General features: G+C 62.0%; 52 protein-coding genes and 1 tRNA gene (2 of these 53 only partly in view). 27 read left to right on the top strand and 26 right to left on the bottom strand.

Annotated elements, in window-relative coordinates; all coding sequences use genetic code 11:
- Positions 1–1,389 carry the 3' portion of an ATP-dependent Clp protease ATP-binding subunit ClpA gene (gene clpA / locus NCR98_RS02930; protein ID WP_244827212.1) on the top strand. The gene continues 915 nt to the left of window position 1, outside the view, so only the last 1,389 of its 2,304 coding nucleotides appear in the window; its start codon lies beyond the left edge, outside the window; its stop codon occupies positions 1,387–1,389.
- Positions 1,390–1,462: 73 nt separating this feature from the next.
- On the opposite strand, the gene NCR98_RS02935 is transcribed toward clpA, so the two are convergent.
- The 7 genes from NCR98_RS02935 to NCR98_RS02965 all read right to left on the bottom strand — a co-directional run bounded on the left by NCR98_RS02935 (position 1,463) and on the right by NCR98_RS02965 (position 11,489).
- Complete coding sequence (locus NCR98_RS02935) at positions 1,463–3,973, bottom strand: hypothetical protein (RefSeq protein WP_250525476.1); 2,511 nt, start codon at positions 3,971–3,973, stop codon at positions 1,463–1,465.
- A 353-nt stretch (positions 3,974–4,326) separates the two neighbouring features.
- Entirely contained in the window at positions 4,327–4,773 is a 447-nt protein-coding gene (dut, locus tag NCR98_RS02940) for a dUTP diphosphatase (RefSeq protein ID WP_250525477.1), read from the bottom strand.
- Entirely contained in the window at positions 4,770–5,789 is a 1,020-nt protein-coding gene (locus NCR98_RS02945) for an LLM class flavin-dependent oxidoreductase (RefSeq protein WP_250525478.1), read from the bottom strand. Before NCR98_RS02945 ends, dut begins: the two co-directional genes overlap by 4 nt.
- Before the next feature lie 4 nt (positions 5,790–5,793).
- On the bottom strand, positions 5,794–7,011 hold the full coding sequence (gene coaBC, locus NCR98_RS02950) for a bifunctional phosphopantothenoylcysteine decarboxylase/phosphopantothenate--cysteine ligase CoaBC (RefSeq protein WP_250508645.1): 1,218 nt from the start codon (positions 7,009–7,011) through the stop codon (positions 5,794–5,796).
- 54 nt (positions 7,012–7,065) lie between these two features.
- Positions 7,066–7,572 (bottom strand): signal peptidase II, encoded by a 507-nt coding sequence (gene lspA, locus NCR98_RS02955; RefSeq protein WP_244827217.1) that lies wholly within the window; start codon positions 7,570–7,572, stop codon positions 7,066–7,068.
- Positions 7,572–10,403: an isoleucine--tRNA ligase gene (gene ileS / locus NCR98_RS02960; RefSeq protein WP_250525479.1), complete on the bottom strand. Its 2,832-nt coding sequence runs from the start codon at positions 10,401–10,403 to the stop codon at positions 7,572–7,574. Before ileS ends, lspA begins: the two co-directional genes overlap by 1 nt.
- A 90-nt stretch (positions 10,404–10,493) precedes the next feature.
- Positions 10,494–11,489: a bifunctional riboflavin kinase/FAD synthetase gene (locus NCR98_RS02965; protein WP_250463459.1), complete on the bottom strand. Its 996-nt coding sequence runs from the start codon at positions 11,487–11,489 to the stop codon at positions 10,494–10,496.
- Positions 11,490–11,639: 150 nt separating this feature from the next.
- Here NCR98_RS02965 and purN point away from each other — a divergent pair, with 150 nt between their 5' ends.
- From purN to nadC, 6 genes are all read left to right on the top strand, one after another.
- Positions 11,640–12,290, top strand: a complete 651-nt coding sequence (gene purN / locus NCR98_RS02970; protein ID WP_250491894.1) for a phosphoribosylglycinamide formyltransferase — start codon at positions 11,640–11,642, stop codon at positions 12,288–12,290.
- On the top strand, positions 12,287–13,600 hold the full coding sequence (locus NCR98_RS02975) for an RsmB/NOP family class I SAM-dependent RNA methyltransferase (RefSeq protein ID WP_250525480.1): 1,314 nt from the start codon (positions 12,287–12,289) through the stop codon (positions 13,598–13,600). Before purN ends, NCR98_RS02975 begins: the two co-directional genes overlap by 4 nt.
- Entirely contained in the window at positions 13,600–14,976 is a 1,377-nt protein-coding gene (locus tag NCR98_RS02980) for a mechanosensitive ion channel family protein (protein WP_250525481.1), read from the top strand. The genes NCR98_RS02975 and NCR98_RS02980 overlap by 1 nt, the downstream gene beginning before the upstream one ends.
- Before the next feature lie 227 nt (positions 14,977–15,203).
- Positions 15,204–16,400, top strand: coding sequence for a DesA family fatty acid desaturase (locus tag NCR98_RS02985; RefSeq protein ID WP_244827223.1), 1,197 nt, complete (start codon positions 15,204–15,206; stop codon positions 16,398–16,400).
- A gap of 178 nt (positions 16,401–16,578) precedes the next feature.
- Positions 16,579–17,706: a quinolinate synthase NadA gene (gene nadA, locus NCR98_RS02990; protein ID WP_250525482.1), complete on the top strand. Its 1,128-nt coding sequence runs from the start codon at positions 16,579–16,581 to the stop codon at positions 17,704–17,706.
- Positions 17,703–18,584, top strand: coding sequence for a carboxylating nicotinate-nucleotide diphosphorylase (gene nadC, locus NCR98_RS02995; protein WP_250525483.1), 882 nt, complete (start codon positions 17,703–17,705; stop codon positions 18,582–18,584). Before nadA ends, nadC begins: the two co-directional genes overlap by 4 nt.
- 19 nt (positions 18,585–18,603) lie before the next feature.
- Here nadC and nadB read toward each other — a convergent pair whose 3' ends face one another.
- From nadB to radC, 4 genes are all read right to left on the bottom strand, one after another.
- Positions 18,604–20,202 (bottom strand): L-aspartate oxidase, encoded by a 1,599-nt coding sequence (gene nadB / locus NCR98_RS03000; protein WP_250525484.1) that lies wholly within the window; start codon positions 20,200–20,202, stop codon positions 18,604–18,606.
- 191 nt (positions 20,203–20,393) lie between these two features.
- Positions 20,394–20,561, bottom strand: coding sequence for a 50S ribosomal protein L33 (rpmG, locus tag NCR98_RS03005; RefSeq protein WP_007180630.1), 168 nt, complete (start codon positions 20,559–20,561; stop codon positions 20,394–20,396).
- Between the two features lie 11 nt (positions 20,562–20,572).
- Entirely contained in the window at positions 20,573–20,806 is a 234-nt protein-coding gene (gene rpmB, locus NCR98_RS03010; protein WP_008351171.1) for a 50S ribosomal protein L28, read from the bottom strand.
- Positions 20,807–21,075: 269 nt separating this feature from the next.
- Positions 21,076–21,822 carry a RadC family protein gene (gene radC, locus NCR98_RS03015; RefSeq protein ID WP_250463474.1) on the bottom strand — a complete coding sequence of 249 codons (747 nt, stop codon included), beginning with the start codon at positions 21,820–21,822 and terminating at the stop codon, positions 21,076–21,078.
- A gap of 194 nt (positions 21,823–22,016) precedes the next feature.
- On the opposite strand from radC, the gene NCR98_RS03020 reads away from it, so the two are divergent.
- From NCR98_RS03020 to NCR98_RS03050, 7 genes are all read left to right on the top strand, one after another.
- The gene (locus NCR98_RS03020; protein ID WP_244827228.1) at positions 22,017–22,472 is read left to right on the top strand and encodes an FKBP-type peptidyl-prolyl cis-trans isomerase; all 456 of its coding nucleotides are present in this window, start codon (positions 22,017–22,019) and stop codon (positions 22,470–22,472) included.
- Between the two features lie 2 nt (positions 22,473–22,474).
- A complete protein-coding gene (gene ispH / locus NCR98_RS03025; RefSeq protein ID WP_244827229.1) occupies positions 22,475–23,443 on the top strand; it encodes a 4-hydroxy-3-methylbut-2-enyl diphosphate reductase in 969 nt (322 codons plus the stop codon).
- A 417-nt stretch (positions 23,444–23,860) separates the two neighbouring features.
- A complete protein-coding gene (locus tag NCR98_RS03030) occupies positions 23,861–25,090 on the top strand; it encodes a branched-chain amino acid ABC transporter substrate-binding protein (RefSeq protein WP_250525485.1) in 1,230 nt (409 codons plus the stop codon).
- Positions 25,091–25,344: 254 nt separating this feature from the next.
- On the top strand, positions 25,345–26,295 hold the full coding sequence (locus NCR98_RS03035; RefSeq protein ID WP_244827231.1) for a branched-chain amino acid ABC transporter permease: 951 nt from the start codon (positions 25,345–25,347) through the stop codon (positions 26,293–26,295).
- A 24-nt stretch (positions 26,296–26,319) separates the two neighbouring features.
- A complete protein-coding gene (locus NCR98_RS03040) occupies positions 26,320–27,489 on the top strand; it encodes an ABC transporter permease subunit (RefSeq protein WP_244827232.1) in 1,170 nt (389 codons plus the stop codon).
- A gap of 15 nt (positions 27,490–27,504) precedes the next feature.
- Positions 27,505–28,281 carry an ABC transporter ATP-binding protein gene (locus NCR98_RS03045; protein WP_244827233.1) on the top strand — a complete coding sequence of 259 codons (777 nt, stop codon included), beginning with the start codon at positions 27,505–27,507 and terminating at the stop codon, positions 28,279–28,281.
- 17 nt (positions 28,282–28,298) lie between these two features.
- Positions 28,299–29,003 (top strand): ABC transporter ATP-binding protein, encoded by a 705-nt coding sequence (locus NCR98_RS03050; protein WP_370652081.1) that lies wholly within the window; start codon positions 28,299–28,301, stop codon positions 29,001–29,003.
- 69 nt (positions 29,004–29,072) lie between these two features.
- Here NCR98_RS03050 and NCR98_RS03055 read toward each other — a convergent pair whose 3' ends face one another.
- From NCR98_RS03055 to NCR98_RS03065, 3 genes are all read right to left on the bottom strand, one after another.
- The gene (locus tag NCR98_RS03055; RefSeq protein ID WP_250463480.1) at positions 29,073–29,495 is read right to left on the bottom strand and encodes a GNAT family acetyltransferase; all 423 of its coding nucleotides are present in this window, start codon (positions 29,493–29,495) and stop codon (positions 29,073–29,075) included.
- The gene (locus NCR98_RS03060) at positions 29,492–30,676 is read right to left on the bottom strand and encodes an acetylornithine transaminase (RefSeq protein WP_250525486.1); all 1,185 of its coding nucleotides are present in this window, start codon (positions 30,674–30,676) and stop codon (positions 29,492–29,494) included. The genes NCR98_RS03055 and NCR98_RS03060 overlap by 4 nt, the downstream gene beginning before the upstream one ends.
- Before the next feature lie 307 nt (positions 30,677–30,983).
- A complete protein-coding gene (locus NCR98_RS03065; protein ID WP_244827237.1) occupies positions 30,984–32,015 on the bottom strand; it encodes a CDP-6-deoxy-delta-3,4-glucoseen reductase in 1,032 nt (343 codons plus the stop codon).
- A 95-nt stretch (positions 32,016–32,110) separates the two neighbouring features.
- Between NCR98_RS03065 and NCR98_RS03070 the strand changes: the two genes are divergently transcribed.
- Positions 32,111–33,106: an NAD-dependent epimerase/dehydratase family protein gene (locus tag NCR98_RS03070; protein ID WP_250525634.1), complete on the top strand. Its 996-nt coding sequence runs from the start codon at positions 32,111–32,113 to the stop codon at positions 33,104–33,106.
- On the opposite strand, the gene NCR98_RS03075 is transcribed toward NCR98_RS03070, so the two are convergent.
- The 4 genes from NCR98_RS03075 to NCR98_RS03090 form a co-directional block, all read right to left on the bottom strand.
- Positions 33,103–33,279: a hypothetical protein gene (locus tag NCR98_RS03075; protein ID WP_244827238.1), complete on the bottom strand. Its 177-nt coding sequence runs from the start codon at positions 33,277–33,279 to the stop codon at positions 33,103–33,105. The two genes, NCR98_RS03070 and NCR98_RS03075, sit on opposite strands and share 4 nt — an antisense overlap.
- Before the next feature lie 122 nt (positions 33,280–33,401).
- Complete coding sequence (locus NCR98_RS03080; protein WP_250525487.1) at positions 33,402–34,259, bottom strand: alpha/beta hydrolase; 858 nt, start codon at positions 34,257–34,259, stop codon at positions 33,402–33,404.
- Between the two features lie 40 nt (positions 34,260–34,299).
- Positions 34,300–35,016 carry a pseudouridine synthase gene (locus NCR98_RS03085; RefSeq protein WP_250525488.1) on the bottom strand — a complete coding sequence of 239 codons (717 nt, stop codon included), beginning with the start codon at positions 35,014–35,016 and terminating at the stop codon, positions 34,300–34,302.
- Between the two features lie 71 nt (positions 35,017–35,087).
- Positions 35,088–37,430 (bottom strand): hypothetical protein, encoded by a 2,343-nt coding sequence (locus tag NCR98_RS03090; protein WP_250525489.1) that lies wholly within the window; start codon positions 37,428–37,430, stop codon positions 35,088–35,090.
- Between the two features lie 278 nt (positions 37,431–37,708).
- Between NCR98_RS03090 and NCR98_RS03095 the strand changes: the two genes are divergently transcribed.
- The gene (locus tag NCR98_RS03095; RefSeq protein WP_250525490.1) at positions 37,709–38,224 is read left to right on the top strand and encodes a hypothetical protein; all 516 of its coding nucleotides are present in this window, start codon (positions 37,709–37,711) and stop codon (positions 38,222–38,224) included.
- Positions 38,225–38,434: 210 nt separating this feature from the next.
- On the opposite strand, the gene NCR98_RS03100 is transcribed toward NCR98_RS03095, so the two are convergent.
- The 3 genes from NCR98_RS03100 to NCR98_RS03110 form a co-directional block, all read right to left on the bottom strand.
- A tRNA-Leu gene (locus NCR98_RS03100) sits at positions 38,435–38,519 on the bottom strand.
- A gap of 104 nt (positions 38,520–38,623) precedes the next feature.
- Entirely contained in the window at positions 38,624–39,784 is a 1,161-nt protein-coding gene (locus tag NCR98_RS03105) for an ABC transporter substrate-binding protein (protein ID WP_250491905.1), read from the bottom strand.
- 63 nt (positions 39,785–39,847) lie between these two features.
- Entirely contained in the window at positions 39,848–40,789 is a 942-nt protein-coding gene (locus tag NCR98_RS03110; RefSeq protein WP_250463500.1) for a CysB family HTH-type transcriptional regulator, read from the bottom strand.
- A 254-nt stretch (positions 40,790–41,043) separates the two neighbouring features.
- Here NCR98_RS03110 and NCR98_RS03115 point away from each other — a divergent pair, with 254 nt between their 5' ends.
- The 6 genes from NCR98_RS03115 to cobA all read left to right on the top strand — a co-directional run bounded on the left by NCR98_RS03115 (position 41,044) and on the right by cobA (position 47,202).
- Positions 41,044–42,720 carry a nitrite/sulfite reductase gene (locus tag NCR98_RS03115; protein WP_250463503.1) on the top strand — a complete coding sequence of 559 codons (1,677 nt, stop codon included), beginning with the start codon at positions 41,044–41,046 and terminating at the stop codon, positions 42,718–42,720.
- Between the two features lie 27 nt (positions 42,721–42,747).
- Positions 42,748–43,287, top strand: coding sequence for a DUF934 domain-containing protein (locus NCR98_RS03120; RefSeq protein ID WP_250491906.1), 540 nt, complete (start codon positions 42,748–42,750; stop codon positions 43,285–43,287).
- A 3-nt stretch (positions 43,288–43,290) separates the two neighbouring features.
- A complete protein-coding gene (locus NCR98_RS03125) occupies positions 43,291–44,013 on the top strand; it encodes a phosphoadenylyl-sulfate reductase (RefSeq protein WP_250525491.1) in 723 nt (240 codons plus the stop codon).
- A 105-nt stretch (positions 44,014–44,118) separates the two neighbouring features.
- Positions 44,119–45,081, top strand: a complete 963-nt coding sequence (gene cysD, locus NCR98_RS03130; protein ID WP_250525492.1) for a sulfate adenylyltransferase subunit CysD — start codon at positions 44,119–44,121, stop codon at positions 45,079–45,081.
- Between the two features lie 26 nt (positions 45,082–45,107).
- Positions 45,108–46,433: a sulfate adenylyltransferase subunit 1 gene (locus NCR98_RS03135; protein ID WP_250463512.1), complete on the top strand. Its 1,326-nt coding sequence runs from the start codon at positions 45,108–45,110 to the stop codon at positions 46,431–46,433.
- Between the two features lie 10 nt (positions 46,434–46,443).
- Complete coding sequence (gene cobA / locus NCR98_RS03140; protein WP_250525635.1) at positions 46,444–47,202, top strand: uroporphyrinogen-III C-methyltransferase; 759 nt, start codon at positions 46,444–46,446, stop codon at positions 47,200–47,202.
- 84 nt (positions 47,203–47,286) lie between these two features.
- Here the strand turns inward: cobA and NCR98_RS03145 are convergent, their stop codons facing one another.
- From NCR98_RS03145 to lptF, 3 genes are read right to left on the bottom strand one after another with little or no spacing between them, the layout of a single operon-like run.
- Positions 47,287–47,652, bottom strand: coding sequence for a sirohydrochlorin chelatase (locus NCR98_RS03145; protein WP_250525636.1), 366 nt, complete (start codon positions 47,650–47,652; stop codon positions 47,287–47,289).
- 19 nt (positions 47,653–47,671) lie between these two features.
- Positions 47,672–48,820, bottom strand: coding sequence for an LPS export ABC transporter permease LptG (gene lptG, locus NCR98_RS03150; RefSeq protein ID WP_244827252.1), 1,149 nt, complete (start codon positions 48,818–48,820; stop codon positions 47,672–47,674).
- Positions 48,821–48,824: 4 nt separating this feature from the next.
- Positions 48,825–49,922, bottom strand: a complete 1,098-nt coding sequence (gene lptF, locus NCR98_RS03155; RefSeq protein ID WP_244827253.1) for an LPS export ABC transporter permease LptF — start codon at positions 49,920–49,922, stop codon at positions 48,825–48,827.
- A 197-nt stretch (positions 49,923–50,119) separates the two neighbouring features.
- On the opposite strand from lptF, the gene NCR98_RS03160 reads away from it, so the two are divergent.
- The 3 genes from NCR98_RS03160 to NCR98_RS03170 all read left to right on the top strand — a co-directional run bounded on the left by NCR98_RS03160 (position 50,120) and on the right by NCR98_RS03170 (position 52,497).
- Positions 50,120–51,655, top strand: a complete 1,536-nt coding sequence (locus NCR98_RS03160; RefSeq protein ID WP_250525493.1) for a leucyl aminopeptidase — start codon at positions 50,120–50,122, stop codon at positions 51,653–51,655.
- 10 nt (positions 51,656–51,665) lie between these two features.
- Positions 51,666–52,082, top strand: coding sequence for a DNA polymerase III subunit chi (locus tag NCR98_RS03165; protein WP_244827255.1), 417 nt, complete (start codon positions 51,666–51,668; stop codon positions 52,080–52,082).
- Between the two features lie 76 nt (positions 52,083–52,158).
- Positions 52,159–52,497 carry a DUF2486 family protein gene (locus NCR98_RS03170; protein WP_244827256.1) on the top strand — a complete coding sequence of 113 codons (339 nt, stop codon included), beginning with the start codon at positions 52,159–52,161 and terminating at the stop codon, positions 52,495–52,497.
- A gap of 100 nt (positions 52,498–52,597) precedes the next feature.
- On the opposite strand, the gene ilvD is transcribed toward NCR98_RS03170, so the two are convergent.
- Entirely contained in the window at positions 52,598–54,271 is a 1,674-nt protein-coding gene (gene ilvD / locus NCR98_RS03175) for a dihydroxy-acid dehydratase (protein ID WP_244827257.1), read from the bottom strand.
- Positions 54,272–54,383: 112 nt separating this feature from the next.
- Here ilvD and NCR98_RS03180 point away from each other — a divergent pair, with 112 nt between their 5' ends.
- Entirely contained in the window at positions 54,384–55,319 is a 936-nt protein-coding gene (locus NCR98_RS03180; protein ID WP_244827258.1) for a LysR family transcriptional regulator, read from the top strand.
- 37 nt (positions 55,320–55,356) lie between these two features.
- A complete protein-coding gene (gene lgt, locus NCR98_RS03185) occupies positions 55,357–56,253 on the top strand; it encodes a prolipoprotein diacylglyceryl transferase (RefSeq protein ID WP_250525494.1) in 897 nt (298 codons plus the stop codon).
- 27 nt (positions 56,254–56,280) lie between these two features.
- On the opposite strand, the gene NCR98_RS03190 is transcribed toward lgt, so the two are convergent.
- A protein-coding gene (locus NCR98_RS03190; protein ID WP_250463523.1) for an SIMPL domain-containing protein crosses the window boundary here: on the bottom strand, positions 56,281–56,854 show its 3' portion. 158 nt of this gene lie beyond the right edge of the window; the window shows 574 of its 732 coding nt (coding positions 159–732); its start codon lies off the right edge, out of view — the gene reads right to left on this strand; its stop codon occupies positions 56,281–56,283.

Here is a 56,854-nt window from a genome sequence, read left to right on the forward strand (position 1 = left end):
GACGCGTCGAACCTGCTGAAGCCGGCGTTGTCGTCGGGACAGTTGAAGTGCATTGGCGCGACCACGTTCACCGAATATCGCGGCATCTTCGAGAAGGACGCGGCGCTTTCGCGGCGTTTCCAGAAGGTCGATGTCACCGAGCCTTCGGTCGAGCAGACAGTTGCGATTCTGCGCGGTTTGAAGTCGCGTTTCGAAGAGCACCACGGCGTGAAATATTCGTCGGGCGCGCTGTCGGCGGCTGCTGAACTGTCGGCGCGCTTCATTACGGATCGTCATCTGCCGGACAAGGCGATCGACGTGATCGACGAAGCGGGCGCGGCCCAGCGCATTTTGCCGAAGTCGAAGCAGAAGAAGACTATTGGAAAGAGCGAGATCGAAGAGATCATCTCGAAGATCGCGCGCGTCCCGCCGCAAAGCGTGTCGCAGGACGATCGCAGCAAGCTGCAGACGCTCGATCGCGACCTGAAGGCGGTCGTGTTCGGTCAGGACCCGGCTATCGATGCGCTGTCGGCGTCGATCAAGATGGCACGTGCGGGTCTCGGCAAGATGGACAAGCCGATCGGCGCGTTCCTGTTTTCCGGCCCGACCGGTGTCGGCAAGACCGAAGTCGCGAAACAACTGGCGTTCACGCTGGGTATCGAGTTGCTGCGCTTCGACATGTCGGAATACATGGAGCGTCACGCGGTGAGCCGGTTGATCGGCGCGCCGCCGGGCTATGTCGGCTTCGACCAGGGCGGTTTGCTGACCGAGGCCGTCACGAAGAAGCCGCATTGCGTGCTGCTGCTGGACGAAATCGAGAAGGCGCATCCGGACATCTACAACGTGCTGCTGCAGGTGATGGACCACGGCACCTTGACCGACAACAATGGCCGCAAGGCGGACTTCCGCAACGTCATCATCATCATGACGACGAACGCGGGCGCCGAGGCCATGGGCAAGGCGGTGATCGGTTTCACCGCGAAGCGCGAGTCGGGCGACGAAATGGCCGACATCAAGCGGATGTTTACGCCTGAGTTCCGCAACCGGCTTGATCAGATCATCAGCTTCCGTTCGCTGGACGAGGAAATAATCCTGCGCGTGGTCGACAAGTTCCTCATGCAACTGGAAGATCAACTGCACGAGAAGAAGGTCGACGCGGTCTTTACCGACGCATTGCGCAAGCATTTGGCGAAGCACGGTTTCGATCCGCTGATGGGCGCGCGACCGATGCAGCGTCTGATTCAGGACACCATCCGCCGCGCACTCGCCGATGAGTTGTTGTTCGGCAAGCTTCTGAACGGTGGTCGCGTGACGGTGGACGTCGATGCGGAAGACAAGGTGCAACTGACCTTCGACGAAAACACGGCTCCGCCGCGTAATCCGAATCCGGAAGCGATCGAGGTAGATTGAGTTTTTTGCGGTTGAAGACAAAAACGGCGCGGATTGAATCCGCGCCGTTTTTTTACGCGTCTCGCCCAGATTCCTAGTGATCGAGCGAGATCGGGTTATCCATATAGATATTCAGCTTCTGTCTGGTCCACGGTTCCGGGTTGCCTATGGTCGTGACAATGCCAGTTGTCGCGCCGCCGCCGAGCAACAAGGTGAAAATGCCACGCAGTGGAAAGTCGCCGTAGAGGGGGTTGGTGATATCGAACGGCTCGGAGCGCGTGAACATGTCCGCGACCGTGTTGCCCATGTATTGCGTGAACGCATCGGGGAAAGGCAGCGCAAGCACGGTTGCATTGACGTGGCTCGCATCCGAGCCGATTGCCGGATCGCCGAGAATGCAGCTTCCGCCCGTGCCCCAGTGCTGCGAATCGAACGGGTCCGCGACCGGGTCGTCAACGGTCGGTATGTGGCTGGCTGGAATTTGCCACGGCATCACGGGCAACTTGAGCGCACGACTGACGGCCTTGCAAAAGTCGAAAAAGCGATCCCATTCGCGTGGGCCGTAGCAGTAGCCATTCTCGTAGGCGCGCTGAGTAAAGTCGTCGGCTTCGTACCGGTCGATAGCCAGAAAGTCGGGCTTGTACGGCTCGTCGTAGACGCCAAGGCTCTGGACATAGCTCGCCGTCTGCTGCGCCATTTGCGCGGGATCGACGTCGGCCTCGTAGATCCACTCCGAGTAGCCCACACCCCAAAGGTTGATCTGCCAGCCGAAAGTCACCTTGGGCGCGATGGTGCGCGTCAGCCAGTTCACGGCCAGCACGTAGCCTTTGATGTCCTCCGTGACGTTAGCGGGAATCGTGGCCGTGACCTGCCAGTGATCGAGCGCGGTCTGCAGCGGCGCGCGTACCGGCATCGCGTAAGTTGGAGCATATTTACCCTGCTCGCATGAGCCGAGGAAGTCAGGATTCACGATGAATCCCGCAGGCACCGGATGCGCGCTGTCGATTGCCTCGTTCGCGATATTGAGCGCCAGAATGTAGTTCGCGAAGCTGTGTGCGTGAGCGTCCGCGTTCGCCAACTGGTCCGGCGTGTCGCCGAGCGACAGGTTGCAGGTGTAGGACACCATTACGGGCAGCACCGGCTGCACATTGCCCAGGTCGTCCTCGACTGAACGGGCGAGCGAGATCGTCGCGCGGGTCTGAGGGTCGTCCGTCAGATACGTGCTGGCGTCGCCAGCGCCGTCCGTTCCGGCATAACAGAAGATCGAAGTTGCGCGCGCGGCGACGAAATCCGCTTCATTGCTCGGCACGAGATCGGTACAGCCGCCGAACGACAGATAGTTCGGAAAGCCGGGCACGGTGAGATTGGCGGAGGTCGTAATGTTCACATCGAGATGCGCGCTCTCGTCGTTCGTCACGTTGAGCGAGGACGGTGCCTCGACGACATAGACCACGCCCGCGAGAAGGAAATCGCCCGCCGTCGTGCTATAGCTGCCTGGCTGTATCGGAACGGCAAATGCCGTCTGTTGCGACTTGGCGGATACGTTCTGCACATAGGTCATGGAACCGCCCGTCAGACGCAATTCGATCGCATGATCGACCGCATCCTGAGCCGTGATATTGATCGGCAGCTCGACATAGCCCGTGGTGGGGACGTTCGAGGTGGTGATCATCGAATCACTGATCGTCAACGTTTGCAGTGCGTTCGTCAGCGTGACGAGCGGCACCGAGAACGAGTATTCGACATTATTGAGCGCGACGTTTTGAATCGAGACTCGTGCGCTGCCCGAGGGTGGCAGCTTGCGTAGCGAAACGACGCTGTTCGTCCGGGTGTCGAATAATGCGAGCGTCGCGCCGGTCTCGATGTCGTTCACCGTCACATGAAGCGTTTCGGTCGAAAGGCCGGTAAGCGCGCCAAACGAGAGATCGAGCGAACAGTAATATTCGACCGGACCAAAGCTCGCTTTAAGCGACGAGGTTTGACCCGCCACGATCTTGACGGTCGACTGGTCCACGAGCAACGGAGCGAGGACCGTCTCATCGCCCGTGACAACAGGGTTGGCTATCACGCTATACGTGCCTTGTTCCAGTTCGGACGTACACGTCTGGTCATAGCAAAGGACGACGGTGACGGCCGCGTCCCCCTGAGTCAGCGTGAGTGTGGGAAGCACACCGGACAGAGCGGGATCGGGCGCGGCCGGACACGTGATTGACAGGGTTCCTTCGATATCGGGCGACTGGTCCGCCGCGAAGGTGAACGAATTGAGCCACGTGTCGGGGCTGGCTACCAGATTCCCATTGATGCCGATGGTGATCTGATCCGCCGGCTGCATCGTGTAGGACGTGGTGTAGTCGATCGTCACGGTGGCGTCGAAAGTGCCGTCGCCCAGCTGCGAAACGTCGGCGGTAATGTCTCCGATCACGTACACGGAATACGCTGGCGTAATTGCCGTAGCGTCGATATTGGCTGGGGAGTGAAAGTTGAACGCAAGATAGTTGTCGACCGTGACCGCGCTGTCGTCTTCATAGCGCAGGTTGGAGACGATGATCGTGCCGTACCATTCATTGGCGCCCGCACCGACGACTGCATCATATTTGATCTGCATGTTCTTGCTCCATTCGTTATTTCGGCTGGAATCATTATCAATTCGATATACGAAATAATAACGAGCCTTTGTGAACTTACTTTATTTAAGTATGTACAACGAACTAATTGCAATGTGTCTTGTTTGTCGGCTCCTAGAACAATCAAGATATTGAGAATCTCGATAGCCGCTGCCAGCTTATCGAGGCGTGGTGCCGAACACCTTTAAATCAGTTCGACACCCGATTTATAGGTAGCGGAAATAAATGCCAGAATGGGAGAAATCCGAGATTTGCGCACCGTATCGGGGCGCGCCGGTGATGGCGCTCGAATAGAAAACGACTGATCGGGCCGTTGCAGCCCGACCTATGCGGCTTAGTGCTTGCCCGTGCTACCGAAACCACCCGTGCCACGCGCGCTGGCATCGAAATCGTCGACGATATTGAACTGTGCCTGCACCACCGGCACGATCACCAATTGCGCAAGACGCTCCATCGGATTCAACGTAAATGCAGTGTCCCCGCGATTCCATGTCGATACCATCAGTTGCCCTTGATAATCCGAATCGATCAGACCGACCAGATTGCCAAGCACGATGCCATGCTTATGACCGAGTCCTGATCGCGGCAGAATTAGCGCCGCATAACCGGGGTCCGCGAGATGAATGGCGAGGCCAGTGGGCACGAGCACGGTTTGATGCGGCTCGATGACCATCGGCTCGTCCAGACACGCGCGCAGGTCGAGGCCCGCGCTGCCAGGCGTGGCATACGCGGGCAGGAAATCGCGCATGCGCGCATCGAGAATCTTGACGTCGAGTTTCATACGTTCTTTTGAGCGTGGCGGCCGAGTTCGAATGCCTCGGCGAGAAGTTGATAGGACCGCGTGCGCGCAGCATAGCTGCCGGCGACTGTAAGGACGATGAGTTCATCGGCGTCGAATTGCTCTTGCAGCGCATGCAGCTTTTCCGTCACGCGCTCTGGCGTGCCGATGATACTGCGCGCTTTCTCATGCGCGATCACTGCGAGCTCGCGTTCGCCGTAGACCTGCGAGATGCCCTGCGCAATCGACGGAATAGGCTGATTCAAACCATAAGCCATTTGCACGCGCCGCAGATCCACCGCGCGTTCGAGCGCATCGGCTTCCTTGTCGGTACCGGCGCAAATCACGAAAACGGCTGCGGCGAGATAAGGCTTCTCCTCGTGGCCGGCCGTGAAACGCTCGCGATAAGCCTCCGCCACGCGATGCCCATACTGCGCGTTGATGAAGTGCGCAAACGCAAAGCGAATGCCGAGTTGCGCGGCGAGCAAGCCGCCGAAATCACTGGAGCCGAGCATCCACAGTTGCGGACGCGTTTCGATCTGCGGCTGAAGCAGCACGCCTTTCGCGAGTGAATCATCGGGCAGTTCGCCTTTGAAAAGCGCGACGAGTTCGGCCACTTGTTGCGGGAAAATGTCGCCGCGATTGTATGAACCCGCGGCCACCGCCTGCGCCGTGCGCATGTCGCCGCCCGGCGCGCGCCCGACACCCAAGTCCACGCGATTCGGAAACAGCGCTTCGAGCATCAGGAACTGTTCGGCCACCTTGAACGAACTGTAGTAGGGCAGCATGACACCGCCCGAGCCAATGCGGATACGCTTCGTGAGACTTCCGATACGCGCGAGCATCACTTCCGGACACGGGTTCGACACACCGTACAAACCGTGATGCTCCGCGCACCAGTAGCGCGTGTAGCCGAGGTCGTCCGCGAGTTGAGCGAGATCGAGCGTGGCCGCGATGGCATCCGCGGTCGAGTGACCGTGGATCACAGGCGTCTGGTCTAAAACCGAGAGCTTTGTCATGGGGTTAGGAGAGGATCGAGCCGCCGCCGCGTGGCGCGCGTTTCGCTATTTCGCCGATCAGCGTACGAGCAAGCGTCGCTTTGTCGGCGCGCGGCAAGGGTGTCGCGCCGGATGCTTCGAAGAGCACGACTTCGTTGTCGTCGCGGCCGAACGTGAGCGGACCGAGATTGCCGATCAGAAGCGGCACGTTTTTGCGCTTGCGCTTCTCTTCGCCGTGAACGTCAAGATCGCCGCTTTCCGCCGCGAAGCCGACGCAATAGGGCGGGTTCGGCTGCTTGGCCACCAACGCAAGAATGTCCGGATTCTCGACGAACTCGAATGATGGCAACGGCTGACCCGCGACCTTCTTGATCTTGTGCTCGCTGACATGATCCACACGCCAGTCCGCGACCGCCGCCACCGCGATGAAAATGTCCGCATCGGGCGTGGCCTGCATGACGGCGTCATGCATCTGCATGGCCGTCTGCACGTCTTGCCGAAACACGCCCCAGGGCGTTGGCAGCGAAACGGGCCCCGCCACCAGATGCACGTCCGCGCCGGCTTGCGCCGCCGCACGCGCGAGCGCGAAGCCCATCTTTCCTGATGAACGGTTCGTGACGCCGCGCACGGGATCGAGCGGCTCGAAAGTCGGGCCGGCCGTGATGAGGACGCGCTGGCCGCGCAGAATCTTCGGCTGGAAGAAGGCGCAGATGGCTTCGAACGTGGCTTCGGGTTCGAGCATGCGTCCGTCGCCGACCTCGCCGCACGCTTGCGAGCCCGAATCCGGTCCTAGCACCTCGATGCCATCCCCGCGAATGTGCGCGACGTTGCGCTGCGTGGCCGGGTTTTGCCACATCTGCTTGTTCATGGCGGGCACGACGAGCAGCGGACAATCGCGTGCAATGCACAAGGTCGAGAGCAGGTCGTCGCACATGCCGTGCGCGAGTTTCGCGAGAAAGTCGGTGGATGCGGGCGCGATGACGATGGCATCCGCCTCGCGCGAAAGATCGATATGGGGCATGTTGTTCGGCATGCGCGCGTCCCATTGCGAGGTGTAGACGGGACGGCCCGACAACGCCTGCATGGTGACTGGCGTGATGAACTGCGTGGCCGCTTCCGTCATCACGATTTGCACGGTCGCGCCCGCCTTGATCAAGAGGCGCGTGAGTTCCGCGATCTTGTAGCAGGCGATACCGCCGGTGAGGCCAAGCACCAAATGCTTACCCGTGAGTTCGCTAGTCAACTTGCCTCCATCGATGCGAGACGCACGGCTCTCTGTAAAGCCGCGCCGGAAACATCAGCGCGAACCGCGCACGCGCCGCAGTTCGTCGAACACGAGCAGGACCGCGCCGACCGTAATCGCGCTGTCGGCAAGGTTGAACGCGGGCCAGTGCCACGCGCGCACGTGAAAGTCCAGAAAGTCGATCACGTGACCATAAGCGATACGATCGATCACGTTGCCGATCGCGCCGCCCATGATGAGCGCGAGCGCCGTGCAGAAGAGCCGTTGCGCGGCGTGCTTCTTGAGCAGATAGCCAATCACGACAGCAGCCACCACGCCCAGCGCCGTGAACGCCCAGCGCTGCCAGCCGCCCGCCGCCGCGAGAAAGCTGAACGCGGCGCCGCGGTTATAGACGAGGAACAGGTTGAAGAAGGGCGTGAGCGCGTGCGGTTCGCCGTAAGCGAAAATCTTCTGCACCGCGATCTTGGTCAACTGATCGAACAGAATGACGATCAGCGCGACGCCGAGCCACGGCGCAAGCGAGCCACTACCGGAAGTTTGTTTCGACATCGTTCGAACCATTATGCCGCGCCCCGCGTTTCGCCAGCGCCGAAAAGGTTGGAGAAGCAGCGGCCGCACAGTCCCGGATGATCCGCGTGCGAGCCGACATCCGCACAGTAGTGCCAGCAGCGCTCGCACTTGAGATAGCTCGATGCGCTCACGTCCACGCCTTCTTCCGCTTCGCTCGCCACGCGCTCGAGCGCCGCCGATGACGTGATCAGCACGAAGCGCAACGCATCGCCGAGACTGGCGAGCGCGTCATAACGCGCGCCGCTTGCGCGCACGAGCACCTCGGCTTGCAGCGACGAGCCGATCAGATTGGCCGTCCGCGCTTCTTCCAGCGCCTTCGTCACGTCGCCGCGCGCGTTGCGGATGAGCGTCCACGTATCGAGCAATTCGCCCGCGTTCGCCACTTCCGGATACGCGTGATAGACCTCGGTGAAGATGGTTTCCTGACCGGGCTTGAGCACCTTGTACGCCTCTTCCGCCGTGAACGACAAATACGGCGCGATGAGCCGCAGCAAGCCATGCGCGATGTGATAAAGCGCCGTCTGCGCGCTGCGGCGCTCGCGTGAATCGGGCTTCGTCGTGTAAAGACGATCCTTCAGCACGTCGAGATAGAAGCCGCCCAGGTCTTCCGAGCAGAACGTGGCGATCTTGGCGACGACCGGGTGGAACTCGTATTTCTCGTAATGCGCGAGCGCGTCGTCCTGCAGATTGCGCGACAGCGCGATCGCGTAACGATCGATTTCGAGCCAGTCTTCGACCGGCAACGCGTTCTTCTCGAAGTCGAAGTCGGACAGATTCGCGAGCAAGAAGCGCAGCGTGTTGCGGATACGCCGGTACGTCTCCGTCACGCGCTTCAGGATTTCCTCGGAGATCGCGAGCTCGCCGGAATAGTCCGTCGATGCGATCCACAAGCGAATGATTTCCGCGCCCAGACGGTTCGCCACCTCGTGCGGATCGACGCCGTTGCCGAGCGACTTCGACATCTTGCGGCCTTCGCCATCGACCGTGAAGCCGTGCGTGAGAAGCGCGTCGTAGGGCGGGCGGCCGTCGAGCATGGATGCCGTCAACAGCGACGAATGGAACCAGCCGCGATGCTGGTCCGAACCTTCGAGATACAGGTCCGCCGGAAATTGCAGCGAGTCTTTGTGCGAGCCGCGCAGTACGTGCCAATGCGTCGTGCCGGAGTCGAACCAGACGTCGAGCGTGTCGCGGTTCTTTTCGTACATGTTGGCGTCGTCGCCGATCAGCTCGCGCGGGTCCAGCGCCTGCCATGTTTCTATCCCGCCTTGCTCGACGCGCTTCGCCACTTCCTCGAGCAATTCGAGCGTGCGCGGATGCAGTTCGCCCGTTTCCTTGTGCACGAAAAACGCCATGGGCACGCCCCACTGACGCTGACGCGAAAGCGTCCAGTCCGGGCGATTCGCGATCATGCTGTAAAGGCGCTGCTTGCCCCACGACGGATAGAACGCCGTGTTCTCGACGCCTTCCAGCGCGGTCTCGCGCAGCGTCTTGCCGCCGTCCTTCGGCGTCACGTCCATGCCTGCGAACCATTGCGAGGTCGCGCGATAGATGATCGGCGTCTTGTGGCGCCAGCAATGCATGTAGCTGTGCGTGTACTTCTCGGTCTTGAGCAGCGAGCCCGCGCCTTCGAGCGCCTCGATGATCCGCGGATTCGCGTCCCAGATCGACAGTCCGCCGAAAAGCGGCAGCGATTCGATATAGCGGCCGTCGCCCATGACGGGGCTGACGATGTCGGAGTCCGACATGCCGTGCGCCTTGCACGACACGAAGTCTTCCACGCCGTACGCTGGCGACGAGTGCACGACGCCCGTGCCGCTTTCTGTCGTCACGTACTCACCGAGATACACGGGCGCCGTGCGCTTGTAGCCCGGATGCGCCGCCGCGAGCGGATGATGAAACCGCAGGTTCGCGAGCTTCGCACCGGTCGTCGTGGCGATGACTTCGCCCGGCAAGCCGTAGTTCTGCAGGCATGCCTCGACGCGCTCTTGCGCGAGGATGAGGAGGCCGCGCGGGGTATCGACGAGTGCGTAGACGATCTCCGGATGCACGTTCAGCGCCTGATTGGCGGGAATGGTCCAGGGCGTGGTCGTCCAGATGACGATGCCGCCTTCAGCCTTCGGCAACGCGGGCAAACCAAACGCCTGCGCGGTCTTTTCGGGTTCGGCGAACGCGAACAGCACGTCGATGGTCGGATCGGTCTTGTCCTTGTATTCGACTTCCGCTTCGGCTAGCGCCGAGCCGCAGTCGAAACACCAGTTCACGGGCTTGAGGCCCCGGAACACGTAGCCCTTTTCCATGATCTTGCCGAGCGCGCGGATTTCACCGGCTTCGTTCGCGAAGTTCATGGTCTTGTACGGATTGTCCCAATCGCCGAGCACGCCAAGACGCCGGAAACCGACCTTCTGTTTCTCGATCTGCTCGCTCGCATAAGCGCGCGCCTTCTGCATGACTTCCGTGGCCGGCAGCGACTTGCCGAACTGCTTTTCGATCTGGATTTCGATCGGCATGCCGTGGCAATCCCAGCCCGGCACGTAGACCGCGTCGAAGCCCGCGAGATTGCGCGCCTTGACGATCATGTCCTTCAGAATCTTGTTGACCGCGTGACCCAGATGGATGTCGCCGTTCGCATACGGCGGGCCGTCGTGCAGGATGAACTTCTTGCGGCCCTTGCTGGCGGCGCGAATCTTCTCGTAGATTTTTTCGTCCTGCCATTCCTTCACCCACGCAGGTTCGCGCTTGGGCAAATCGCCGCGCATGGGGAACGGGGTGTCGAGCAGGTTGACGGGATATTTCGCAGCAGCTTTTTGTTTCTTGTCGCTCATGTGTGACTCGGTGAATTCGGTGAGACGGCGTCGCCGACGCGCGCAGTGATTCGATGACGGGGCAGCGGGCGGCGCAAGGGCGCCGCCCGCTCACCTAATTCGGTCGGTGGCCGAAATGGCGAAGCCCGTCGCGCCGCTGCCCGCCGCGCTTGCCGGCGGCAGGCCGAAGTAGGCGCGCGCGCTGGCGACGTCCTTCGCGATGGCAACGGAAAGCGTTTCCAGGTCGACGTACTTTTCTTCGTCGCGCAGCTTCTTCAGGAATTCGACGCGCACGAGCTTGCCGTAGGCGTCGCCATGCCAGTCGAGCACGAAGACTTCGAGCAGCACGCGGCCGGAGTCGTCGACGGTCGGGCGCAGGCCGAGACTCGCGACGGCGGGCAAGGGTTCATCGGCAAGCCCATGCACGCGCACGACGAAGATGCCGGCGAGCGCGGGCCGCTTGTGCGCAATCGGCACGTTGAGCGTGGGAAAGCCGAGATCGCGGCCAAGCTTCGCGCCATGCACGACGTGGCCGCTGATGACGTACGGACGGCCAAGCGCGAGTTGCGCGGCGTCGAGGTCGCCCGAGACGAGCGACGAGCGCACCGACGACGACGAAATGCGCGCGCCGTTCGGATGCGCGACGGTTGCCATCTGCTCGACTTCGAAGCCGTGTTTTTCCCCGGCTGCCTTGAGCGATTCGAAGTCGCCCGCGCGTTTGGCGCCGTAGCGGAAGTCGTCGCCGATCATGACCCAGCGCGCGTGCAGCCCGTTCACGATGATGTCTTCGACGAACTTGTCGGGCGGCTGGCTCGCGAACGTGTGATTGAAATGCTCGACCACCACGCGATCCACGCCATTCGTGCGCAGCGCTTCGAGCTTGTCGCGCAACATAGCGATACGCGGCGGCGCGCCCGCCGGATTGAAGAATTCGCGCGGGTGAGGCTCGAAGGTCATGACGCAGACCGGCAGCCCGCGCGCGTCCGCGGCGGCGCGCACGCGCGCGAGCAACGCCTGATGACCGCGATGGACACCGTCGAAGTTGCCGATGGTCAGCGCACAAGGCGACCGGCTTTCGGCATTGGGGAGGCCGCGAAAGACTCTCACGATAGACGTTGGTGGGTGGGCAGGGCTTGCGCCGCAAAGCGTTAGATTATAAACGCTCGCACGCATCGACGGGCGCGCGCGGCCGGATGCTGCGCGCTCGTCAATCGGATTGGCACGATTTTCGCCGTCGCCGAATGATAAAATCCGCGAATGAAAAATATCGTCATTCTGATCTCCGGACGCGGGAGCAACATGGAGGCCGTCGTGCGTGCTTGCGCGCGCGAAGGCTGGCCGGCTCGCGTTCGCGCGGTCGTTTCAAACCGGCCGGATGCCGCCGGGCTTGGCTTCGCGGCCGAGAACGGCATTCAAGGCGTGGTGGTGGATCATCGCGAATTCGACTCGCGTGAAGCGTTCGATGGCGCGCTCGCGCGGGAAATCGATCGCTTCGAACCGGATTGCGTGGTGCTCGCGGGCTTCATGCGGGTTCTGACAAATGCCTTCGTCGAACGCTATTCGGGGCGCATGCTCAATGTGCATCCGTCGCTCTTGCCGAGTTTCGCGGGCTTGCGCACGCATCAGCAAGCGCTCGATGCCGGCGTGCGCGTGCACGGCGCAAGCGTGCATTTCGTGACGCCCGAGCTGGATCATGGTCCGATCGTCGCGCAAGCCGCGGTGCCGGTCTTGCCCGGCGACGACGCCGCCACGCTCGCCGAGCGCGTGCTGGCCGTCGAACATGAGATTTACCCACGCGCGGTGCGCTGGTTCGTGGAAGGGCGTCTTGCCATCGAGGGAAAGCGCGTCGCGCTTCGTTCCTCTGAGCCACAGTGGCTCTTTGCCGACATTGCCGGGGAGGGCGCATGAGGCTGCATGGATTTTTGATTGGTCAAACCGAAACGCTGTTGGCGGACGTACTCCGCTTTTCAGGTCCCGCCGATGCCGCGACCAGCCGTTTTTTCCGCGCGCATCCGAAGCTCGGTCACAGCGAGCGCGGCGTGATCGCGGAGGCGGTGTTCGCCGTGCTGCGCCGGAAAATGGAGTTTTCGCATCTGGCCGAAAGCGGCAGCGGCAACCAGGCGCGGCGTCTCGCGCTGCTCGGACTGATGCAGACTGCCGGTCTCACCGCGCTCAAGCCGCACGTCTCGGCCGACGAATACCAATGGCTCGCGCAGGTATCGAAGATCGATCCCGCGAGCTTGCCGGTGCGCATACGCACGAACTTGCCGCAGTGGATCTACGAGGCCATGGCCAAGCGTTTCGACGCCGAGGAACTCGCCAAACTCGCGGCCGCGCTGAACTATCCGGCGCCGCTCGATCTGCGCACGAACCCGATCAAGGCGAGCCGCGATGTCGTTTTGAAAGCGCTGAGCGAAGCCGGCATCGACGCGGGCGAAATGCCGTTCGCGCCGTTCGGCGTCCGCGTGGACGGCAAGCCCGCGCTTACGCGCCTCGCGCCGTTCCAGGAAGGCTGGATCGAAGTGCAGGACGAGGGCAGCCAGTTGCTGTGCTCGCTGATGGCGCCGCGCCGTGGCGAGATGATCGTCGACTTCTGCGCGGGCGCGGGCGGCAAGACGCTGGCGCTCGGCGCAATGATGCGCTCGACCGGCCGTCTCTACGCGTTCGACGTCTCCGACCGGCGTCTCGCCAAACTCAAGCCGCGTCTTGCGCGCAGCGGGTTGTCGAACGTGAATCCGGTGCTGATCGACAGCGAACACGACGCGAAGATCAAGCGCCTCGCGGGCAAGATCGACCGCGTTCTCGTCGATGCTCCCTGCTCCGGCTTGGGCACGTTGCGTCGAAATCCCGACCTGAAGTGGCGGCAATCGCCCGCGACGGTTGCGGAACTCACGCCCAAGCAGCTCTCGATTCTCACGAGCGCGGCGCGCCTCGTCAAACCCGGCGGACGTCTCGTCTACGCGACGTGCAGCATGCTCGAAGCCGAAAACGAAGGCGTGGTGAAGCAGTTTCTGGAAGCGCATCCGAACTTCCGTGTCGTGCCCGCGCGCGATGTGCTGACGGAACAGCGCATCGACCTCGACACGGGCGAGTTCTTGTCTTTGTGGCCGCACAAGCACGGCACCGACGGCTTCTTCGCCGCCGTGCTGGAACGCGTGCCCGACGCAAAATCGCCGAAGGCTTCTGCGGCGGAAGACAAAGCGCCTTCCGAAAGCTGATGCCGAACCGCATCCTGACGCATCTTTCCGAACGCCTGTTTCGCGACTTCGGCGAACCGGAGGTGCTGTGGCAGGTTGCGGTTCTGATCGGCCTGCTGGTCGTCGCGTGGTGGTGCGCGCGGCTGCTGCGCAAGCGGCTGGATGCGCGCCGCCAGTCGCGCTTCGAGGCGGTGCGCTTCGGCGCGGAGAGCCTGAACAAAGCGCTCTTTCCGCTGCTCGGCACGGTGTTCGTGACGGCCGCGCAACTGTTGCTCGCGCCGTTCATCCACACCGCGTTCCTGCGGCTCGCGCTGGTGCCGTTGTTGGGCATCACCGTCATCTATCTGATGTTCTATGTCGCGCGCCGCGTGTTCAGTCGCGACGGCACCGAGCACGAGGCGGGCGCGCTCCTCTTTCTGTTCGAAAAGCTCGTGACGACCATTGTTTGGGTCGTGATGCTGCTCACCGTAATGGGCATACAGGACGACGTCGTGCGCTGGATGGCGAGCGTGCGCTTCAATTTCGCCAACGCGCACATGACTCTGCTGTCGCTTGCATCGGGCGTGTTGTGGGTCTGCGTGACGCTGATCGTGGCGATGTGGGCCGGCGCGCTGCTCGACGACCGGCTGATGCGCTCCCGCTCACTCGACGCCAATCTCAAGGTCGTGCTCGGCCGCGTTGCGCGGGCACTGATGATCCTCGCGGCCATATTGGTCAGTCTGTCTATCGTCGGCATCGACATTACGGTGCTCGGCGTGTTCGGCGGCGCGCTCGGCGTGGGGCTGGGTTTCGGCTTGCAGAAGATCGCGAGCAACTATGTCTCGGGCTTCATCATTCTGCTCGACCGGTCGCTGCGGCTTGGCGACATGATCAACGTGAGCAACTATCAGGGCACGGTCACGCAGATTCGCACGCGTTATACCGTCGTTCGCGGACTCGACGGCATCGAAACGTTGATTCCGAACGAAAAACTCATCACTGACGTGGTACAGAACCATTCGTCGTTTCTGACGCGCGGCAACGCGAAGATTGCCGTGCAGGTGAGTTATCGCTCCGACGTGGAACGCGCGATGCTGTTACTCGTGGAGGCCACGCACGATGTCGACCGCGTGTTGCAGGACCCTGCGCCCGCTGCGTTGCTTGCCAGCTTTGGCGCTGACGGAATCAACCTGGAACTGAGTTTCTGGATCGAAGATGCCGCGAAGGGCACGGGCGGCGTCAAGTCGCAGGTAAATCGTCGTGTTTGGCGGTTATTCTGTGACAACGGCATTGAAATCCCCTACGCGCAACGCGAGATAAGGATTGTTGGCGACGCGCGCAATGCACCGGTCGACACGGTAGGAAATGCCGAAAGGGGCGGCGATGACGCCGCAGGGCCGGCCGGAGCCCCGGTTTGATGCTCGATCCGTTGATTTGGATCGAAAACAGGCATTAAATCGGCGCGTGAGTTTTTGCGCGTTTTGTTACCATACAAGAAATTCTACCTTTACGACAAAGACTTGGAACGCATGCAGTAGAATGCGATCGAACTTGCGCGCGTTTCTTTCATGTGCCCAACACGGTGTTCAGCGTCATTCGCACCGGCCATTTTTTCCGAATTTCACAGCTAGATAGGTAAATTGCCTTGCTGAATTCTTCTCTCGAATTTCTCGCCAACGGATTGCTCGACTTTTCTTGGTGGCAGATCATTTTGTTCACGCTCGCGATGACGCACGTCACCATCGCTGGCGTCACGATCTATCTGCATCGCTGCCAGGCGCATCGTGCGCTCGACCTGCATCCGATCGCGAGTCACTTTTTTCGTTTCTGGCTCTGGTCGACCACCGGCATGCTGACCGGCCAATGGGCGGCGATCCACCGCAAGCACCACGCGAAGTGCGAAACCGAAGAAGATCCGCACAGCCCGCAAACGCGCGGCATCTGGAAGGTGCTGCTCGAAGGCGCCGAGCTTTATCGCGTCGAAGCTAAAAACGAAGAGACCATGCGCAAGTTCAGTCACGGCACGCCGAACGACTGGCTCGAACGCAATCTCTACACGCGTTATCCGATCCTCGGCATCAGCATCATGATGGTTATCGACGTGGCGCTGTTCGGCATCGTCGGTCTGTCGGTCTGGGCCGTGCAGATGATCTGGATTCCGTTCTGGGCAGCTGGCGTGGTCAACGGTCTTGCGCACTGGTGGGGTTATCGCAACTTCAATTCGGCCGATGCCAGCACGAACATTTTCCCGCTCGGCATCCTGATCGGCGGCGAAGAGCTGCATAACAATCACCACACGTATGCCACGTCGGCGAAGCTGTCGAATAAGTGGTACGAATTCGATATCGGCTGGCTCTATATCCGCATGTTGTCGGCTGTGGGTCTCGCCAAGGTGAAGAAGGTCGCGCCCACACCGCGTCTGGCGGACAGCAAGTCTGTGCTCGACAACGACACGCTGCAAGCCGTGCTCGCGAACCGCTACGAAGTGATGGCGCGCTACGGCAAGGCGCTCAAGCGCGCATACGCACAGGAACTGTCGAAGCTGAAGGAAGCCGGTGCGCGTGAGAAGTATCAGTTGATGCGCGGTGCGCGCAAGTGGGTCCATAAGGAAGAAGACGGTCTCGACGAGCCGCAGCGCAAGCAATTGCCGGAACTGTTCTCGGACAACCAGAAGCTGCGCACGTATATCGAAATGCGCAAGGACCTGTCGGCAATGTGGGACCGCTCCAATGCGTCGCGCGAGCAACTGCTGGTGCAATTGCAGGACTGGTGCCACCGTGCGGAAGAGAGCGGCATCAAGGCTCTGCAAGACTTCGCGATGCGCCTGCGACGCTACGCCTGATATCGCGATATCCGTTAAAATTTGATGACGTCACAAGACCCCGCTCTGGCGGGGTCTTTGTTTTTGGGCGGCGGATTTCGCGTTTTGTCGCGGCGCTAGGTTTGCAGCGTGGCCGGGCAGCGCATCGATACGAGTCAGCGCCGGCACGACACTCGCGCGGACACAGGAGACAGAAACAATGGAAGCGATCAGGAGCGTCGAATACGACCGGCCGCATGGCCTGACGTGCGGCGTAGGCGAGGCGTGGGCAAGTGTTCCCAACGCGCCGTCCGCCGAAGAGAAGCGCGAATTGAAGGCGCGAATCCGTGCGCTGTTGCATCGGGAACAGGCGGTTTTGGTGGCGCACTATTACGTGGACTCCGAGCTCCAGGAACTCGCCGATGAAACGGGCGGTTGCGTCGCCGATTCGCTCGAAATGGCCCGTTTCGGCCGCGATCACGCCGCGAAGACACTGGTCGTCGCGGGCGTGCGTTTCATGGGCGAGACATCGAAGATCCTGAGCCCCGGCAAACGCGTGTTGATGCCCGATCTGGACGCCACCTGCTCGCTCGACCTCGGCTGTCCGCCCGACGAATTCTCCGCTTTCTGCGATGCTCACCCGGACCGCACGGTCGTCGTGTATGCGAACACTAGCGCGGCCGTGAAGGCGCGCGCGGACTGGATGGTCACCTCATCGATCGGACTGGAAATCGTCGCGGATCTGCACGCGCGCGGCGAGAAGATTCTGTGGGCGCCGGACCGGCATCTCGGCAACTACATCCAGAAGAAGACCGGCGCGGACATGCTCTCGTGGCAGGGTTCGTGTCTCGTGCACGACGAGTTCAAAGGCATCGAGCTGGATCTTTTGCGCGCCGAATATCCGGACGCGAAGGTTCTCGTTCATCCGGAGTCGCCGGAAGGCGTCGTGCAACTGGCGGACGTCGTCGGTTCGACCACGCAGCTGATCGATGCCGCCGTCAAGCTCGACGCAAAGCGCTTTATCGTCGCGACCGATCTCGGCATCCTGCACAAGATGCGGCTCGCGGCGCCCGGCAAAACCTTCATCGAAGCGCCGACCGCCGGCAATAGCGCCACGTGCAAGAGCTGCGCGCATTGTCCGTGGATGGCGATGAACGGCCTCGCCAATCTCGCCGATGTCCTCGAGCGCGGCCACAACGAGATTCACGTCGATGCGGCTATCGCCGAGCGCGCGCGCGTGCCGATCGACCGCATGCTCGACTTCGCCGCGCGTCACAAGAAGCGTGTGCAGGCGAGCGGCGATCTCGCGAAGGATCAAACGTTGTTCTCGAACGTGGGGCCCGCATGACGAACCATTCGCCTTTATTCGCGGAGATTCGCGCGCAGTACGGCGAAGCGTTCGATGCCGCGCTCGCCCGCAATGTCGCCGATGCGCTCGCCGAGGACATCGGCAGCGGCGATCATACGGGGCGTCTCGTGCCAGCAGACACACGTCGCACGGCGCGCATCATCGTGCGGGAAGAGGCGGTGCTGTGCGGCGCGCCGTGGTTCGACGAGGTGATGCGTCGCGTCGATCCGAGCATCGAAGTCGAATGGCGGTATCGCGAAGGCGAGCGCATGACGGCGAATACGCCGGTCGTCTTGCTGCACGGCCAGGCGCGTTCGCTTCTGACCGCCGAGCGCAACGGGCTCAATTTCCTGCAATTGCTGTCGGCCGTGGCAACGGCGACGCGCCGTTATGTCGATGCCATCGAAGGCACGCGGGCGCGCATCCTCGACACGCGCAAGACGCTGCCCGGCTTGCGGCTCGCGCAGAAGTACGCGGTGCGCGTGGGTGGCGGCGCCAATCAGCGGCTCGCGCTCTATGACGGCATTCTGATCAAGGAAAATCACATCGCGGCGGCGGGCGGCGTTGGCGCTGCAATGGACGCCGCGCTCGCGCTCGACGCAGGCGTGCCCATTCAGATCGAAGTGGAAACGCTGGCGCAGCTTGAAACCGCGTTGGCGTATCGCGCGGAATCTGTGTTGCTCGACAACTTCACGCTCGACGCCATGCGCGAAGCCGTGCGCGTGACGGCGGGAAGGGCGCTGCTCGAAGTTTCGGGCGGCGTGAATTTCGAGACCGTGCGGGCGATTGCGGAGACGGGCGTGGACCGCGTCTCTATCGGCGCATTGACGAAGGACGTGCGGGCAACGGATTTTTCGATGCGCTTGATCGAAGACTAAGCTTGCTGCGCGTCGACATCTAAACCGCGCGCCGCCTCGCCGCCGGCGGCATCAACACAGTCGGAAGCGCTTTCGGCAAAGTCGCCGGCCAGTCGCGACTGAAGTGCAGCCCGCGGCTCTCGCGTCGCGAGCACGCGCTTTCCACGATCAGCGACGCCACATCCACGAGATTGCGCAGTTCCAGCAAATCGCGGCTGACCTTGAAGTTCGCGTAGTACTCGTGGATTTCGTCGCGCAAAAGCGCAAGCCGGTGCTGCGCGCGCGCCAGCCGCTTGTCCGTGCGCACGATGCCCACGTAATTCCACATCAGCCGCCGCAACTCGTCCCAGTTGTGCGCGACGACGACTTCTTCGTCCGGATCGGATACGCGGCTTTCGTCCCAGTCGGGCAGCGGCGCATGGCAGCCCGCTGAATAACCTTCCGTCTCGATCGCCTCGGCCGTCGCGCGCCCGACCACCAGACATTCGAGCAGCGAGTTGCTGGCGAGCCGGTTCGCGCCATGCAGACCTGTGTACGACGTCTCGCCGACCGCATAAAGTCCCGCGCGATCCGTGCGGCCCGCGAGGTCCGTCACGACGCCGCCGCAGGTGTAATGCGCGGCGGGCACGACGGGAATCGGCTCCTTCGCGATATCGATGCCGAATTCGCGGCAACGCGCGAGGATCGTCGGGAAATGTTCTTCGAGAAACGCGCGCGGCTGATGGCTGATGTTGAGATAGACGCAATCGATGCCGCGCTTCTTGATTTCGAAGTCGATCGCGCGCGCGACGATGTCGCGTGGCGCGAGTTCGGCGCGTTCGTCGTGCGCGGGCATGAAGCGCGTGCCGTCGGGTAGACGCAGTACGCCGCCTTCGCCGCGCACGGCCTCGGAGATCAGGAACGACTTGGCGTATGGATGGAACAGGCAAGTCGGATGAAACTGGATGAACTCCATGTTGGCGACGCGGCAGCCCGCGCGCCACGCCATCGCGATGCCGTCGCCGGTGGCCGTGTCGGGATTCGTCGTGTACAGATAAACCTTGCCCGCGCCGCCCGTGGCGAGCACGGTGTGCGGCGCTTGAATCGTCACCGTTCGTCCGCTCGCGAGATCCAGCGCGTAGAGACCATGACAGCGGTGCCCCGGCAAGCCGAGCCGGTCGGACGTGATCAGATCTATCGCGGTATGGTCTTCGAGAACGGTGATGTTCGGATGATTGCGCACGCGCTCGTTGAGCGTCGTGACGACTGCGTGGCCGGTGGCATCCGCGGCATGAATGATCCGCCGATGGCTATGGCCGCCTTCGCGCGTCAGATGGAAGCCGAGTTCCGCGGAGACATCGCGCGTGAAGGGCACGCCTTCCGCGATCAGCCATTCGATTGCCGCGCGCCCGTTTTCGACGATGAAGCGCGTCGCCGCTTCGTCGCAAAGTCCGGCGCCCGCGACGAGCGTATCGCGCACGTGATTGTCGATGCTGTCCGCCGAATCCAGCACGGCCGCGATGCCGCCTTGCGCCCAGTCGCTCGCGCCGACGCTCACCGCGCGCTTGGCGATGATCGCGACGCGCCGCGTTTCGGCCAGGTTCAACGCCACGCTCAAGCCTGCAAGCCCGCTTCCCACGATCGCTACATCGAAATTCATGCTGCTCGATCTCCGTCTATGTGCTTTTTATGACTGCAAGCCGGCAAGCATAACGCGCTCGCCACCCAACCGGCACGGATAACCCGCGCGCGAACGTGTGAAAGCGAAAGAAGAAAAATCGCGCGCACAAACAAAAAGCCCCGCGTGTGCGGGGCTTCTCGTGTCTTTGTCAGGCTCTCAATATCAAGCGCTTACTTGATCTTGGTTTCCTTGTACTCAACGTGCTTGCGGACGACGGGATCGAACTTCTTGATCAGCATCTTTTCCGGCATGTTGCGTTTGTTCTTGGTCGTCGTGTAGAAGTGACCCGTACCTGCGGTCGATTCCAGCTTGATCTTGTCGCGTGCGCCCTTGGCCATGTGCGTGCTCCTTAGATTTCACCGCGTGCGCGCAGGTCTGCGAGCACGGCGTCAATACCGTTCTTGTCGATCAGGCGCAGGCCGGCGTTCGAGACGCGCAGACGCACCCAGCGGTTTTCGCTTTCAACGAAGAAACGGCGGTTCTGCAGGTTCGGCAGGAAACGGCGCTTGGTCTTGTTGTTTGCGTGGGAAACGTTGTTGCCCGACATCGGGCCTTTCCCAGTTACTTGGCATACGCGTGCCATGAGGACACTCCTAAAACACGTTGAGTCCGGAAGTCAAACGCTCGATTTTGGGGGAATCCCGCAATCGATACCTCAAATTCGCCCGATTGCCTTGAACGGGGAGTTGGCAGCACGGTTATGCCAATGAGGACGACGTAAGCCCGAAACAGGTGGGTTGAGAAAACGAATCGTGGATTCTAGCAGGAAAAACGTAGCAATATCAAGCCCGTTCGTCCTCATCTTAGTCAACCTCGACTGCTTCGGGTCAAATCTAAAGCCAGCCCTCACGCCTAAAGCCAGCCCTCACGCGCGAAAGAAAAAATTTCATTGCCCGCGACCACCATGTGATCGAGCAATTTCACGTCGATGAGATTCAGCGCGTCTTGCAGCGTGCGGGTGAGCTTCTTGTCGTTCGCGCTAGGCTCCACGCCGCCAGACGGATGATTATGCGCCACGATCAGCCCCGCCGCGTTCAGATGCAAGGCACGCTTCACGATCTCGCGCGGATACACCGCCACCCGCGTGAGCGAGCCGCTCGCTTCCACGTGCGCATCGATCAGCTGATGCCGCGCATCGAGATAGATACATAGGAAAAGTTCGTTAGGCTGAGTGCCGATTCTCAGGCGCAGAAAGTCTTCCACCGCGCCCGGCGAGTTCAGCAGCATGCGTTCGCGCGCCTTCTCGATGAGCGCCCGTCGACACAGTTCCGACACGGCCAAAAGCGTGGCCGCGCGCGCCTCGCCGACGCCGCGCTCTTCCTGGAGCTGAAGCGCGGACGCGTCGAGCACGCCGCGAATCGAGCCAAAGCGCCGCAGCAGCGCACGCGCCACATCGACTGCCGTTTTGCCCGGCAATCCTGTGCGCAAAAATACGGCGAGCAACGCGGCGTCGCTCAACGAGTCGCCGCCGGACTGCAACAGACGCTCGCGCGGCTTGTCCGTCTTGTCCCACTGGGAAATTGGCAGAACGGAAACGGGCTGCGGCAGCGCGGGGCCGGCTTCCATTTCACGCATCAGAATCTCGAAATTGGCGGACATTCCTTCCCCTGAGGCCATCTTAAGGCTGTATTTTTGCGAGATACACCGCACTTACGCCGCTCGAGCGAAGCGCGGCGCTTCCCAACTCTGTCTTACAATAGCGGTTTCGGCGCGCGCTCCGCCCCGCCACGCGGCCCGAAGTATCGCGCCAGGCGCACGTCCCGCTTCCGACTGAACCGTCACAGCCAATACTCATGAGCATCATCGATATTTCCGAGGTGAAACCCGGTTCGCATGTCACGCTTCATTACCGGCTCGCACTGGCCGATGGCGCCGACATCGTCAACACGTTCACCGACAAGCCCGCGACCCTCCTGCTCGGCGCAGGCCAACTCGCGCCGCCACTGGAAGAGATTCTGCTGGGAATGAAGGTCGGCCACCATTCGACCTTTCAGCTAACGCCGGAGCAAGCGTTCGGGCCGCGCAATCCGGAGCTCGTGCAGCGCGTGTCGCTCGCGACGCTGCGCGAAAACAGCATGATCGGTGAGGATTTTTCTCCCGGCGATCTCGTCGAATTCAACGCGCCCAACGGTGGGCGCTACGCGGGCGTGCTCAAGGAAGTGGGCGAGACGTCGGCGCTTTTCGACTTCAATCACCCGCTCGCCGGCCAGTCGCTGGCCTTCGAAGTGAAAATCATCGGAATTCTGTAGCCATGAGCCTGACTGAAAGCCTCAACGAGATCGATACCGACGTCGAGATCCTGCTCGCGCAGCCGCGCGGCTTTTGCGCCGGCGTGGATCGCGCGATCGAGATCGTCGAGCGGGCCATCAAGCTGTTCGGCGCGCCCATCTACGTGCGGCATGAAATCGTCCACAACGCCTACGTGGTGTCGGACCTGCGCAAGAAGGGCGCCATTTTCATCGAGGAACTGGACGACGTGCCCGAAGGCGCCACGCTTATCTTCAGCGCGCACGGCGTGTCGAAAGCGGTGCGCGGCGAAGCCGAAGCGCGCGGTTTGCGCGTGTTCGACGCCACGTGTCCGCTCGTGACCAAGGTGCACATGGAAGTCGCGAAAATGCGCCAGGAAGGCTTCGACATCGTGATGATCGGCCACAAGGGGCATCCGGAAGTCGAAGGCACGATGGGCCAGTCGGGCGAGGGCATGCATCTCGTCGAAGATATCGAAGACGTCCTGAAGCTCGATCTGCCCAATCCTGACCGCATTGCCTATGTCACGCAGACAACCCTGTCCGTCGACGACGCCTTCGCCATCATCGACGCGTTGAAGACCAAGTATCCGGCCATTAAGGAGCCGAAGAAGCAGGATATCTGCTACGCGACGCAAAACCGTCAGGACGCGGTGAAGTTCCTCGCGCCGCAATGCGACGTGGTGATCGTCGTGGGCAGCCCGAACAGTTCGAATTCGAGCCGTCTGCGCGAAGTGGCCGAGAAGCGCGGTATCCCGGCCTATATGGTTGATTCGCCGACGCAGATCGATCCGCGCTGGGTGGAAGGCAAGAAGCGTATCGGCGTGACGGCGGGCGCATCGGCGCCGGAAGTGCTCGCGCAGGCGGTAATCGCCCGTTTGCGTGAGCTCGGTGTGCGCAATGTGCGTTCGCTCGAGGGAATCGAGGAAACCATCGCCTTTCCGCTGCCGCGCGGGCTGACCTTGCCGCAATGAGTTAGATAGTTCTTTCGAAAAAAGCGCCTACGGGCGCTTTTTTTCGTTCTGTGTGAACGCTTTTGCTCAAGAACGGAACTACTCGGGCCGACATAAGACCCAAACGGCAAGCACTATTTTGGGGCGACTTTTGTTCGGTGAGAATTTAAGGGTTTCCCCTCGCTGCAAAGGCGCAAACGTCAACGCTTCGAAGCGCCGAATAAACCCGCTCCCGTTATGGTGCAACTGCTGCACAAAAACGAATCGCAACCCGGTTGCGACTTGCGCGGAAAATCGTCAAAAAAAACGGGTTGCAATGCTGGAAAACCCCGCCACACAAGAATATTGCTCGTCTCATATTTAGCGTTACAATGCGCCCGTCTTGGGCTCGGAGGGGTCTCTCGGCAACGGTTTTGAAAGGCGCAGGAGACCTATTTGATGCGATTCAAGTTTGCTTACGCCGTGTCCATCGCGGCTGCGGTTGCAATGGCAACAGCATGCGGCAAGAAGGGCGAAGGCGAAGCGAGCGCACCTGTAGCGGCGGCGAGCGCGGTGTCCGCACCTGCCGCAGCGTCGGCCGCGGCAGCCCCCGCCGCGAGCGAAGCAATGGTCGTCAAAATTGGTCACGCCGCGCCGCTTACCGGATTGCAGGCACATCTCGGCCGGGACAATGAAAACGGCGCGCGACTCGCACTCGAAGAGATCAGCGCGCAGGGTTTGACGATCGACGGGCGCTCCATTCGCCTCGAACTCGACAGCCAGGACGATGCAGCCGATCCGCGCGTGGGCACCGAAGCCGCGCAGCGTCTAGTCGACGACCATGTGGTCGCGGTGATCGGCCACATGAACTCCGGCGTGTCGATTCCGGCTTCGAAGATTTACAGCGATGCGGGCATCGCGCAAATTTCGCCGTCGACGACCAATCCCGAATACACGAAGCAAGGCTACAAGACGACGTTTCGCGTCGTGGCGACCGACGCGCTGCAAGGCCCCGTGCTGGCCAATTACGCGATCAAGACGCTGCACGCGAAGAGAATCGTGGTGGTCGACGACGCCAGCGCCTACGGCCGCGGCCTTGCCGATGAATTCTCGAAGACGGCGCAGGCCGGCGGCGCGAAGCTCGCCGCCCGGGAAGCCACGAGCGAAAAGGCGCGCAACTTCAAGGCGATCCTCACGAAAATCAAACGCATCCAGCCGGATGTCGTGATGTACGGCGGCATGGACGTAACGGGCGGGCCATTCGCGAAGGAAGCGGCGGCGCTCGGCATCAAGGCGAAGATTCTGGCGGGCGACGGAGTCTGCACCGGCAAGCTCGTGGAACTTGCGGGCGACGCCGTACAGAACATCGTCTGCTCGGAAGCGGGGCTCGCGCTTTCGAAGATGGATAAGGGCGCCGACTTCGCGCAGAAGTACGAAGCGCGCTTTCATGCGCCGGTCCAGATTTATGCGCCGTTCACGTACGACGCGATGTACGTGATCGTCGATGCCATGAAGCGCGCCAATTCAATCGAAGCGCCCAAGGTGCTCGCGGCGATCGCCACGACGGACTTTAACGGTCTGACCGGGCATATCGCGTTCGACGACAAAGGCGACCTCAAGGCGGGCGCCATCACGCTCTACGAGTTCAAGGACAAAAGGAAGGACGTGCTGGACGTAGTCAAGCAGTAAGCGAGATGTGTGAAAGCGGCGTCGCGCGTTGAGCGCCGTTCTCATGGCTTCGTGGCAGTGGATGGGAGTAAGACTTCCGTGAAAACCGTTCGGAGACGTTTGCAGCCAGATCCGGCAGCAGGCGGGACCCGGGCGATTAACCTTACCGGTTTTTTTAATCAGTACGCGCAGTGCTGCTCCAGATTTCGCTTCACATCGGTTTATCGGCCGGTGATAAAGACGTAATCCGGTCGCACGGGGCTAAGGAGCGTTATATGGATATTTTCATCCAGCAGGTCCTCAACGGTCTGGTGCTTGGCAGCATTTACGCCATCATCGCACTGGGCTATACGATGGTGTACGGGATTCTCGGCATCATCAACTTCGCGCACGGCGACGTGCTGATGGTGGGTGCCATGGTCGCGCTGTCGGCCATCGGCGTGATGCAGAATCACGCGCCGGGCATTCCCGGGCCGATCATGCTGACCATCGCGCTTGTCATTGCCGCCGTGGTCTGCGCGGTGGTGGGCTACACGATCGAAAAGGTCGCGTACCGTCCGCTTCGTAAAGCGCCACGTCTTGCGCCGCTGATCACCGCGATCGGCGTGTCCATTCTCTTACAGACGCTCGCGATGATGATCTGGGGCCGCAATCCCCTCGCGTTCCCGCAGTTGCTGCCGACCGATCCGATCAACGTCATCGCCGCCGACGAAACCCGTCCGGGCGCGGTGATCTCGATGACCGAAATCGTCATCATCGTGGTCGCGTTCCTCGTGATGGGCGGCTTGCTCCTTCTCGTGCACAAGACCAAGCTCGGCCGCGCCATGCGCGCAATCGCCGAGAACCCAGGCGTTGCATCGCTGATGGGCGTGAACCCCAACTTCGTGATTTCCGCGACCTTCATGATCGGCTCGGCGCTTGCCGCACTCGCCGGCGTGATGATCGCCTCCGAATACGGCAACGCGCACTTCTACATGGGCTTCATCCCCGGTCTCAAGGCGTTCACGGCGGCGGTGCTGGGCGGCATCGGCAACCTGGGCGGCGCGATGGTCGGGGGCGTGTTGCTGGGTCTCATCGAACAGTTGGGCGCCGGTTATATCGGCAACCTGACAGGCGGCGTCTTCGGCAGTAACTATCAAGACGTGTTCGCCTTCATCGTGCTGATCATCGTGCTCGTGTTCCGTCCGTCGGGTCTGCTCGGCGAACGTGTCGCGGATCGCGCTTAACCCTCGCGTGAGGAGCTAAAAAATATGACTTCGATTCAACCGATTGAGCCGTCCACGACGCTCATTCCCGAGAAAAACGCGACCCGCAAGCTGGTGGTCGGCGTCATCACCACGGTGCTCGTGATCGCGGCGCCGATGATCATCGGCGCGGCAGGCGGCAACTACTGGGTGCGCGTGCTCGACTTCGCGATGCTCTACGTGATGCTCGCGCTGGGCCTGAACGTAGTGGTCGGTTTCGCCGGCCTGCTCGATTTGGGCTACATCGCGTTCTACGCGGTCGGCGCTTACGTCGCAGCGCTGCTGTCGTCGCCGCAACTGACCTCGCAGTTCGAGTGGATCGCGCATCTCGCGCCGGGCGGTCTGCACGTGCCGTTCCTCATCATCGCGCCGTGCGCGATGGCGCTGGCCGCGACCTTCGGTGTGCTGCTCGGTGCGCCGACGCTTCGTCTGCGCGGCGACTACCTCGCCATCGTGACCTTGGGCTTCGGGGAGATCATCCGGATCTTCATGAACAACCTCGATCGTCCGATCAACATCACGAACGGGCCGAAGGGCATCACCGGTATCGACCCCGTGACCGTCGCGGGCTTCAACCTCTCGCAGACGCACACGTTCTTCGGCATGAAGTTTCCGTCCGTGTACATGTATTACTACCTCTTCGTGCTCGGCGCGTTGCTGGTGATCTGGGTGTGTACGCGCTTGCAGCACTCGCGTATCGGCCGCGCGTGGGCCGCTATCCGCGAAGACGAAATCGCCGCCAAGGCAATGGGCATCAACACGCGTAACGTAAAGCTGCTGGCCTTCGCGATGGGCGCGTCCTTCGGCGGTCTGTCGGGCTCGATGTTCGGCGCGTTCCAGGGCTTCGTGTCGCCAGAATCGTTCACGTTCTGGGAATCGATCGTCGTGCTGGCGTGCGTGGTGCTCGGCGGCATGGGCCATATCCCGGGCGTGATTCTCGGCGCGGTGCTGCTTGCCGTGTTCCCCGAATTCCTGCGCTCGACCATGGGTCCGCTGCAGAACGCGATCTTCGGTCATCAGATCGTCGATACCGAAGTCATCCGCCAGTTGCTCTACGGTCTCGCGATGGTGCTGATCATGCTGTATCGCTCGGAAGGCCTGTGGCCGGCCCCGAAACACGAAGACAAGATCGCGAAGATCGCGAAGCGCGGCAGCAAGAAGCCAGTGCGCGCCTAAACGGGGAACTCAAAGATGAGCGAAAAGCAAACGCGACTGTCCGTGAAGGGCGTCAACAAGCGCTTCGGCGGGCTGCAGGCTTTGTCGGATGTCGGCCTCGAAATCAAGGCGGGCGAAATCTACGGTCTGATCGGTCCGAACGGCGCGGGCAAGACCACGTTCTTCAACGTGATCACGGGCCTTTACACGCCGGATTCGGGCGTGTTCAAGCTCGATGGCGAAGCCTATACGCCGACGGCGGTGTATCAGGTGGCGAAGGCGGGCATTGCGCGCACGTTCCAGAACATCCGGCTCTTCGGCGGCATGACCGCGCTCGAGAACGTGATGGTCGGACGCCATGTGCGCACGAAGCACGGTCTCATCGGCGCGGTGTTTCAGACGCCGTCCGAGCGGCGCGAAGAGCGCGAGATCAAGGAGCGCGCGCTCGAGCTGCTCGAATACGTGGGCGTGCTGCAATACGCCGATTACACGTCGCGCAATCTGTCGTACGGCCACCAGAGGCGTCTGGAAATCGCGCGCGCACTGGCAACCGATCCGAAGCTGCTCGCCCTCGACGAACCGGCCGCCGGCATGAACGCGACGGAGAAAGTGGAGCTTACGCGTCTGCTCGACAAGATCCGTAGCGACGGCAAGACGATTCTGTTGATCGAACACGACGTGAAACTCGTGATGGGATTGTGCAACCGCATGACGGTGCTCGATTACGGCAAGGTGATCGCCGAGGGTCTGCCGCAGGACGTGCAGAAGGACCCGAAGGTGATCGAGGCATATCTGGGTGCGGGGGTGCATTAATGGCGACGCCAAGCGCAATGTTGAAGGTCAAGGGTTTGCAGGTGAACTACGGCGGCATCCAGGCGGTGAAGGGTGTCGATCTGGAAGTCGGACAGGGCGAACTCGTCACGCTGATCGGCGCGAACGGCGCCGGCAAGACCACGACGATGAAGGCCATCACCGGTCTCAAGCCGTATTCGGGCGGCGACATCGAATACATGGGTCAGTCGATCCGTGGCGTGCCGACGCACGAGTTGCTCAAGCGCGGTCTTGCCATGGTGCCGGAAGGCCGCGGCATCTTCGCGCGCATGTCGATTCTGGAAAACATGCAGATGGGCGCCTATCTGCGCAACGACGCCGACCAGATTCAGAAGGACACCGACCGCATGTTCGGCTTCTTCCCGCGTCTGAAGGAGCGCGCATCGCAATATGCGGGAACGCTGTCGGGCGGCGAACAGCAGATGCTCGCCATGGCGCGCGCGTTGTTGTCGCGTCCGAAACTGCTTCTGCTCGATGAGCCGTCGATGGGTCTTTCACCCATCATGGTCGAGAAGATTTTCGAGGTGGTGCGGGAGATTTCGTCGGAAGGGCTGACGGTGTTGCTCGTCGAACAAAACGCGCGTTTGGCGTTGCAGGCGGCGAATCGCGGCTATGTGATGGACTCGGGCGTGGTCACCATGTCCGGCGACGCCAAGATCATGCTCGACGATCCGAAGGTGCGTGCCGCGTATCTCGGCGAGTGAATAGTGCTTGAGTCGTTCGAAAGCCCTTCCACGGAAGGGCTTTTTTTATAGCCGCGTTTATAGAGACGTTTATAGCCGCTTGCCGAGGCTCACGACTTCATCCATCCGATACCCGAGCTTTTCATAGAAGCCGCGCAGTTCGGTCTTGACCGCGAGTATCTGCAGATTCACTTTCGGGCATCCGCGTGCCGCGAGCGCTTCTTCGGCATGGCGCATGAGCGTTGCGCCATAGCCGCGCCGGCGTAACGCGGGCGCCACGGCCAGCGAATAAACCCAGCCGCGATGACCGTCGTAGCCGGACATCACCGTGCCGACCACGCGGTCCTCGACCGTTCCGACGAAGAACAACTCCGGCTGCGTGTTCATCTTGTTGGCGATCGACAATGCCGGATCGCGCTGCGGCCGCGATGCATCCGCGTATTCGGGGAAGACATCGCGCCACAGGGCGATCACGGCTTCGCGATCGCTTGCATCGAACGTACGGATGATCACAGCGCATCCAGCACGGTGCGCAGCATTTTCAGCATTTGGTCGATCTCGTCCTTCGTCACGTTCAGCGCGGGCATGAAGCGCAACAGATTCGGACGCGCGGCGTTGAGCAGCAGGCCGTCGGGTTGCAACAGACGCGCCTTTTCGACGATCTGCGGACCCTTGTCGCTATCGAGCAGAAGCGCGCGCAACAAACCTTCGCCGCGCTCGCCCTTGAAGCCGCGCTCGGCGGACAGCTTCAACAACTCGGACTTCAGATATTCGCCACGCTCGCGCACGCCTTCGAGAAAGCCGGGCGCGACGAGTTGCGAGATCACCGAGTAACCCACTGCCGTCATCAACGGATTGCCGTTGTAGGTGCCACCCTGATCGCCCGGTTCGAAACATTCGATTGCCGCCGTCGAAAGGAGCGCTGCCAGCGGCACGCCACCGCCAATACCCTTGCCGAGCGTCATGATGTCCGGCTCGATGCCCGACAGTTCGTAGGCGAAGAGCGTTCCCGCGCGGCCGCATCCGCTTTGCACTTCATCGACGATCAAGAGCAGGTTGTGTTGCTTCGTCAGATCGCGCAATTGCTGCATGAATTCGCGCGTGGCCGGAATCACGCCGCCTTCGCCCTGAATCGGTTCGAGCATCACGGCGACGGTCTTTTCCGTGATGAGCTTTTCCACCGATGCGATGTCGTTCAGATCGGCCTTCGGAAAGCCCGGCACTTGCGGTGCGTAGATGGTGTCCCAGCCCGGCTTGCCGCTTGCCGACATGGTCGCGAGCGTGCGGCCATGGAAACTGTGGTCGAACGTGATGATTTCATACGCGCCGTTTTTGAACTTGCGTCCCCACTTGCGCGCGAGCTTGATCGCGCCTTCGTTGGCTTCCGCGCCGCTGTTGGCGAAGAACACCTTGTCGAAGCAACTGCTGGCGGTGAGCAGACCCGCGAGCTGCGCCATAGGCGCGTTGTAGAACGCGGGCGACGGGTTGATGAGCGTGCGCGCCTGCTTTTCCAGTGCTTCGATCATGCCTTCGTTGCAATGGCCGAGCGAATTGACAGCCCAGCCCTGAATGAAGTCGAGATATCGCTTGCCGGTGTTGTCGTAAATCCAGGAGCCTTTGCCGTGCGTGAACACGATCTCGGGGCGGTTCGTGATGTACATCAGCGAATCGACGGGGTACTCATTGAAATTCATGACAGCAGGCTCCACGAAAGCAGTGACGAAGGAAAGGAAGCGAGAAGAACGGCGAGCCGAAAAAAACAAAAGCCACGGATATCCGTGGCTTCATTTCTTGCGCGTTGAACAAACCGAACCTTTGCGCGCAAATGCGTGACGAGCCAGCGGCATCCCTAGGGAAGCGGCGAGCGGCGACGTCGAAGTGCGCGAAGGTGAATCAGGATCGAGTTCATTCGCGAAGGATACGTTATCAAGTTCCCGCCTGTAAACCGTGCGCGCGAATTTTTATCCGCGCGCAGGTTCGCAGGCTGGCACCTTTGGCGATTCAGACCGGATGCGCGAGATCCGCCGCGCTCGTGAACGAATCCGCATAGAACTCGTCTTCCGGCAAGCGATGATGCAACGTGAAGTCGCGCTGCGCCGATTCCACCATCACCGGCGCGCCGCACGCGTACACCTGATGAGCGCTCAAGTCTGGCAGATCTTCGATGACAGCACGATGAACGAACCCCGTGCGGCCGGTCCATGCGTCGTCGGCGTCGGGTTCGGAGAGCACCGGCACGAACTTGAAGTTCGGCACTTCGCGCGCCCATTGCTCGGCAAGCGCCATCATGTAGAGGTCTTTCTTGCGACGGCCGCCCCAGTAGAGCGTCATCGGGCGATTGAGGTTCTTGAACACCGCATGCTCGATGATCGCCTTGATCGGCGCGAAGCCCGTGCCCGACGCGAGCAGCACGATGGGCTTGTCGGATTCGTCGCGCAGAAAGAACGTGCCGAGCGGACCTTCGAAGCGCAGGATGTCGCGTTCCTTCATCGCGCCGAAGACGTGGTCCGTGAACGTGCCGCCGGGCATGTGACGCACGTGCAGTTCGAGCGGCCCTTCGTGATGCGGCGGGCTCGCCATCGAATAGCTGCGACGTTTGCCGTCCTTCAGAATGAATTCGATGTACTGCCCCGCGAGATATTGCAGACGTTCGTTGGCGGGCAGTTGCAGTTTCAGTTCGATGACATCGTCGGCCTTGCGTTCGAGCGCGTTCACGCGGCAGGGCAGCTTCTTCACCTGCACGTCGCCGACACCCGCGACTTCGCGCACGTCGATGGTGAGATCGGTCTGCGCGGTCGCGCAGCAGAAGAGCGCCATGCCGCGCGTTTTTTCGTCGTTCGAGAGCGCGGACGAGGAATGCGGCGCCTGCTCGATTTCGCCCTGGACAACGGACCCCTTGCAGGAGCCGCACGCGCCGTTCTTGCACCCGTAAGGCAGACCGATACCCTGGCGCAAAGCGGCCGTCAGGACCGGTTCATCGGGTTCCACCTGAAACTGCCGGCCGCTTTGCCGGAGCGTTACATTGAAAGCCATAGATCGAATTCTTGCTGTCTCGTGAAGGAGTGTTCCGTGCGATGCCGCGAGTCATGAAGCCGTCGACAATGACTGCCGCGGATACAATGCTCGGCATGATCGCCACTCGAACTTTGCGCCGCTCGCGCGTGCTTGTCGTCGGATGCGGCGATGTCGGCATGCGCGCGTTGCCGCTTCTGCAAAACCGCGCCGCCGCGCCGCGCGTGATCGCGCTTACGCATCATCCTGAACGCGCGGGCGAGTTGCGGGCCGCGGGCGCGCTGCCCATTGGCGGCGACCTCGACGCGCGCCGGTCGCTGCGGCGCCTGGCCGGTATTGCGAAGACCGTCTTGCATCTCGCGCCGCCGCAACGCGATGGCGCCGCCGATACCCGCACGCGTGCGCTCATCGCCGCGTTGCGCGCACCGCGCCGCTCCGTCGCGCGTGGCCCTATGCAACCGGGTTCGCGCATTGCCCGAAGGTCGTTCATTGTACCCGACGCCCCTTTCGCGACGGGCACGCGCTTCGTGTACGCGAGCACGACGGGCGTCTATGGCGATTGCGCCGGCGCGCATATCGATGAAACGCGGCCCGCGCGTCCGGAGAACGAGCGCGCCCGGCGCCGCGTATCGGCGGAACGGCAACTGCGGCGTGCAGGCGCGACGAGCGGCTGGCACGTGTCGATCGTGCGGATTCCGGGAATTTATGCGGCGAATCGTTTGCCCGTGGCGCGCATCGAGAAGCGCATGCCGGCGCTTCTGGCGAGCGAGGACGTCTACACGAATCACATTCACGCCGACGATCTCGCGGCCATCCTCGTGCGCGCGCTCGAACGCATGCGGCCGCAAAGAGTCATCAACGCATCCGACGATACGGACCTGCGCATGGCCGACTATTTTGATCTCGTCGCCGATGCCTACGGACTGCCGCGTGTGCCGCGCATCTCGCGCGAGGAAGCCGCGACGCAGCTCGAACCGGTTACGCTTTCGTTCATGCGCGAATCGCGACGACTCGCCAACGCGCGCCTGAAGCGCGAGCTCGGTTACGCGCTGCGTTATCCGACCGTTTCCGACTTCCTGCGCGCGACGGCAAGCGAGCGCGCGGCCCGCTAGATAAGCGCGGGCAAGGTTTCGAGCAGGATGAAGCACATCAGCGCGCCGATCAACGCGCCGATCAGATTCGGCGAATACTTGTGCCGCATGTGCATGGCAACGGCCAATGCCCCGATAAGAACAACGCTCAGTGCGGCGAACGCGATCAGCGCAACGGTGGTGTGGGCGAACATGATGCCCTCCTGCTTTTTTGATAGTCATTCTGGTGTCCGTGCTTTGAGTATATGAATACGGACGCCGGAAAGCATGCTGCGGTGCAACGCCTCGCGTTCAGGGCTTACACCGATTTGCAGGATCAATGCGCGCCGATAAACGCGGCGACATCGGCCAGAACCGGGGAATTTGGTTGTGCCGACGCGGTGAAGGCATCGACGATGCGCCCGTGGTCGTAGCCCGGATAGCGCTTGAGCTCGACGCTATCGTCGTGCGCGCGCAACGCCGCGGCGAAGCGCTCGCTGTTGCGCGGATCGACGACGTTATCGGCGGTGCCGGTGGCGAGAAGCATCGGCGGCTCGTTGCCGGAAATGAAGTCGATCGGCAGCGTTTCGGCGCGCTCCGCTGCCGGAAAGATGTCGCCTATGTGCGGCTCGGACGGAATGGCGACGTACGGCCCCGCGAGCCCGATCATGCCGCGCAACGATTCCTTCGCCATGCCTTGTGCTTGCAGATAACGGCCGTCGGTGGCGAGCATCGCCGCGATATGCGCGCCCGCCGAATGTCCCATCACGAAGATGCGCTCCGGGTCGCCGCCGAACTCATGCGCGTGATCGCGCGCCCAGCGCACCGAAGCGGCGGCATCGGCAAGGAAGCCAGGGAAGACGGTTTCCGGATATACGCGGTAATCCGGCGTCACCGCGACGAAGCCGCGTTGCGCGAGCGCGTCGGCCACGCCGCGCGAATCGGCGCGCTGGCCGGCTTGCCAGCTTCCACCGTAGAAATACACGATCACCGGACGCGCATGTTGCGAGGCCTCTTCGGGCGCGTAGACGTCGAGCCGTTGCCGCGAAGTCGGGCCGTAGGGCAGGCCGTCGGCGAGTTCTTCGTCATCGGACGCGGCCGTGACTGCCGTTGCCCACGCGCGCGACGGACCGAAGCCCGCAGCGCACGCCGCCAGTGCCAGAGTGATGAAGCGCCGTCTCGCCGCGAGTTGCATGATGTCGTCGACCCTGAAAGTGATCGGCGCGCAGCCGATGCTATGACGTGCGTGAGTCCCGCAGCGCGGCGAGATCGGTCTCGTCGAGCCAGCGCCACGCGCCTTCGGGCAGGGACTCAGGCAAAGCATAACCGCCCACGCGCTCGCGATGCAGTTTCTCCACCCGGTTGCCGGCCGCCGCGACCATGCGCTTCACCTGATGGTATTTGCCTTCCTGCACGGTGAGTTCGAGCAGATGTTCGTCGCGTCGCGTGGCCGCGAGCGCGGCGCTCGGCTTCGTCTCGCCGTGCAACAGGACGCCTTCGACGAGGCGCGCGAGTTGTGCATCGTCGATGGGGTGACGCGTCGTCGCCAAATACAGCTTCGGCACCTTGCGCTTGGGCGACGTGAAGGCATGCACGAAGGCGCCGTCATCGGAGAGCAGAAGCAGGCCGGTGGTGTCCTGATCGAGCCTGCCGACGGGCTGCACGCCGCGCTCGATCAATTGCGGCGGCAACAGGTGAAAGATGCTCAGGTGATGTTGCGGATCGCGCGAACATTCGTAGCCGGGCGGCTTGTTCAGCGCGATGTAGGCTTTCTCGCGATACGTCCAGGCGTGCCCGTCCACTTCGAATTCGGGCGATGGCGTGAGGGAAATGCGCGCGTGGGGATCGGCGCAAACATCGCCACCGATACATACGCGGCCTTCGGCGACGAGTCCGCGGCATTGGCGGCGCGACCCGAAGCCTTGGGAGAAGAGGAGGGTTTCGAGGTCCATCGGATAGGCGGGGTTGAAGCGGCGATTCTAGCAAGCGGCGGGGGCTTGCGAGCGATTGCCCCCGCCGTTGCTCAATGCGCGTCGCCGCGACCCTTCGCCACCGTCGGCACGCCCCAGCCGAAGAGCGTCGCGTTGGAACGGTCTTCCGCGAGGCTCGTCACGGGCGCGTGGTGCGATCCCACACTCCAGCGGCCGTCGAAGGTCATCGCGGGCACCGCGGGCGCCGGGATGGCCGCGCCTTGACTGAAGTAGGCGATGTTCGCTTCGTATTGCGCGGCCGTCGCGTGGCGCAGGACTGCTTGCGTTTGCGCGTTGCGCGGATCGAGCGCCACGGCGCGCCGGGCATTGCGGACCGCGCAGGACGGGTCCTTGTTCAACGGGCACGAGCGGGCGCTTGCCACGGCGCTGTCGCGGGCGCGTTCCTGGCGGGTGACATCGGCTGCGAGTTGTTGAACTTCCGGGTTGCGCGATTGGCTCGAAGCGAGGACGCGCAGGTTGCGGCGGGCGGCAGCCAGGTCGCGATTGGCGAGCGCCTGTTGGACGGCGGCGATGTTGCGGGCCACAGCGGGTGATTCTTGCGGCGGATGGGTGTCGGCCGGTTTGGCGACGATCGATGCTGTCTTCGATAATGGAGCGGCGGATGCGCTCGCGGCCGACGTGGTCGTGTGGTTGCGGGAAGCGTCCTGCGCGATGACGGTCGCGGCGGCTTGTGTCGATGCGAGAGGGGTCGGGGCGGGATACGCTGCGTTTCCGGCTGCCGGGCTGTGTTGGGAGGCTTCGGGCGCGTTGGCGACCGCGGTCTGCGCAGCCGGCTTCGCGCTTGGCGATGCGGTCTTTGAAGCTGCCAATGTCGTCGCGCTGTTTCGCGACGTATCCGCTGCGGTGACAGCGCCGGCTGCGGTCTGCGTCGCCGGCTTCCCGCTTGCGGTTGTTTCTGATGTTGTCGTCGTCGCGTTGCTTCGCGACGTATCGGGCGTGTTGGCGCTAGCGGCTGCGGTCTGCATCACCGGCTTTGCAGTCGTCGATGCAATGCCGTTCGATGCCGCCGCGTTGCCCCGCGAAGCATCCGCCGAGGTGGCGCCGCCCGCTACGGTCTGCGTCGCCGGTTTCGATGACGTCGAGCCATTCTCAGGCTTCGAGTTCGCCGCCGTCTGCGTCGCAGGCGACGCGACCGCTCCAGGCGCGCTGTGAGCGGCGAGCGAAGGCACTGCCGGTTGTGCTGCGTTCACATTCTTCTTGCCATCGGTACCAGCCGCGACTGCTTCCCGTGTGCCGATCGCATCGTTCGCGGGGGCCTTGTTCGATGAGCCGCTCGCCATCGTGGCATTGCCGGGCGATGCCGGTTTTACCGTCGATGCACCGGCGTCACCAGCACCAGCCGCATTCGACGCCAAAGCCTTGTTCTGCGATGCGCCAAGCGCGGAAGCTGCCGGCGTTTGCACGGAAACAGTGCCGCCGCCAGCCGACGGCTTGCTTTGCGATACCACTGCGCCCGTCGACACACCCGCATCGGCGATCGATGCGGTTTTCACCACCGGCGTAGTCGCGGACTGCGGAGCCTGACTCGTCGACGCCAGAGCCAGAGCAGCGGATTTCGGCTCCGTTCCCAATGCGGGCTTCGCAACCGTCGAATTCCCAAGCCCGGCGTTCGTCGCACGATGATCGGCCATTGCGGTCGCCGTAGGCCGATTGCCCGACGGTGTCGCCGACGCTCCCGCTGTCACGCCGGCAATCGCCACGGAACCGCCCGCAGAGGATCTATCGGGTGCCCGACGCGAACTCGCATCGGCCGAATTCGCGCGACTAGCAAGCCTTTGCGCGTCATCTGCACGAACACGTTTCGCATCGTCGTCAGCCGATGCGAGCGTGCGTGCCTGTTCCGCGACCGCTCTCGATTGGTCGAGTTCGGCACGCTTCTCGTCGCCCGCGCCGCGCGCCGCCGACGCACCATTTGCAATCGATCCAGCCGCGCTGATCACCGGCCGGTTCGCCGTGACGACGCCTCCGTCCGATTGCACGTAAAGGTATCCGCCCGCGGCGAGTCCCGCGACCACGCCGCCAATGAGCACCGCCAGTCCCTTCCTCGCCGGTTTGCGCTCGGCCTCGGGCGGCAAGTCGCCCGGCTCGGCAAGACTCGGGTAGGACGTCACCATCCTGCGACGAACGAGACGCGTCAGCCAGCCCGTATCGCGCAGATCGGTGATGTCGAGTTGCCCCGGCATCGGCGCGGCGGCAGCGGCGGCCGCGGGCGCCGCGGATGCAATGGGCGCGACAGGATCGGATCGCGTCGTGAAGATCGCGCCCTGCCGATCGGACCCGCAAGAAGGGCACGTTTCTTCCTCTGCGCGCGAAACGGCGTTACAGCGGCGGCAAATCACCGAATCGAGCGTCAGCGAATATTCTGGTCGGTTCATGTCGCACCCTATTGGAGTTATGGCCCGACACATGGCGCGGGCGGGTCACGACATCGGAACTCCTAAGGAAGCCGAAAGCGGTCGCCTGCGCAGGCACGCATCCTCGCGATGCACCCTGCGCCGGAGTCGTGAATGCCAAGCGGGAGCCTATTTTTGCGACTCCCGGTGAAACGCGTCTACGCGATTGCGCACATAGGCGTAATGATCGTGTAGGGGAAAACGCGAAGTTTGAAGGCTGAATATGTGCGTTGCGCCGCATAAAACAGGTATTAGCGATCTTGTCCTGGCCGATTGGCCGACTACCCGATGCACGCGGCATCGGCGAAATTGGCGGTCAATGCAAACGAGCGGGCACGGCGATGAAATCCAGCGGTTTCGAATCGACAACGCGGCAGTTGGTTCTTCTGCTGCCGATCTTCATGGGCGTGATCGAATACTTGTTACGTGTCGCGATGAGGCAGTCGGATCAGAGCGAGTTCTTTCCAATCTCGCTTGTCGCGTCGGGGATCAGTTTGAATCTTGCGGTGACTGCGTTGCCTGATGGACTACTTGAGAATGCTGCTGAAAGGCAGTTGAGAAAGCATCTCAGACAGGTAATTTTTATTGCGAAACTGGGAATTTTCGCCTCGCTAGGCGGGGTGCTTCTGTGGATATACTTGCTACTGTCTTCATTCAGTGAGGACGTCAAAGCATTACTTAACATGAATTCCATCTTGGAAGCTTTGACCTACTATGTAATTTCCATGCATTTGACGCGCTACAAGGAAGAGGTGGAAAAATGTTGGACCTCGTGATCGGGTTTTTTAAGGAATATGGAATCGTGGTCGTAGTGTGCGGAGTTATGTATTTCACCATGCCTTACTACGAGCGATGGTTGCGCCGGAGGCTGATGGCAGAGCGCGCAAAAGCTGAACTCGAGGAAGGTATGAAGCGCTGAAGCCCCGCATCGGTCGCCCCAAACGCAAAAAAGCCGCTCTAAAAAGAGCGGCTTTTTCATGAATTTCTGGTGCCCAGGGCCGGAATCGAACCGGCACGCCTTGCGGCGGGGGATTTTGAGTCCCCTGCGTCTACCAATTTCACCACCTGGGCCTTCAAAATTGCCACTCGCGAGGAGCAGCAAATCGAGTCCGCGATTATGGCGCAAAAATCCGCCGTGGGCAAGCCGGTTCGACAAGCCGCCCGAAAGCACGCCTTCACTGACTCAAATAAGTGAACTGTCCGTCCTTGATCACGCCCATCACGCTTGCGCGCTGATCCAGCCCGACGTGATCCGTCGCGCTCGTGTTCACGACGCCATTCGGCACGACGAGCTCATGCGCGTGCTCCAGTTCCGACCGCAAAGCCACGCGGAATTCTTTCGTACCCGGTTTCGCGGTCTTGAGCGCGCGCGCCACGGCATCCTGCAAACGCGGGTACACGCCCGCCGCATCGCCGGCAAATTGCGTCACGGTGCCCTTGCCGTACTTTTCCTCATAAGCGCTCACGAACGCCAGCGCCGCTTTCTTCGAAGGATGATCGGCCGGCAGCGTGCGCGCGACGACCACGGGCTGCGTCGGAAAGAGCGTGCCTTCCACATCCTTGCCGCCCAGCTTGATGAACTCCGGTGTCGCGATGCCGTGCGTCTGATAGATCGCGCCCTTGTAGCCGCGCTCGACGAGCGTGCGCTGCGGCAAAACGGTCGGTGTGCCCGCGCCCGCGATCAGCACCGCATCGGGCTTCGCGGACATCAGCTTGAGAATTTGCCCCGTCACGCTCGCGTCGGTCCGGTTGAAGCGCTCGCTCGCGACGATCTTGATGTGACGCAACTCCGCGAACTTGCCGAACTCGTTGAACCAGCTGTCGCCGTAGCTATCCGCGAAGCCGATGAAACCGACCGTCTTCACGCCATGATTCGCCATGTAGCGCGTCATCACGTCGGCCATGGCGCGGTCGGTCTGCGCCATCTTGAAGGCCCAGACCTTCTTGCCTTCCTGCGGCTCGACCACTGAAGCCGAACCGATCAGCGTGATCATCGGTGTCTGGTATTCCGCCACGGGATCGAGCGCCGCGAGCGCGGCCGGCGTGATGTTCGGGCCGACGATCACATCGACACGATCCTCGGTGATGAGCTTGCGGATGTTGCGCACGGCCGCGCCCGGGTCCGAACCGTCATCGAGGATGATGTACTCCGCGTTCTGCCCGGCGATGGTTTTCGGCCACATCAACATCGCGTTCTTGCTGGTGATGCCGATGGTCGCGGCGGGGCCCGTGCTCGACAGGTCCACGCCTACTTTCAGTTGCGCGTGCGCGGCAGCGGCCAGCGCGGACAGGGCAACGCCGGCCATGAGCCGGCGCGTGAACATCGACAACTTCATCGAAAAGCTCTCCAGGAGGGTGATGGGTTCTTCTGCGTCTCTATTACTCAAGACGAGTGGCGATCAGAGTTCGTAGCTTTCGTGGTCGCCCGAAAGCGCCTGCTCGATCAGCTTGCGATTCATCGACGGCGACAACAGTTCGACGAGCGTATACACATAGCTGCGCAAGTACGCGCCCTGTTTGAGCGCAAGCCGCGTCACGTTCGTGCCGAACAAGTGGCCAACCGGCATCGCGCGCAAATGCTTGTCGCGCTCCGGATTGAACGCGATGTCCGCCATGATTCCCACGCCGAGCCCGAGTTCGACATAAGTCTTGATGACATCGGCGTCGATGGCTTCGAGCACGATATCCGGCGTGAGATTGCGCAACGCAAACGCCTGATTGATCTTGCTGCGGCCGGCAAACGCCGCTTCATAAGTGATGAGCGGGTACTGCACCAGATCGTCGAGCGTGAGAAGCTTGCGTTCTAGCAGCGGATGATCGGCCGGCATGACGGCCAGATGCTGCCACTGGAAGCAGGGCAGCGAAATCAGTTCTTTATAGTTGGCGATGGCTTCCGTCGCGATAGCCACATCCGCCTGATCGTGGATGACCATTTCCGCGACTTGCGTCGGGCTGCCTTGCAGAATCGAAAGATGCACCTTGGGAAAGCGCTTCTTGAATTCCGCGATAGCCGAGGGCAGCGAATAGCGCGCCTGAGTGTGCGTGGCGGCAATGACGAGATTGCCCTGATCTTGCGCCGCGTAGTCCTTGCCGACGCGTTTCAGGCTTTCCACTTCCTGCAGAATCTTTTCGACCGATGCGAGAATGATGCGCCCCGGCTCGGTCAGCGATCTAACACGTTTCCCGTGGCGTGTGAAAATCTCGACGCCGAGTTCATCCTCGAGCTCGATGATCGCTTTCGACACGCCCGGCTGCGAGGTAAATAAAGCCTTTGCGGCCTCGGTCAGGTTGAAGTTCTGCCGCACGGCCTCGCGGACGAAGCGGAACTGGTGCAGATTCATGTAGTGCCTTCGTTTTTTGCCCTTTCGTTATTACCTGAGGGCATATCAAAGTAAGTTTTAAGTCGTTTGCAATATATAGCAGGTTTATTACTATCAGTCCAATTTTTCCAATATCCATATCTGTTTTTGTCATTAGCTAATGAATTAAGCGTCGGAACGGCGCTTGCGGTGACGAATCAATATGGAATGGCTGAATTCTCAACGCGCCGCGTAACCTAGGACGCAGGCGTTCGAACTAAAACTTGGGGCCCCGAATGTACCAATACGATCAGATCGACCAGCGCATCGTCGACGAACGTGTCGCGCAATACGCCGACCAGGTTCGCCGTCGCTTGTCGGGCGAGTTGAGCGAAGAGGAATTCCGTCCGCTGCGTCTGCAGAACGGCCTGTACATGCAGCGTCACGCCTACATGCACCGCATCGCGATTCCGTACGGCAATCTGCGCAGCGACCAGATGCGCATGCTCGCCACCATCGCGCGCGAGCACGATCGTGGGTACGGCCACTTTTCCACGCGTACCAACATCCAGTTCAACTGGGTCGAGTTGGAAGAGACGCCCGAGATTCTGCGCAAGCTGGCATCGGTGCAAATGCACGCCATTCAGACGTCGGGTAACTGCATCCGCAACATCACGGCGGATCAGTTTGCGGGCGTGGCGCCGGATGAACTCGTCGATCCGCGTCCGTGGGCCGAGATTCTGCGTCAATGGTCGACGTTCCACCCCGAGTTCGCATGGCTGCCGCGCAAGTTCAAGATCGCGGTGTGCGGCTCGGAAGAAGATCGCGCGGCCACGCAGGTGCACGATCTGGGCGTCTATCTGAAGAAGAACGAAGCGGGCGAAGTCGTCGCGAGCATTCTCGCGGGCGGCGGGCTCGGCCGCACGCCGATCGTCGGCGCGGTCATCAAGGAAGACTTGCCCTGGCAGCATCTCATTACGTATTGCGAAGCCGTGCTGCGCGTGTACAACCGCTACGGCCGCCGCGACAATATGTATAAGGCGCGTATCAAGATTCTCGTGAAGGCGCTGTCGCCGGAGAAGTTCGCGAAGCAGGTCGAGGAAGAGTGGCAGCATCTGAAGGACGGCCCTTCGACCATCACGGCGGAAGAAGTCGCACGCGTGTCGCAGTACTTCGCGCCGCCTGCCTACGAAAAGCTGCCGGATACCGACGCTTCGTATGAAAAGCATCTGATCGACAGCAAGCCGTTCGCGCGCTGGGTCGAGCGCAATGTGCGTCCGCATAAGGTGTCGGGCTACGCGTCCGTCACGCTGTCGCTCAAGCCCACCGGCATTGCGCCGGGCGACGCCACCGACCAGCAGATGGACGATGTCGCCGCTATAGCCGATGAATTCTCCTTCGGTGAGATTCGCGTATCGCACGAGCAAAATCTCATTCTCGCCAACGTCAGGAAGCACGATCTGTACGCCGTGTGGGAACGCGCCAAGGCGGTGGGTTTCGCGACCTCGAACGTCGGTTTGCTGACCGATATCATCGCGTGCCCGGGCGGCGATTTCTGCTCGCTCGCGAATGCGAAGTCCATTCCCATCGCGCAAGCCATTCAAGAGCGCTTCAGCAACGCCGACTACGTGTACGACCTGGGCGACCTGTCGCTCAACATCTCGGGCTGCATCAACGCGTGCGGTCACCACCACGTCGGCAACATCGGCGTGCTGGGCGTCGATAAGGACGGCTCGGAGTGGTATCAGGTGACGCTCGGCGGCGAGCAAAGCTCGGGCGCGACCGGCGCGCATCTCGGCAAGGTCATCGGCCCGTCTTTCTCGGCGCATGAAATGCCGGATGTCGTGTCGAGCGTGATCGACACCTTCGTCGACAACCGCATGGAAGGCGAGCGTTTCATCGAGACGTATAACCGCATCGGCATGACGCCGTTCAAGGAGCGCGTGTACGCATCGCGCCAGGCGCACGCTTAAACGTCGACGAGACCGAGGACTTTGCAGATGGCTTTGATTATCAAGAACCGCTCCGTCGTCAATGACGATTTCACCGTGGTCCGTGCCGCCGAAGACGGCGCGCTGCCCGCACTCGATGCGCTGCCCGCCGGCAAGTTGCTCGTGCCGTTCGCGTTGTGGAAGGAGCATCGTGCGGCGCTCGTCGCGGCGCATTCGAAGGACGAGCTCGGCGTGTGGCTCGCGCCCGACGACGAACCCGCCGATCTCGTCGCCGATTTCGGCGACATCGCCGTGATCGCCGTCGATTTTCCCGTGTTCCGCGATGGCCGCGGCTTCTCCATCGGCCGCTTGCTGCGCGAGCGCTATCAGTGGACGGGTGAGTTGCGCGCAATCGGCGACGTGCTGCGCGATCAGTTGCTGTTCCACGCGCGCTGCGGCTTCGACGCATTCGCTGTGCGCGAAGACAAGGACATCAATGACGCGCTCAACGCGTTCAACGAGTTCACGGAGCGGTATCAAGGCGCGACCGACGATCTCGAACCGCTGTTTCGCCGTCGCAGCGCGGTTCTCGCGACGCTTGGAGCCTGAGGCATGACTCCCGAATTGCAAGCCAAGGTTGAACGCCTCGACGCGCTGCTCGATTCGATCGCAGCGCGCCATGAGCGCGTCAAGCTAGCCAGCAGCCTCGCCGCCGAAGACATGGTGCTCACGCACGCCATTCTGTCGGGCGAGGTGAATATCGGCATCTTTTCGCTGAACACGGGCCGTCTGCACGAAGAAACGCTCGGCATGCTGGACACGGTCAAGGCGCGTTACGGCTACGACATCGAGCAGTTTCATCCGCGCCAAGATGCCGTCGATGCCTACGTCCGCGATCACGGCCTCAACGCGTTCTACGAGAGCATCGATTTACGCAAGAGCTGCTGCCATATCCGCAAGGTGGAGCCGCTCAATCGCGCGCTGTCGGATGTGTCGGCGTGGGTGACGGGGCAGCGCCGCGAGCAGTCGGTGACGCGCACCGAACTCCACGAGGAAGAGCACGACGCGCCGCGCGGCATCGCCAAGTTCAACCCGCTCGCGGACTGGACCGAAAGCGATGTCTGGGACTACTTGAAGGCCTTCGACGTGCCGGTGAATCCGCTGCATGCGCGCGGTTATCCGAGCATAGGCTGCGAGCCATGCACGCGCGCCGTGCGCCCCGGCGAAGATAGCCGCGCCGGCCGCTGGTGGTGGGAATCGCGCGATACGAAAGAATGCGGCCTGCACATCACGAACATCAAGATCGTCGAAGAAGCCCCGAGTTCGGCTATCTGAATCATCGAGGTGCTCAAAGAGAAGCGCCCGGTACGAACACTGTCACTGAACGCGGCGTCAAAGCGCCGCAAACGCATGACGCAGCCAATAAAAGGATCGACGCATATGAGCACCACGCTCGACTCTACCGTCACCGCCCCGATTACCAATCAGGCGACCCGGATGGACCATCTCGACTGGCTCGAAGCCGAGTCGATCCACATCCTGCGCGAACTCGTCGCGGAGTGCAGCAAGCCCGCGCTTCTGTTCTCGGGCGGCAAGGACTCGGTCGTCGTGCTGCATCTGGCGCTTAAGGCATTCGGTCTCGGCGCGGGCCGCAAGACCGTGCTGCCGTTTCCGCTCGTCCATATCGACACCGGCCATAACTTCGGCGAAGTGATCGAGTTTCGCGACCGGCGCGCGGCTGAAATCGGCGCGGAACTGGTCGTCGGCCACGTCGAGGATTCGATCAAGAAGGGCACCGTGCGTCTGCGTCGCGAAACCGATTCGCGCAACGCCGCGCAAGCGGTGACACTGCTCGAAACCATCGAGCAATACGGCTATACGGCGCTGATCGGCGGCGCGCGCCGCGACGAAGAGAAGGCGCGTGCGAAGGAACGTATTTTTTCGTTCCGCGACGAATTCGGCCAGTGGGACCCGAAGGCGCAGCGTCCGGAACTCTGGAGCATCTATAACGCGCGTTTGCATCCGGGCGAACACTTGCGCGTGTTCCCCATCTCCAACTGGACCGAACTCGACGTGTGGCAATACATTGCGCGCGAGAAACTCGATCTGCCGTCCATCTATTATGCGCATGAGCGCGAGATCGTGCGCCGCAACGGCCTGCTCGTGCCCGTGACGCCGCTCACTCCGGTGCGCGACGGCGAAACCGCCGAGATCGCGCAAGTGCGCTTCCGGACGGTCGGCGACATCAGTTGCACGTGCCCGGTTTCGAGCGATGCCGACGACGTCGAAAAGATCATCGCCGAAACGGCCGTGACGGAAATCACCGAACGCGGCGCCACGCGCATGGACGATCAGGCTTCCGAAGCCGCGATGGAACAGCGCAAGAAGCAAGGTTATTTCTGAAGCCACGCCCCCAAGGAACGAACGAAATGAGCATCTATCAAGCTGAAGACCTGGGCGTGTTGCGCTTCATCACGGCGGGCAGTGTCGACGACGGCAAGAGCACGCTGATCGGCCGCTTGCTGTACGACAGCAAAGCCGTGCTGTCGGACCAGTTGTCCGCCATCTCGCGCGCCAAGAACAAGCGCACCGTGGGCGATGAGATCGACTTGTCGTTGCTGACCGACGGCCTCGAAGCCGAGCGCGAGCAGGGCATTACCATCGACGTCGCGTATCGTTATTTCGCGACCGCGAAGCGCAAGTTCATCATCGCGGATACGCCGGGTCACGAGCAGTACACGCGCAACATGGTGACGGGCGCATCGACGGCGCATGCGGCGATCATTCTCGTCGACGCGACGCGCGTCACCTTCGACAACGGCGACGCTCAACTCCTGCCGCAGACCAAGCGCCATAGCGCGATCGTCAAGTTGCTCGACTTGCAGCACGTGATTGTCGCGATCAACAAGATGGATCTGGTCGAGTACAGCGAAGCGCGCTTCAACGAAATTCGCGATGCGTACGTCGTGCTCGCGCGTCAGCTTGGAATCGCGAATGTGCGCTTCGTGCCGGTGTCGGCGTTGAAGGGCGACAACATCGTGTCCGCGAGCGAGCGCATGCCGTGGTATGCGGGCGAGCCGCTGCTCGACTTGCTCGAATCACTGCCGGTCGCGCAGCCCGTCGATCAGGCGCTGCGTTTCCCGGTGCAATGGGTCGCGCGTCAGGACGGCTCTCAAGCCGACGATTTCCGCGGCTACATGGGCCGCGTCGAAGCGGGCGAAGTGCGTCTTGGTGACGCCATCACCGTGCTGCCGGCGAATCGCCAGGCGACGGTCGCCGAGATCATCGCGCCGGTGCCGGGCGGCGTTGCGCCGGTGGATCGCGCGTTTGCCGGCCAGACGGTGACCATTCGTCTCGCCGAGGATGTCGATGTCTCGCGTGGCGATACCTTCGTGCCGCGCGCGGAGAGCGAAGCGCAGACGGTCGAACCCGCGAAGAAGCTCGAAGCGGATCTGTGCTGGTTCGACGAAGAGCCGCTTTCGCAGCAGCGCAAGTATTTGTTGAAGCAGACGACAAACACCGTGTTCGCGCGGATCGGCGCGGTGAAGGAAGTGCTGGATGTGCATACGCTGTCGCATTCGGTCGATCGCAATACACTCGCCATGAACGATATCGGCCGCGTCGCGTTGACCTTGCAGAAGCCGCTCGTCGCGGACTTGTACGAGACGCATCAGGGCACGGGCGCGTTCGTCTTGATCGACGAGGCGACGCATCACACGGTCGCAGCCGGTATGATTCGCGCAATCTCAGCCTGAGTGCATGCAAATGGGTAAGGTCTATCTGATCGGAGCAGGGCCGGGCGCGGCGGATCTCATCACCGTGCGCGGCATGCGTTTGCTCGAACAGGCCGACGTGGTGCTGCACGACGCGCTCGTCGAACCTGCGATGCTAGACTACGCGCCGAACGCACGCAAGATCGCGGTCGGCAAGCGTTGTGGGCAGCGTTCGACGGCGCAGCATTTCATCAGCAAGCAGATCGTCGATGCCGCTTTGGAACACGGTCTCGTCGTGCGTCTAAAGGGCGGCGATCCGATGCTTTTCGGCCGCGCGGATGAAGAGATGCGCGCGTTGGAGGCGGCGGGTATCGACTATGAAGTGGTGCCGGGAATCACGGCGGCGCTCGCCAGCGCGGCGACGCTCAAGCGCTCGCTGACCTTGCGAGGCGTGGCGCGCAGTGTCGCGCTGGCGACGCATAGCCGCGCCGCCGACAGCGACGATATCCGCGAGCAGGCGCAGGCGGATTCGCTCGTGTTCTACATGGGCCGAGACAGCGCGCCGGACATTGCCCAACAGTTGATCGATGCGGGACGGCCGGGTTCGACGCCGGTGGCGATCGTCGAGGCGTGCAGCACGCCGCGCGAGCGCACGCTTACGCTGACGCTGGCGCGCATGGCGCTAGGCGAGGCGCAGGAATGGCTCGATGCATCGCAGCCGAGTTTGCTGATGATAGGCGAGGCGTTTCGGGATCGCGACGCGGTGGTGAAGCCGAAGGTGCATCTGAAGGGGATGCAGGCGGCGGCTTGAGTTGATACGTCGGTAACGCGTTCGGTTGCGCCACTCGTTTAATGCTTTGCTTGACTCGGCTAGATGACGGGCAGACACAACGACTCAAACCTGCCGCAAACAATACTCCGCGACCGCATCCAGCACCGCATCATCCTCGCCGACCGCCGTCGCGCAATGAATCGCGACAGAGGGATGCGCCGCGCGACACGTCTCGATTACCGCCGGCAAGTCACGCCTCACATGACCGCCTTGCCCGAAGAACACGGGCACCACGGTAACGGCATCGCAACCTTCTTTAGCCAATTGCGTCACCGCCGAAGGCAGATCCGGCGTCATCAACTCCAGAAACGCAAGCGCAACCGGCTCGTCGCGTCCGGCACGCAGGCGTGTTGCAAGCCGTTCGAACGGCTCCGCCCAGCGTGGATCGCGTGCGCCGTGTCCGAACAGTACGATGCCGTGCTTGCCCATCATCTTCTCCCGAAGAAACTCAGTGCCGCTCGACCCACTTGAGTCCCAGCAAGCCAATCGCGAGATAGGCGAGGGCAGGCGCGGCCGCAGTAATCGGAGCCGGCCACGTATTCAAGGTCCCGATGTGCGAGAAGAGCGTATTGAATAGCTGAAAACTCATCCCGATCATGATGCCGCCGAACACCTTCACGCCGACCACGCCAGCCCGCGTGTGCAAATATGCGAACGGCAGCGACAGCACCAGCATGACGAACACCGCGAACGGATAAAGAATCTTGCGCCAAAACGCAATCTCGTAACGCTGCGTGTCCTGATGATTTTCCGTCAAGTGCTGGATATAGCGAAACAGGTTGAACATCGACATGCGATCCGGTGACACCAGCAGCACCGACAGAATCTGCGGCGTAAGCTCGGAACGCAGCGAGTACTCCGGCAGCGTGGTTTGCTTCGCGTTGTAGATAGGGTTGAGCGCGTCGTTGGGATTGATGGCCGCGAGCGGCGCATCGACCAGTTGAGTGTCCGTTACGCCCGTCAGCTTCCAGTGGCCCGGCGGCTCGAAGACGCCACTCTGCGCTATACGCACATTGGTGAGACGGAACTTCGAATCGAATTCATAGATACGCACGTTGGCGATCGTCGTATCCGGGTTCAACGTGCCCACGTTGACAAAGCGCGTGACTTGCTCGCCGTTCTCCTTCGCGGTCAGCGTGTCCTTTACCCACACGCCCGACTGGAAATTCGACGAGACCGACGACCCCAGCGCCTCCAGACGCACGCGCTCCGACAACTGATCCGCGTAAGGCCCAACCACTTCGCCGATGATATACGTCACCAGCACGAGCGGAATCCCGATCTTCAAGAGCGAACGCAATGCCGTGCCCGTCGAGAGTCCCGACACGCGGAAGATGGTGAATTCGGACGCCGCCGCCATCTGCGCGAAGACATAAATGGCCGAGATGAGCGCAGCAACCGGAATGATTTCGTAGAAGCGCGAAGGCGTCTGCAAGGCCACGCGCAATATCGCGAGCGTGAACTTGTAGTTGCCATGCCCCACGGTGTTCAGTTCGTTGATCAGGTCGAAGAAAAAGAACAGGCCCGAGAAAGCGAACAAAATGAAGATGAACGCCAGATAGATCTGGCGCGCGAAGTATCGTTCGTAGATGCGCATTGCGTCAGGCTCCCTTCGAACGCGTGAACGTCGAGAGCGTGAAAAGTGGCCGGTTGCGCACGCGCAGCCAGAAGATGAACGCCACGAGCGCCGCCACCAGCAAATGCAGGCCCACGAGTCCCACGCCGAACGACATTTTTCCCTGCTCGATCCACGACTGGACCACGTTCAGCAAATTCGAATAGGTCAGATAGATGAGCACGGCCATCACGAGATTGATGGTCCGGCTGCGGCGCGGGTTCTGATAAGACAGCGGAATGGCGAGCAGCATCAGGTTGATGGCGATGAGCGGCAGACCCAGGCGCCACGCGAATTCCGCGAGGTTGTCCTTGCTCGGATTGGCAAGCAGGTCGGGCGTGGAGATGCCGGTGGTGGTCGGCGTGTTGACGACCTGATGACTCATTATCTTCACACCGTAGCGCTCGAACTCCGTGATGCGGAAATTCGGCTGGCCGGGCTCGCCATCGTAACGACGTCCGTTTTCCAGCACGATGAAGCGGTCGCCGTCGGGGCGCGTCTCCGTGTGTCCGTTCTTCGAGACGATGACGTTGACCTTGCCGCCTTCGGTGCTCGTGACGAACACGTTCTCCACTTGCGACTGATCGGGCGACATCTTCTCGATGAAGAACACGCGATGACTCGAAGGCGATTCGCGGAACTGGCCCGGCGCGAGCAGCGATACTTCATCGCGTTGCTGGAAGCGCGCCTTGATGAGTTTGCTCTGCTGATTCGACCACGGCCAGCCGACGAACGCGAAGAAGACGATAAGGATGATGATCGGCGTGGAAAACACCGCGATGGGCTTGATGAGCTGCGTCTGGCTCACGCCCGAGGCAAGCCATACGACCATCTCCGAGTCGCGATACCAACGCGTCAGCACGAAGAGGATGGAAACGAACAGCGTCACGATCAGCATGACCGCGAGATAGCCGATCACGGTGAGCCCGATCAGCACGACGACATCGCGCGGGTCGACCTGGCCCGATGCCGCGAAGCCGACGATACGGATCATCATCGTCGTGAGCATGATCGTGAGCAGCACCATGAATACGGCGCCGGCCGTATACGCGAGTTCGCGCTGCAGGGAGCGTTCGAAGATCATTGAATTTAGCTGAATTTAGCTGAAGGCCGGCGGCGATGCGGCGTAACGAACATGCCCTGCAACAACAAGAAGTAGATGCAGTAGCAATGCAATCGTTCCCCGAGTCAGTCGGGCTTTGCCTGTGACCGCCGCGGAAAAAATAGCGGATAATTGCGGCTTTCATCCTTCAGCCCAGATTTTATCCGAGGATAAGCGCGATGGACTTTAGCATAAAAGCCTGTGATTGGAGCAAAGGCGAGGCAAATGGTTTCCTCACCGGGAAGTCAGATGTGATCGTGCTCGGCATCTTCGAAGCACAGACGTTGACAGGCGCCGCACGCGACATGGATGTCGCCACCAAAGGGCTCGTTTCGCGCGTCGTGAAGGCCGGCGACATGAACGGCCGCGCAGGCAGCACGCTCCTCATTCCCGAAGTCACCGGCATTGGCGCATCGCGCATCTTGCTCGTCGGACTCGGCAAGCAGGACGCCTTCAATCAGAAAGCATATGGCGAGGCAGTACGTGCCGCGTGGCGCGTGATCCTCGGCGCCAAGATCGTCCAGGCTACGTTTACGCTCGCGCAGTTGCCCATTCAGGAACGCAGCGGCGACTGGGGCGTGCGCGCCGCCATCCTCGCATTGCGCGAACTGACCTACAAGTTCACGCAGATGAAGAGCAAGCCCGACAACAGCGCGCGTTCGCTCAAGAAGATCGTCTTCAGTGTCGATCCCGCCGATGAAAAAGCCGCGAAGGCCGCAGCCAGGCAAGGCGTGGCGATCGCCAACGGCATGGACCTCACGCGCGATCTCGGCAACCTGCCACCGAATGTCTGCACGCCGACTTATCTCGGCCAGACCGCGAAGAAGCTCGGCCGCGACTGGAAGCTGAAAGTCGAAGTGCTCGGCCAGAAGCAAATCGAAGCGCTCAACATGGGCTCGTTCCTGTCGGTGGCGAAGGGTTCGGTGGAACCGCCGCAATTCATCGTCATCCATTATCAGGGCGCAGGCGGGACCGAGTCTGGCAAGGCGAAGGGCAAGAACGCGCCGGTCGTGCTGGTCGGCAAGGGCGTCACGTTCGATACGGGCGGCATTTCCATCAAGCCCGGCGATTCCATGGACGAGATGAAGTACGACATGTGCGGCGCGGGCTCGGTATTCGGCACGCTGCGCGCGGTCGCCGAGATGGGGCTCAAGCTGAACGTCGTCGGCGTCATCCCGACCTGCGAGAACATGCCCGCGGGCAACGCGCTCAAGCCGGGCGATATCGTCACCGCGATGAACGGCACGACCATCGAAGTGCTCAACACCGACGCCGAAGGCCGTCTCATTCTGTGCGACGCGCTGACCTACGCGGAGCGCTTCAAGCCCGCCGCCGTCGTCGACATCGCGACACTTACCGGCGCTTGCGTCATCGCGCTCGGCCATCACAACACGGGCCTGTTCTCGAAGGACGACGCGCTCGCCGGCGAATTGCTCGATGCCTCGCGCGAAGCCGTCGATCCGGCGTGGCGTCTGCCGCTCGACGACGAGTATCAGGATCAGCTCAAGTCGAATTTCGCGGATGTCGCGAATATCGGCGGGCGTCCGGGCGGCAGCATCACGGCGGCGTGCTTCCTGTCGCGTTTCGCGCAGAGCTATCCGTGGGCGCATCTGGATATCGCCGGGACCGCGTGGAAGAGCGGCGCGGCGAAGGGCGCCACGGGCCGTCCCGTGCCGCTGCTCTCGCAGTTCCTGATCGATCGCGCGGGCCAGTGAGCGTAAGGCCGTGACGCGCATCGACTTTCATACCAACGTGGGCGATTCGCTCGCCTACGCCTGCCGCCTCGCGCGCAAGGCGTATGCGAGCGGGCGCGCGCTCGTCGTCCTTGCCGAGCCGCGCCGTCTCGCCGAATTCGACGAGCAGTTGTGGACCTTTGCGCCGCTCGAATTCGTGCCGCACTGCATGGCGAAAAGCCCGCTTGCGGCCGAGACGCCGGTCGTGCTCACGTCGAATCTGGATGACGCGCCGCATCATCAGGTGCTCGTCAATCTCGGCGCGCCAGTGTCCGCGCAATTCGCGCGCTTCGAGCGGCTCGTGGAGATCGTCGGCAACGAGGACGACGAACTCGCGTCCGGGCGCGAGCGCTTCCGGTTCTATCGGGATCGCGGTTACGCCATCGAAACGCACAAGCAAGGCGGTTGAGCGAACATAGCGCGCCGTCGCGGGGCATTACGATTGGCGCACAACACAGGCTCATCACGCGACGGACGGAGACACCATGACCAAAACACCTGAATCCTTCGATACGTCCATCCCCGTTCTCACCGATGTCGTCGTGCCCGGCAAGCCGGAATATGCGCGCGCGGCATCGGCGGAAGCGGCATTCGAATACGATGCCGCGCTGGTCGCCGAACGCCTGCGCGCGCGCGTCACGCAGTATCTGGACACCGATGCCCGCGCGCTGATCGCGGCGCGCTGCGAGGAAGTGCTGCGCGAACATACGCAGACGCTCGTCGAGGACATCACGCGCGAAGTGGCGGTGGCGCTGGATGGACGCTTGCGCGAGTGGGTCGGAGCGGCGGTGGAAGAGGAGTTGCGGCGGCAGCGGGAAGAGTGAGCGGGGCTTGCCAACGGCTCCGAACGAAAAAAGCCGCTACGAAGAACATTCGTAGCGGCTTTTTAACGCCGGGCGCTCGCCTCTCCTGGGTGGACCCACTTCAGCCCGTTACCGCCCCGCGATTGGCCGGCAACGCCAACGCCGCATACTTTGCCAGCACGCCGCGCGTGTAACGCGGCGCCGGCTTCGTCCACAGCGCGCGGCGGCGCGCGATCTCCGCGTCATCCACGTTCAATTGCAGCAGCAGCTTGTGCGCATCGATGGTGATCGAATCGCCTTCCTGCACGAGCCCGATGGTCCCGCCCGCGAACGCTTCTGGCGCGACGTGGCCCACGACCATGCCCCACGTGCCACCAGAAAACCGCCCGTCGGTGATGAGGCCGACGGTTTCGCCCAACCCCTTGCCGATGATCGCCGACGTCGGCGCGAGCATTTCCGGCATGCCGGGGCCGCCTTGCGGGCCGAGATAGCGCAGCACGACGACATCGCCGGGTTTGATCTTGTCGGCGAGAATCGCGTCCATCGCGCTTTGCTCGTCTTCGAACACGCGCGCCGGCCCCGTGATGACCGGGTTCTTCAAGCCCGTGATCTTCGCCACCGCGCCGTCTTCCGCGAGATTGCCGCGCAGGATCGCAAGGTGGCCTTCCTTGTACAACGCCTGCTCGATCGGAAAAATCACCTTCTGATCCGCGCGCGGCTTGCTCGGCACGTCCTTCAGTTCCTCGGCGAGCGTGCGGCCCGTGATCGTGATGCAGTCGCCGTGCAGCATGCCCGCATCGAGCAGGATCTTCATCACCTGCGGAATGCCGCCCGCCTTGTGCAAGTCGGTTGCGACATATTGGCCCGACGGCTTCAGGTCGCAGATCACCGGCACTTTTTTGCGCATGCGCTCGAAGTCGTCGATGCTCCATTCGACTTCCGCCGCATGCGCGATGGCCAGATAGTGCAGTACGGCATTGGTGGAACCGCCCGTCGCCATGATGAGCGCCACGGCGTTTTCAATCGACTTCTTGTTGATGATGTCGCGCGGCTTCAGATCTTTCTTCACGGCCTCGACGAGCACGCGCGCCGATTCGCCGGCGGAATCGACCTTCTCCTGATCCGGGTTCGCCATCGTCGAGGAATAGAGCAGCGACATGCCGAGCGCCTCGAACGAGGAGCTCATGGTGTTGGCCGTGTACATGCCGCCGCACGAACCGGTGGACGGACACGCGTTCTTCTCGACACCCTTGAAATCTTCCTCCGACATGCGCCCGGCCGTGAACTCGCCGACCGCCTCGAACGACGACACGATGGTCAGGTCCTTGCCCTTCCAGTTGCCCGGCCGAATGGTGCCGCCGTACACATAGATGCCCGGCACGTTCATGCGCGCGAGGCCGATCATGCCGCCCGGCATATTCTTGTCGCAGCCGCCGATCACGACCACGCCGTCCATCCACTGTCCCTGCACGGCCGTTTCGATACAGTCGGCGATGACTTCGCGCGAGACGAGCGAGTACTTCATGCCTTCGGTGCCCATCGACATGCCGTCCGAAATGGTCGGCGTCCCGAAGATTTGCGGATTCGCGTCGGACTTGCGAATGGATTCGACGGCGGCATCGGCGAGACGCTGCAAACCCGCGTTGCACGGCGTGATGGTGGAGTGACCGTTGGCGATACCGATCATCGGCTTGTCGAAGTCTTCCTCCTTGTAACCGAGGGCGTAGTACATCGAGCGGTTGGGCGAACGTGCGACGCCCTGCGTGATGTGTTTCGAGCGGCGATTGAAGGGCATGGCTGCCTCCTGAGGGGATCGTGGTTCTTGGTGTGGTGCAGGAAGAATGCAGTGTCGTCGATGTATCTGTCCAATATATTATTCAGGGTCTATTGAGTCGCAAAACATATCGATGCCAGTCGAACTCCGCCTGCTGCGCTACTTCGTGACCGTCGCCGAGGAGATGCACTTCGGCCGCGCCGCCGCGCGCCTCGCCATGACGCAGCCGCCGCTCTCGCAGGCCATCCGTGCGCTGGAAGACGCGCTCGGCGTCGTGCTGTTCGAACGCACGCGGCGCACGGTCGAACTGACGCCGGTTGGCCGCGATCTGTTGCCCGAGGTGCGCCGCCTGCTTGCCGCCGCCGACGCCTTGCGTCCGCTCGCGCAGTCGCTTTCGCGCGGCGAGGCGGGCGTGCTCTCGCTCGCGTTCGTCTCCACGGCGGATTACGGCCTTTTGCCAGCGTTACTGCGCGAATTCAATGCGCGTTATCCGGGCGTGCGTCTGCAACTCACGGAAGCCACCAGCGATGTTCAGATAGACGAACTCGTGGCCGGCCGTATCGATGCCGGTCTCGTGATTCCGCCGCTGCCGCCGCGTCACGCCATGACGCTTTCGTATCTGCCGATTGCGCGCGAGCCGCTCGTCATCGCCATGTCGACGGATGCCGCGCAGGAACTCGGGCAGGGCGCCGCCGAATGGACCGAGACGCCCGTCGATCTGCACGACTTGGCCAGCGCGCCGCTCGTCGTCTTTCCAAGGCGTCTCGCGCCGGGTTTGTATGACATCATTATGGGCTGCTACGGCGCGGCCGGTTTGACGCCGCGCATCGGACAAGAGGCGATACAGATGCAGACCATCGTGAGCCTCGTGTCCGCCGGCATGGGCGTCGCGCTCGTGCCGCAGTCGGTGCGGCATCTGCGGCGCACGGGCGTGGTGTATCGCCCGTTGCGGGAACCGGGGCCCGTGGTCGAAACCGGGCTCGTGTGGCGCGCGGCCGAAGTGAGTCCGGTGTTGAGCCGGCTCATCGAGATCGTGCGCGCGCAGGCTGCTGCCGTCGTTGCCGTATGATTCGCCTTTGAAGTTCGCCTGGCTCTTCCATTACACGATGCTCATACATCCCAATTTCGATCCCGTCGCGATCCATCTCGGACCGCTCGCCGTGCGCTGGTACGGCCTCATGTATCTCGTTGCGTTCATTTCGGCCATTGCCATCGGCAGATTGCGTCTGCGCTTGCCGCATGTCGCCGCGCAAGGCTGGACCGTCAAGGACATCGACGACATGCTGTTTTACGGCGTGCTCGGGACGATTCTCGGCGGCCGCATTGGCTATGTGGTGTTCTACAAGGCGAGTTATTACTTCGCGCATCCGCTCGATATCTTCAAGGTGTGGGAAGGCGGCATGTCGTTTCACGGCGGCTTTCTCGGCGTGACGCTCGCGATGGTCCTGTTCGCGTTTCAGCGCAAGCGCACGTGGCTGCAAGTGACGGATTTTGTCGCGCCGATGGTGCCGCTCGGACTGGCGGCGGGGCGTCTCGGCAACTTCATCAACGGTGAGTTGTGGGGCCGCGTGACCGACCCGGCCGCGCCCTGGGCCATGCTCTTCCAGAATTCCACCAACGACGACGCCATCTGGCTCGCGAAGCATCCGCAGCTCGATGCGCAATACAATCTCTCGGAGATTTTCTCGCGCTATCACATGCTGCCGCGCCATCCGTCGCAGTTGTATGAAATCGCGCTGGAAGGGCTCGTGCTGTTTGCGGTGATCTACCTCTTCGCGCGCAAACCGCGGCCGGTGGGCGCAGTGTCGGCGTTGTTTCTGATCGGTTATGGGCTTGCGCGCTTCACGGTGGAATTCGCGCGCGAGCCGGATGATTATCTCGGACTCCTCGCGCTCGGCTTTTCGATGGGCCAATGGCTCTCGCTGCCAATGATCGTCGCGGGCATCGTCATGATGGTGTGGGCGTACAAACGTCAGAAACGCGTGTCCGGCAACGCGGCGTAAATCACGCCGCGTTCTCCGGCACAGCAGTTATCGCCCCATTTGCACCGAACCCGACACGTCGACGGTCACCGTCGTCGTGCCGGCTTCGAGCGCCATCGGCGCGCCGACCTTCGCGTCCGCGCCAAGCGAGCGGGCCTGCATCATCATCACCGGGCGCGGACCCGCGCCGCTGTGGCCCACGTTCACTTCGCGGATCGTGAAGTTGGCGTAGCCGAACGCCTGGCTCGTGGCCTGCGCTTCCTTGCGGAACGACTCGATGGCCTGCGTCGAGAGCTTCTGCTCGGCGGCGCGCTGCGCTTCGGGCGACAGCGAGAACGCGACGCTGCCGACTTGCATGGCGTTACTCATCTTGCCCGCGAGCTTGGACGCCGCCGCGAAGTCGTGCGATTCCAGCACGACCTCAGTGCGGCCGCGCCACGCGGAGATCTTACCGTCGCGATCCGTGCTCGGATAAACCGTGAACGAGCCGCTTTTCGCGGTCACGTTGTCGACGCCTTTTGCTTCGCGCAATGCGGCTTCGGCGCGCTGATTGAGCGTGGTGGTGAGCGACGATGGATCGGCCGCTTCCTGCTCGTAGAACAGCGTGATGTTGACGACATCT

The sequence above is a fragment of the Caballeronia sp. GAWG2-1 genome (assembly GCF_023631405.1).
Classification (GTDB): domain Bacteria; phylum Pseudomonadota; class Gammaproteobacteria; order Burkholderiales; family Burkholderiaceae; genus Caballeronia.

Bases quoted from the DNA above. Each gene is read 5' to 3' on its own strand.
- NCR98_RS02935 (WP_250525476.1), bottom strand. From the start codon at position 3,973: ATGCAGATCAAATATGATGCAGTCGTCGGTGCGGGCGCCAATGAATGG.
- dut (WP_250525477.1), bottom strand. From the start codon at position 4,773: ATGAAACTCGACGTCAAGATTCTCGATGCGCGCATGCGCGATTTCCTG.
- NCR98_RS02945 (WP_250525478.1), bottom strand. From the start codon at position 5,789: ATGACAAAGCTCTCGGTTTTAGACCAGACGCCTGTGATCCACGGTCAC.
- lspA (WP_244827217.1), bottom strand. From the start codon at position 7,572: ATGGTTCGAACGATGTCGAAACAAACTTCCGGTAGTGGCTCGCTTGCG.
- ileS (WP_250525479.1), bottom strand. From the start codon at position 10,403: ATGAGCGACAAGAAACAAAAAGCTGCTGCGAAATATCCCGTCAACCTG.
- purN (WP_250491894.1), top strand. From the start codon at position 11,640: ATGAAAAATATCGTCATTCTGATCTCCGGACGCGGGAGCAACATGGAG.
- NCR98_RS02975 (WP_250525480.1), top strand. From the start codon at position 12,287: ATGAGGCTGCATGGATTTTTGATTGGTCAAACCGAAACGCTGTTGGCG.
- NCR98_RS02980 (WP_250525481.1), top strand. From the start codon at position 13,600: ATGCCGAACCGCATCCTGACGCATCTTTCCGAACGCCTGTTTCGCGAC.
- nadA (WP_250525482.1), top strand. From the start codon at position 16,579: ATGGAAGCGATCAGGAGCGTCGAATACGACCGGCCGCATGGCCTGACG.
- nadC (WP_250525483.1), top strand. From the start codon at position 17,703: ATGACGAACCATTCGCCTTTATTCGCGGAGATTCGCGCGCAGTACGGC.
- nadB (WP_250525484.1), bottom strand. From the start codon at position 20,202: ATGAATTTCGATGTAGCGATCGTGGGAAGCGGGCTTGCAGGCTTGAGC.
- rpmG (WP_007180630.1), bottom strand. From the start codon at position 20,561: ATGGCCAAGGGCGCACGCGACAAGATCAAGCTGGAATCGACCGCAGGT.
- rpmB (WP_008351171.1), bottom strand. From the start codon at position 20,806: ATGGCACGCGTATGCCAAGTAACTGGGAAAGGCCCGATGTCGGGCAAC.
- radC (WP_250463474.1), bottom strand. From the start codon at position 21,822: ATGTCCGCCAATTTCGAGATTCTGATGCGTGAAATGGAAGCCGGCCCC.
- NCR98_RS03020 (WP_244827228.1), top strand. From the start codon at position 22,017: ATGAGCATCATCGATATTTCCGAGGTGAAACCCGGTTCGCATGTCACG.
- ispH (WP_244827229.1), top strand. From the start codon at position 22,475: ATGAGCCTGACTGAAAGCCTCAACGAGATCGATACCGACGTCGAGATC.
- NCR98_RS03030 (WP_250525485.1), top strand. From the start codon at position 23,861: ATGCGATTCAAGTTTGCTTACGCCGTGTCCATCGCGGCTGCGGTTGCA.
- NCR98_RS03035 (WP_244827231.1), top strand. From the start codon at position 25,345: ATGGATATTTTCATCCAGCAGGTCCTCAACGGTCTGGTGCTTGGCAGC.
- NCR98_RS03040 (WP_244827232.1), top strand. From the start codon at position 26,320: ATGACTTCGATTCAACCGATTGAGCCGTCCACGACGCTCATTCCCGAG.
- NCR98_RS03045 (WP_244827233.1), top strand. From the start codon at position 27,505: ATGAGCGAAAAGCAAACGCGACTGTCCGTGAAGGGCGTCAACAAGCGC.
- NCR98_RS03050 (WP_370652081.1), top strand. From the start codon at position 28,299: ATGTTGAAGGTCAAGGGTTTGCAGGTGAACTACGGCGGCATCCAGGCG.
- NCR98_RS03060 (WP_250525486.1), bottom strand. From the start codon at position 30,676: ATGAATTTCAATGAGTACCCCGTCGATTCGCTGATGTACATCACGAAC.
- NCR98_RS03065 (WP_244827237.1), bottom strand. From the start codon at position 32,015: ATGGCTTTCAATGTAACGCTCCGGCAAAGCGGCCGGCAGTTTCAGGTG.
- NCR98_RS03070 (WP_250525634.1), top strand. From the start codon at position 32,111: ATGATCGCCACTCGAACTTTGCGCCGCTCGCGCGTGCTTGTCGTCGGA.
- NCR98_RS03075 (WP_244827238.1), bottom strand. From the start codon at position 33,279: ATGTTCGCCCACACCACCGTTGCGCTGATCGCGTTCGCCGCACTGAGC.
- NCR98_RS03080 (WP_250525487.1), bottom strand. From the start codon at position 34,259: ATGCAACTCGCGGCGAGACGGCGCTTCATCACTCTGGCACTGGCGGCG.
- NCR98_RS03085 (WP_250525488.1), bottom strand. From the start codon at position 35,016: ATGGACCTCGAAACCCTCCTCTTCTCCCAAGGCTTCGGGTCGCGCCGC.
- NCR98_RS03090 (WP_250525489.1), bottom strand. From the start codon at position 37,430: ATGAACCGACCAGAATATTCGCTGACGCTCGATTCGGTGATTTGCCGC.
- NCR98_RS03105 (WP_250491905.1), bottom strand. From the start codon at position 39,784: ATGAAGTTGTCGATGTTCACGCGCCGGCTCATGGCCGGCGTTGCCCTG.
- NCR98_RS03110 (WP_250463500.1), bottom strand. From the start codon at position 40,789: ATGAATCTGCACCAGTTCCGCTTCGTCCGCGAGGCCGTGCGGCAGAAC.
- NCR98_RS03115 (WP_250463503.1), top strand. From the start codon at position 41,044: ATGTACCAATACGATCAGATCGACCAGCGCATCGTCGACGAACGTGTC.
- NCR98_RS03120 (WP_250491906.1), top strand. From the start codon at position 42,748: ATGGCTTTGATTATCAAGAACCGCTCCGTCGTCAATGACGATTTCACC.
- NCR98_RS03125 (WP_250525491.1), top strand. From the start codon at position 43,291: ATGACTCCCGAATTGCAAGCCAAGGTTGAACGCCTCGACGCGCTGCTC.
- cysD (WP_250525492.1), top strand. From the start codon at position 44,119: ATGAGCACCACGCTCGACTCTACCGTCACCGCCCCGATTACCAATCAG.
- NCR98_RS03135 (WP_250463512.1), top strand. From the start codon at position 45,108: ATGAGCATCTATCAAGCTGAAGACCTGGGCGTGTTGCGCTTCATCACG.
- cobA (WP_250525635.1), top strand. From the start codon at position 46,444: ATGGGTAAGGTCTATCTGATCGGAGCAGGGCCGGGCGCGGCGGATCTC.
- NCR98_RS03145 (WP_250525636.1), bottom strand. From the start codon at position 47,652: ATGGGCAAGCACGGCATCGTACTGTTCGGACACGGCGCACGCGATCCA.
- lptG (WP_244827252.1), bottom strand. From the start codon at position 48,820: ATGCGCATCTACGAACGATACTTCGCGCGCCAGATCTATCTGGCGTTC.
- lptF (WP_244827253.1), bottom strand. From the start codon at position 49,922: ATGATCTTCGAACGCTCCCTGCAGCGCGAACTCGCGTATACGGCCGGC.
- NCR98_RS03160 (WP_250525493.1), top strand. From the start codon at position 50,120: ATGGACTTTAGCATAAAAGCCTGTGATTGGAGCAAAGGCGAGGCAAAT.
- NCR98_RS03170 (WP_244827256.1), top strand. From the start codon at position 52,159: ATGACCAAAACACCTGAATCCTTCGATACGTCCATCCCCGTTCTCACC.
- ilvD (WP_244827257.1), bottom strand. From the start codon at position 54,271: ATGCCCTTCAATCGCCGCTCGAAACACATCACGCAGGGCGTCGCACGT.
- NCR98_RS03180 (WP_244827258.1), top strand. From the start codon at position 54,384: ATGCCAGTCGAACTCCGCCTGCTGCGCTACTTCGTGACCGTCGCCGAG.
- lgt (WP_250525494.1), top strand. From the start codon at position 55,357: ATGCTCATACATCCCAATTTCGATCCCGTCGCGATCCATCTCGGACCG.